The organism is Actinotalea sp. Marseille-Q4924, from assembly GCF_916618755.1.
Lineage (GTDB): Bacteria > Actinomycetota > Actinomycetes > Actinomycetales > Cellulomonadaceae > Actinotalea.
In genome coordinates this window covers 855,967-909,906 of record NZ_CAKAKB010000001.1, presented here as the reverse complement: position 1 = coordinate 909,906, position 53,940 = coordinate 855,967, and the positions used below count along the sequence as shown (strand labels likewise).

At 74.8% G+C, this 53,940-nt stretch carries 45 protein-coding genes (1 of these 45 only partly in view); 19 read left to right on the top strand and 26 right to left on the bottom strand.

The window, feature by feature from the left end:
- Positions 1 to 181: 181 nt before the first annotated feature.
- Entirely contained in the window at positions 182 to 712 is a 531-nt protein-coding gene (locus LG379_RS04300) for an AAA family ATPase (RefSeq protein WP_225753311.1), read from the bottom strand.
- Between the two features lie 153 nt (positions 713 to 865).
- Between LG379_RS04300 and LG379_RS04295 the strand changes: the two genes are divergently transcribed.
- From LG379_RS04295 to LG379_RS04285, 3 genes are all read left to right on the top strand, one after another.
- On the top strand, positions 866 to 1,231 hold the full coding sequence (locus LG379_RS04295; protein WP_225753310.1) for a hypothetical protein: 366 nt from the start codon (positions 866 to 868) through the stop codon (positions 1,229 to 1,231).
- A gap of 175 nt (positions 1,232 to 1,406) precedes the next feature.
- On the top strand, positions 1,407 to 1,976 hold the full coding sequence (locus LG379_RS04290; protein ID WP_225753309.1) for an RNA polymerase sigma factor: 570 nt from the start codon (positions 1,407 to 1,409) through the stop codon (positions 1,974 to 1,976).
- Positions 1,973 to 2,791: a hypothetical protein gene (locus LG379_RS04285; RefSeq protein WP_225753308.1), complete on the top strand. Its 819-nt coding sequence runs from the start codon at positions 1,973 to 1,975 to the stop codon at positions 2,789 to 2,791. The genes LG379_RS04290 and LG379_RS04285 overlap by 4 nt, the downstream gene beginning before the upstream one ends.
- 101 nt (positions 2,792 to 2,892) lie before the next feature.
- On the opposite strand, the gene larB is transcribed toward LG379_RS04285, so the two are convergent.
- The 6 genes from larB to LG379_RS04255 all read right to left on the bottom strand — a co-directional run bounded on the left by larB (position 2,893) and on the right by LG379_RS04255 (position 10,014).
- A complete protein-coding gene (larB, locus tag LG379_RS04280) occupies positions 2,893 to 3,582 on the bottom strand; it encodes a nickel pincer cofactor biosynthesis protein LarB (protein ID WP_225753307.1) in 690 nt (229 codons plus the stop codon).
- A 12-nt stretch (positions 3,583 to 3,594) separates the two neighbouring features.
- On the bottom strand, positions 3,595 to 4,464 hold the full coding sequence (gene larE / locus LG379_RS04275) for an ATP-dependent sacrificial sulfur transferase LarE (protein ID WP_225753306.1): 870 nt from the start codon (positions 4,462 to 4,464) through the stop codon (positions 3,595 to 3,597).
- Positions 4,461 to 5,897 (bottom strand): NADP-dependent phosphogluconate dehydrogenase, encoded by a 1,437-nt coding sequence (gndA, locus tag LG379_RS04270; RefSeq protein ID WP_225753305.1) that lies wholly within the window; start codon positions 5,895 to 5,897, stop codon positions 4,461 to 4,463. The genes larE and gndA overlap by 4 nt, the downstream gene beginning before the upstream one ends.
- Positions 5,898 to 6,000: 103 nt before the next feature.
- Complete coding sequence (locus tag LG379_RS04265) at positions 6,001 to 7,581, bottom strand: gluconokinase (protein WP_225753304.1); 1,581 nt, start codon at positions 7,579 to 7,581, stop codon at positions 6,001 to 6,003.
- Positions 7,574 to 8,848 carry an MFS transporter gene (locus tag LG379_RS04260; RefSeq protein ID WP_225753303.1) on the bottom strand — a complete coding sequence of 425 codons (1,275 nt, stop codon included), beginning with the start codon at positions 8,846 to 8,848 and terminating at the stop codon, positions 7,574 to 7,576. The genes LG379_RS04265 and LG379_RS04260 overlap by 8 nt, the downstream gene beginning before the upstream one ends.
- Positions 8,845 to 10,014 carry a Gfo/Idh/MocA family protein gene (locus LG379_RS04255; protein WP_225753302.1) on the bottom strand — a complete coding sequence of 390 codons (1,170 nt, stop codon included), beginning with the start codon at positions 10,012 to 10,014 and terminating at the stop codon, positions 8,845 to 8,847. The genes LG379_RS04260 and LG379_RS04255 overlap by 4 nt, the downstream gene beginning before the upstream one ends.
- A 242-nt stretch (positions 10,015 to 10,256) precedes the next feature.
- Between LG379_RS04255 and LG379_RS04250 the strand changes: the two genes are divergently transcribed.
- The 4 genes from LG379_RS04250 (at position 10,257) to LG379_RS04235 (ending at position 14,598) form a co-directional block, all read left to right on the top strand.
- Positions 10,257 to 11,084, top strand: coding sequence for a sugar phosphate isomerase/epimerase (locus LG379_RS04250; RefSeq protein WP_225753301.1), 828 nt, complete (start codon positions 10,257 to 10,259; stop codon positions 11,082 to 11,084).
- Positions 11,081 to 12,148, top strand: coding sequence for a Gfo/Idh/MocA family protein (locus tag LG379_RS04245; protein WP_225753300.1), 1,068 nt, complete (start codon positions 11,081 to 11,083; stop codon positions 12,146 to 12,148). The genes LG379_RS04250 and LG379_RS04245 overlap by 4 nt, the downstream gene beginning before the upstream one ends.
- Before the next feature lie 44 nt (positions 12,149 to 12,192).
- The gene (locus LG379_RS04240) at positions 12,193 to 13,053 is read left to right on the top strand and encodes a sugar phosphate isomerase/epimerase (RefSeq protein WP_225753299.1); all 861 of its coding nucleotides are present in this window, start codon (positions 12,193 to 12,195) and stop codon (positions 13,051 to 13,053) included.
- Positions 13,054 to 13,137: 84 nt separating this feature from the next.
- On the top strand, positions 13,138 to 14,598 hold the full coding sequence (locus tag LG379_RS04235; protein ID WP_225753298.1) for a PQQ-binding-like beta-propeller repeat protein: 1,461 nt from the start codon (positions 13,138 to 13,140) through the stop codon (positions 14,596 to 14,598).
- 74 nt (positions 14,599 to 14,672) lie between these two features.
- On the opposite strand, the gene LG379_RS04230 is transcribed toward LG379_RS04235, so the two are convergent.
- The 9 genes from LG379_RS04230 to LG379_RS04190 all read right to left on the bottom strand — a co-directional run bounded on the left by LG379_RS04230 (position 14,673) and on the right by LG379_RS04190 (position 26,847).
- On the bottom strand, positions 14,673 to 16,070 hold the full coding sequence (locus LG379_RS04230; RefSeq protein ID WP_225753297.1) for a mannitol dehydrogenase family protein: 1,398 nt from the start codon (positions 16,068 to 16,070) through the stop codon (positions 14,673 to 14,675).
- Positions 16,067 to 17,476: a glucuronate isomerase gene (gene uxaC / locus LG379_RS04225; RefSeq protein WP_225753296.1), complete on the bottom strand. Its 1,410-nt coding sequence runs from the start codon at positions 17,474 to 17,476 to the stop codon at positions 16,067 to 16,069. Before uxaC ends, LG379_RS04230 begins: the two co-directional genes overlap by 4 nt.
- A gap of 55 nt (positions 17,477 to 17,531) precedes the next feature.
- Positions 17,532 to 18,545 carry a LacI family DNA-binding transcriptional regulator gene (locus LG379_RS04220; RefSeq protein WP_225753295.1) on the bottom strand — a complete coding sequence of 338 codons (1,014 nt, stop codon included), beginning with the start codon at positions 18,543 to 18,545 and terminating at the stop codon, positions 17,532 to 17,534.
- A gap of 99 nt (positions 18,546 to 18,644) precedes the next feature.
- Positions 18,645 to 19,481 (bottom strand): ATP-binding cassette domain-containing protein, encoded by an 837-nt coding sequence (locus LG379_RS04215; protein WP_225753294.1) that lies wholly within the window; start codon positions 19,479 to 19,481, stop codon positions 18,645 to 18,647.
- The gene (locus LG379_RS04210) at positions 19,478 to 21,304 is read right to left on the bottom strand and encodes a dipeptide/oligopeptide/nickel ABC transporter permease/ATP-binding protein (protein WP_225753293.1); all 1,827 of its coding nucleotides are present in this window, start codon (positions 21,302 to 21,304) and stop codon (positions 19,478 to 19,480) included. Before LG379_RS04210 ends, LG379_RS04215 begins: the two co-directional genes overlap by 4 nt.
- Positions 21,301 to 22,242, bottom strand: coding sequence for an ABC transporter permease (locus tag LG379_RS04205; RefSeq protein WP_225753292.1), 942 nt, complete (start codon positions 22,240 to 22,242; stop codon positions 21,301 to 21,303). Before LG379_RS04205 ends, LG379_RS04210 begins: the two co-directional genes overlap by 4 nt.
- A 78-nt stretch (positions 22,243 to 22,320) precedes the next feature.
- Entirely contained in the window at positions 22,321 to 23,892 is a 1,572-nt protein-coding gene (locus tag LG379_RS04200) for an ABC transporter substrate-binding protein (RefSeq protein ID WP_225753291.1), read from the bottom strand.
- A 244-nt stretch (positions 23,893 to 24,136) separates the two neighbouring features.
- Positions 24,137 to 25,861 carry a glycoside hydrolase family 3 protein gene (locus LG379_RS04195; protein WP_225753290.1) on the bottom strand — a complete coding sequence of 575 codons (1,725 nt, stop codon included), beginning with the start codon at positions 25,859 to 25,861 and terminating at the stop codon, positions 24,137 to 24,139.
- Between the two features lie 80 nt (positions 25,862 to 25,941).
- Entirely contained in the window at positions 25,942 to 26,847 is a 906-nt protein-coding gene (locus LG379_RS04190) for an HAD family hydrolase (RefSeq protein WP_225753289.1), read from the bottom strand.
- A 139-nt stretch (positions 26,848 to 26,986) separates the two neighbouring features.
- On the opposite strand from LG379_RS04190, the gene LG379_RS04185 reads away from it, so the two are divergent.
- Positions 26,987 to 28,267, top strand: coding sequence for a lactate racemase domain-containing protein (locus tag LG379_RS04185; protein WP_225753288.1), 1,281 nt, complete (start codon positions 26,987 to 26,989; stop codon positions 28,265 to 28,267).
- Positions 28,264 to 29,094: a LarC family nickel insertion protein gene (locus LG379_RS04180; RefSeq protein ID WP_225753287.1), complete on the top strand. Its 831-nt coding sequence runs from the start codon at positions 28,264 to 28,266 to the stop codon at positions 29,092 to 29,094. The genes LG379_RS04185 and LG379_RS04180 overlap by 4 nt, the downstream gene beginning before the upstream one ends.
- A gap of 19 nt (positions 29,095 to 29,113) precedes the next feature.
- Here the strand turns inward: LG379_RS04180 and LG379_RS04175 are convergent, their stop codons facing one another.
- From LG379_RS04175 to LG379_RS04165, 3 genes are all read right to left on the bottom strand, one after another.
- On the bottom strand, positions 29,114 to 29,704 hold the full coding sequence (locus tag LG379_RS04175; protein ID WP_225753286.1) for a TetR/AcrR family transcriptional regulator: 591 nt from the start codon (positions 29,702 to 29,704) through the stop codon (positions 29,114 to 29,116).
- 52 nt (positions 29,705 to 29,756) lie between these two features.
- Positions 29,757 to 30,143: a spore germination protein GerW family protein gene (locus LG379_RS04170; protein ID WP_225753285.1), complete on the bottom strand. Its 387-nt coding sequence runs from the start codon at positions 30,141 to 30,143 to the stop codon at positions 29,757 to 29,759.
- Between the two features lie 143 nt (positions 30,144 to 30,286).
- Entirely contained in the window at positions 30,287 to 30,718 is a 432-nt protein-coding gene (locus LG379_RS04165) for a hypothetical protein (protein WP_225753284.1), read from the bottom strand.
- A 138-nt stretch (positions 30,719 to 30,856) separates the two neighbouring features.
- On the opposite strand from LG379_RS04165, the gene LG379_RS04160 reads away from it, so the two are divergent.
- Entirely contained in the window at positions 30,857 to 33,262 is a 2,406-nt protein-coding gene (locus LG379_RS04160) for a helix-turn-helix domain-containing protein (RefSeq protein ID WP_225753283.1), read from the top strand.
- Positions 33,263 to 33,407: 145 nt separating this feature from the next.
- Complete coding sequence (locus tag LG379_RS04155; RefSeq protein WP_225753282.1) at positions 33,408 to 34,094, top strand: hemerythrin domain-containing protein; 687 nt, start codon at positions 33,408 to 33,410, stop codon at positions 34,092 to 34,094.
- Positions 34,095 to 34,121: 27 nt separating this feature from the next.
- Here the strand turns inward: LG379_RS04155 and LG379_RS04150 are convergent, their stop codons facing one another.
- The 6 genes from LG379_RS04150 to LG379_RS04125 all read right to left on the bottom strand — a co-directional run bounded on the left by LG379_RS04150 (position 34,122) and on the right by LG379_RS04125 (position 43,033).
- Entirely contained in the window at positions 34,122 to 35,465 is a 1,344-nt protein-coding gene (locus tag LG379_RS04150; RefSeq protein ID WP_225753281.1) for an adenylate/guanylate cyclase domain-containing protein, read from the bottom strand.
- A 109-nt stretch (positions 35,466 to 35,574) separates the two neighbouring features.
- Complete coding sequence (locus LG379_RS04145; protein ID WP_225753280.1) at positions 35,575 to 37,569, bottom strand: sodium:proton antiporter; 1,995 nt, start codon at positions 37,567 to 37,569, stop codon at positions 35,575 to 35,577.
- 119 nt (positions 37,570 to 37,688) lie between these two features.
- Positions 37,689 to 38,477, bottom strand: a complete 789-nt coding sequence (locus tag LG379_RS04140; protein ID WP_225753279.1) for an ABC transporter ATP-binding protein — start codon at positions 38,475 to 38,477, stop codon at positions 37,689 to 37,691.
- Between the two features lie 10 nt (positions 38,478 to 38,487).
- Positions 38,488 to 40,860, bottom strand: coding sequence for an ABC transporter permease (locus tag LG379_RS04135; RefSeq protein ID WP_225753278.1), 2,373 nt, complete (start codon positions 40,858 to 40,860; stop codon positions 38,488 to 38,490).
- Positions 40,857 to 42,446: an alpha/beta fold hydrolase gene (locus LG379_RS04130; RefSeq protein ID WP_225753277.1), complete on the bottom strand. Its 1,590-nt coding sequence runs from the start codon at positions 42,444 to 42,446 to the stop codon at positions 40,857 to 40,859. The genes LG379_RS04135 and LG379_RS04130 overlap by 4 nt, the downstream gene beginning before the upstream one ends.
- The gene (locus LG379_RS04125) at positions 42,443 to 43,033 is read right to left on the bottom strand and encodes a hypothetical protein (RefSeq protein ID WP_225753276.1); all 591 of its coding nucleotides are present in this window, start codon (positions 43,031 to 43,033) and stop codon (positions 42,443 to 42,445) included. Before LG379_RS04125 ends, LG379_RS04130 begins: the two co-directional genes overlap by 4 nt.
- 188 nt (positions 43,034 to 43,221) lie before the next feature.
- On the opposite strand from LG379_RS04125, the gene LG379_RS04120 reads away from it, so the two are divergent.
- The 7 genes from LG379_RS04120 (at position 43,222) to LG379_RS04090 (ending at position 53,099) form a co-directional block, all read left to right on the top strand.
- A complete protein-coding gene (locus LG379_RS04120) occupies positions 43,222 to 44,394 on the top strand; it encodes a sensor histidine kinase (protein ID WP_225753275.1) in 1,173 nt (390 codons plus the stop codon).
- Complete coding sequence (locus tag LG379_RS04115; protein WP_225753274.1) at positions 44,391 to 45,059, top strand: response regulator transcription factor; 669 nt, start codon at positions 44,391 to 44,393, stop codon at positions 45,057 to 45,059. The genes LG379_RS04120 and LG379_RS04115 overlap by 4 nt, the downstream gene beginning before the upstream one ends.
- 27 nt (positions 45,060 to 45,086) lie before the next feature.
- Positions 45,087 to 45,689, top strand: a complete 603-nt coding sequence (locus tag LG379_RS04110) for a nitroreductase/quinone reductase family protein (RefSeq protein ID WP_225753273.1) — start codon at positions 45,087 to 45,089, stop codon at positions 45,687 to 45,689.
- A 159-nt stretch (positions 45,690 to 45,848) separates the two neighbouring features.
- Positions 45,849 to 48,878: an FtsX-like permease family protein gene (locus tag LG379_RS04105; protein ID WP_225753272.1), complete on the top strand. Its 3,030-nt coding sequence runs from the start codon at positions 45,849 to 45,851 to the stop codon at positions 48,876 to 48,878.
- Positions 48,875 to 51,499: a hypothetical protein gene (locus LG379_RS04100; protein ID WP_225753271.1), complete on the top strand. Its 2,625-nt coding sequence runs from the start codon at positions 48,875 to 48,877 to the stop codon at positions 51,497 to 51,499. The genes LG379_RS04105 and LG379_RS04100 overlap by 4 nt, the downstream gene beginning before the upstream one ends.
- Positions 51,496 to 52,410, top strand: a complete 915-nt coding sequence (locus LG379_RS04095; protein WP_225753270.1) for an ABC transporter ATP-binding protein — start codon at positions 51,496 to 51,498, stop codon at positions 52,408 to 52,410. The genes LG379_RS04100 and LG379_RS04095 overlap by 4 nt, the downstream gene beginning before the upstream one ends.
- Positions 52,407 to 53,099, top strand: coding sequence for an ABC transporter ATP-binding protein (locus tag LG379_RS04090; protein ID WP_225753269.1), 693 nt, complete (start codon positions 52,407 to 52,409; stop codon positions 53,097 to 53,099). Before LG379_RS04095 ends, LG379_RS04090 begins: the two co-directional genes overlap by 4 nt.
- A gap of 68 nt (positions 53,100 to 53,167) precedes the next feature.
- On the opposite strand, the gene LG379_RS04085 is transcribed toward LG379_RS04090, so the two are convergent.
- Positions 53,168 to 53,347: a hypothetical protein gene (locus LG379_RS04085; RefSeq protein WP_225753268.1), complete on the bottom strand. Its 180-nt coding sequence runs from the start codon at positions 53,345 to 53,347 to the stop codon at positions 53,168 to 53,170.
- A 203-nt stretch (positions 53,348 to 53,550) separates the two neighbouring features.
- Here LG379_RS04085 and LG379_RS04080 point away from each other — a divergent pair, with 203 nt between their 5' ends.
- Positions 53,551 to 53,940 carry the 5' portion of an AAA family ATPase gene (locus tag LG379_RS04080; protein ID WP_225753267.1) on the top strand. Its footprint extends 2,268 nt past the window's final position, so only the first 390 of its 2,658 coding nucleotides appear in the window; its start codon is at positions 53,551 to 53,553; the stop codon falls past the right edge of the window.

Sequence of the window (53,940 nt, the reverse complement as noted above, 5' to 3'; positions counted from 1 at the left end):
CCGGGCGAGCGTAGCCGCCCTCGGTCCGGCAGATCCGGGCGAGCGTAGCCGCCCTCGGTCCGGCAGATCCGGGCGAGCGTAGCCGCCCTCGGTCCGGCAGATCCGGGCGAGCGTAGCCGCCCTCGGTCCGGCAGATCCGGGCGAGCGTAGCCGCCCTCGGTCCGGCATGACCGCGCGGTTGTCAGAGTCCCTGGCGTCTGGAGTGGCGCAGCGGGCCGCTCAGCCAGGCGTCCGCCTCGTCGTGACTACGTAGCCGGACGACGATGAACGAGGGGTTCTGGTCGAGCAGATGCGCAACGCGTTCCGCGGTCTTGCGGTGGGTGCGCCACGCCCAGCGCACAATGTGTTCGGAGTCGGTGAAGAACGTCCGGAGGGGCGGCTCGATGTTGCCATTCCAAAGTGGCTCACGGCGCAGCCGACGGGTAAGGGTGCGGTTGGCCACCTGACGCATGACCAGATGCCTGGGTAGGTCGAGCCAGATCATCAGGTCAGCACGCTCAGCGAGGTGCGCCCGCACTGAGCTGTACTGCCACTCCGTGACCCATGCGGGCTCGTTGCTGAAACGGTGGACGTCTTGCTCGAAAGAGGGGCGCGGGCTCCAGGCTGGGCCGTGGAAGAGCGCGTCTATCTCCACGTGCGGCACCTCCAGCACGGTGGCGATTCGGGCCGCCAGCTGCGTCTTGCCTGATCCAGAGGTCCCGGTCACGAGCACGCGCTGAGGTCGATGCCCGAGAGCATCGGAGGGACCCCACAACGGCATACATCCAGCCTACGGTCGACCAGTTGAACACTGGTCTGCCGGCCATCGAGACGACGGATGACGCTTGTTCGCGGCATGAGCGAGGGTGTAAGCCATTATCGGCGCGTGAGCCACATCAGTGATCCGAAGGGTGACCGCGTGCTGGACGTGCCCCGCCCTCTCACGCCTCGAGAGCGCGACGTTCTCGACGCCCTCTTGCACGTCCATCTGCCCGGTGTCGAGCAGCTAAGGGACTCTGTCGAGAGCCTTCTGGTGCACGTCGAGTGGGACTGCTGTCCGAGCATCCAGTTCGTCAGGGCGTTCCGCGAGCACTGGCCGGTGGTCGACGCATCGACAGATGACTTCAGCCGGGACGTCATCCTGTTCGTCGACAGCGACGGTGCGCCGTACTGCCTGCAACTGGTCTTCGGTGAGGGCGATGCGGAGTTGCCGGCGGCGGCGTCGCTGACCGTGAACACCGTCGGTCCGTAAGGCGGCCGTCCCGACGGCGGCAGATCCGGGCGAGCGTAGCCGCCCTCGGTGCGGCAGATCCGGGCGAGCGCAGCCGCCCTCGGTGCGGCATGAGCGGATGGGGCCAGGGCGGACTGCTGCCCATCGTGCGGTCGAGTCGCGACACACTCGCGGGTGTGCCGGACATGGTGGGGGTATGACGCCGACTACGCCGAGCGAGGTAACCTTCAGGCAGGTCTACGCGGCGACCTACGACGACGTGCTGCGGTTCGTGCAGCGTCGTTGTGCTCCTTCGGGTGCGGAGGATGTGGCAGCCGAGGTGTTCCTCGTGGCGTGGCGCCGGGTCGGCGAGCTTCCAGCCAGTGGCGACGAGCAGCGCGCATGGCTGTTCGGCGTCGCCTACAAGGTGCTGGCCAACGGGCATCGCGGTGACCGGCGCCGTCAGGCGTTGGCTGTCCGGATCGCGAGTGCAGCAGTGGGCAGCGGCAACGAGCTTGCGGCCGACGACACGCCGGAACTGGTCGCAGCACGGGTGGACCTGACCCGGGCTTGGCAGCGCTTGAGCGCCGTGCATCAGGAGGCGCTCGCCCTCGCGGTCTGGGACGGACTGACATCGACGCAGGCCGCCGAGGTGCTCGGGATCAGCCCTACAGCGTTCCGTCTCAGGCTGTCCCGTGCCCGCCGCGTCCTGCGCGCGCACCTGTCCATCACGACCCGGTCTGCGCCACTGCGGGCGCTGCCCGGCTTGGAAGGAGTCCGACGATGAGCGCTCCGCACGAGCTCGACACTGTCCTGCGCACCCTGGACCCCGCGGGCCCAGCTCGCCCCGACCTGTCCGCCCGAGCACAGGCGGACCTGGAGCGCATCACCGACACCGGCGCCGCGGCCGTGAACGAACCGCCCACCGTTCGACGGCACGGTCCGCGGCACGCCGCACGGCTGCTGCCGATCGCTGCAGCCGCGGTCGGCGCTGCCGTGTTGTCTCTGTCGCTGCTCGAGTCGCCGCCGAGCGCCTACGCGTCCTGGACCGCGCTTCCCACCGGGGAACCACTCACGACGGACAGCCCCGGCGCCCGCACCTGCACCCAGTGGTGGAGCCAGGACGCCGCCACGGCGAACCTGGAACCAGTGCTTGCCGAGGAGCGCGGCGACTACACGCTGGTGGTCGGCGACGGACCTGGCGGCCTGGAGTCGGCATGCCTCGCCAGAAGTGATCTCACTGGCGCGGTCTCCACTGTGTTCGCCCGCGACGCGAGCGCCCCTGGCCCCGAATCGATCAGCGTCACGATGTACGACACCTCCTCCTACAGCGACCCGTCTTCCGGTCCTGACACCATCGAGGAAGCGCACTCCATCGTCACCGGACGCATCGGCGAGGATGTCATCGGCATCGTCGTCATCACCCCGCAGCAAGGTCCCGTCCAAGCGAGCATCGACCAGGGACGGTTCGCCGCATGGTGGCCTTGGGACAAGGCCGGGACAGCGTCCCCGTACCCCGAGATCTCCTTCGACCTCGAACTCGCCGACGGCACGCGAGTCGAGGGAGTCCCTCTCAACGAGGTCGACACCGTCGGGGGCTGACCTTGGACTGCTCACGGTCATCGGCATGACCGCGCGGTTCGCTGTCCGTCCGTTGGGCGTCGACCCGGGGACGGCGGGAGCCCGGGACAGGACACCGCCGCTCAGACCGGGGCGGCGATCTGCGCGGCGAGGTGGCCGGCGCCGTAGCCGTTGTCGATGTTGACGACCGCGACCCCCGGCGCGCACGCGTTGAGCATCGTGAGCAGGGGCGCGAGCCCACCGAACGCGGCGCCGTAGCCGACGGAGGTGGGCACCGCGATCACCGGCGCGGAGATGAGGCCGGCCACCACGCCCGGCAGGGCGCCGTCCATCCCCGCGGCGACGACGACGGCGCGCGCCTCGCGCAGCACCTCGAGCCGCCCGAGGATCCGGTGCAGCCCGGCGACGCCCACGTCGGTGACGGTCCGGCACTCCCGGCCCAGGTGGCGGGCCGTCAGAGCGGCCTCCCGCGCCACCGGCAGGTCGGACGTCCCGGCGGCGACGACGACGACGAGCCCGCCGGTCGGCTCCGGGGGCTCCCCGGGCCACGCGACGAGCCGGGCTAGCGGGTCGTACGTCGCCCCGGGGAGCTCCTTGAGGAGCACGTCGACCTGGTCCTCGCGGACCCGGGTGAAGAGGGTGCGGGACTCGCGCGCCACGAGCTCACCGGCGATGCCGTGGAGGTGCTCGACGGTCTTGCCGTCGCACAGCACCGCCTCGGCGAGCCCGCGGCGCGCGAGTCGATCGTGGTCGAGGGTCGCGTACTCGGCGAGCTCCTCGGGCGGCGCCCAGCCGCGATGGTCGGCCGTCATGCGGGCAGCCTGTCAGCCATGGCGAGCGCTGACCAAGGGCAGGGTGAAGGCCCCGGACTGGATGCCCGCGAGGTCCACCGCCACGAAGCGGAACCCCGCGGAGCGCACCGCCCGCAGGACCTCCTCGCGCAGGGCCGCGCCGGCGACGGCCGCGACGTCCTCCACCGGGACCTCGAGCCGGGCGACGTCGCCGTGGTGCCGCACCCGCACGTCGCCGAGCCCGAGCCGGCGCAGCGCGGACTCCGCGCGGTCGACCTGGGCCAGCTTCTCGGGGGTGACCTCCTCATGGTGCGGGATGCGCGACGCCAGGCACGGCGACGCCGGCTTGTCGGCGCTCGGCAGCGCGAAGGCACGCGCGAGGCGTCGCACCGCCGCCTTGTCGAGGCCTGCCTCGGCGAGCGGCCGCAGGACGGCGTGCTCCGACGCGGCCCGGCTGCCCGGACGGTCGGGGCGGCGGGCGTCGTCGGCGTTCTCCCCGTAGGCCACGGCGGTGAGGCCGTGCGCCTGCGCGAGCGCGCGGTCGATCGTGGCGAACAGCTCCCGCTTGCAGAAGTAGCAGCGGTCCGGGCCGTTGCGCCGGTAGTCCGGGTCGTCGCCCTCGGCGGTGCGGACCTCCACGACGGGGGCACCGATGACGCGCGCGACGTCGTGGGCCGCCCGCCGCTCGTCGTCGGCGAGGCTCGGGGACACCCCGAGGACGGCCACGACCCGCGCCGCCCCCAGGGCGTGCACCGCCAGCGCGAGCAGCACGGAGGAGTCGACGCCCCCGGAGAACGCCACGCCCAGGCGGCCGGCGCCGACGGCCGCGACGAGCCCCGCCGCGACCCGGTCGACGACGGCGGTGTCGGCCGGCGCGAGGTCGGCCACGTGACCGACGGTCACGCCGTGACCTCGGTCCGGTCGGTGGTCCACTGGGTGTGGAAGGTGCCGGGGCGGTCGGTGCGGCGGTAGGTGTGGGCGCCGAAGTAGTCCCGTTGGGCCTGGATGAGGTTCGCCGGCAGGCGCTGGGCGCGGACCGCGTCGTAGTAGGCCAGGGAGGAGGAGAACGCCGGGGTCGGGACCCCGTTCAACGCCGCGGACGCCACGACCGACCGCCACGCGGGGACCCCGTCGGCGACCGCGGCGGTGAAGTACGGGTCCGCCAGCAGCAACGGCAGGTCCGGGCGGCGCTCGTAGGCCTCGGTGATCCGGTCCAGGAACCTGGCCCGGATGATGCACCCACCCCGCCAGATCCGCGCCATCGCACCCCGGTCGATGTCCCACCCGTACTCCGCGGACGCGGCGGCGATCTGGTCGAACCCCTGGGAGTACGCCACCACCTTGGAGGCGTACAACGCCCGCCGCACGCTCTCCACGAACGCGTCCCGGTCCGGGACCTCCCACGTGCCCGCGTGAGCCGGCAGCACCCCCACCGCGGCCTCGCGCTGCGGGACCGACCCGGACAGGGCCCGGGCGAACGTGGCCTCGGCGATCCCGGTGATCGGGACGCCCAGGTCCAGACCGTTCTGCACCGTCCACCGCCCGGTGCCCTTCTGCTCGGCCTGGTCCAGGACCACGTCCACGAACGCCCCACCGGTCACCGGGTCCGTGTGACCCAGCACCTCCGCGGAGATCTCGATCAGGAACGACTCCAGGTCACCGGTGTTCCACGCCGCGAAGATCTCCCCGATCTCCCCCGCACTGGCCCCCAGGCCCTGGCGCAGCAGGTCGTACGCCTCCACGATCAGCTGCATGTCCGCGTACTCGATACCGTTGTGCACCATCTTCACGAAGTGCCCCGCACCATCCGGACCCACATACGTGCAGCACGGGACCCCGTCCACCTTCGCGGAGATCCGCTCCAGGATCGGCCCCAACGTCTCATAGGACTCCCGCGACCCCCCCGGCATGATCGACGGACCCAGCAGCGCACCCTCCTCACCACCGGACACCCCACTGCCGACGAAGTGCAGTCCGTGCTGCGCCAACGCCGCCTCCCGGCGGATGGTGTCCGGGAAGTGCGCGTTCCCCGCATCGATCACGATGTCCCCGGCCTCCAGCAACGGCACCAGCTCATCGATCACCGCATCCGTCGGCCCACCGGCCTTCACCATCACCACCACCTTGCGGGGGCGTTCCAACGCCGCCACGAACTCCTCCAACGACTCCGCACCCACGAAATCACCCTCAGCACCGTGATCCGCCACCAACGACCGCATCTTGTCCACCGAACGGTTGTGCACCGCCACCGTGAACCCGTTCCGGGCGAAGTTCCGAGCCAGATTCCGACCCATCACCGCCAACCCCGTGACACCGATCTGCGCGCGTGCGGACATGGGTCTGGACCTCCGTGTTCGTGAGCTGGTCCCGCCCAGTCCAGCCGTTCGCGGCGCTGGGGGCAAGCGGTTGCCACGCGTTGCCTCCTGAGGCTCACGGGGCTCACGGGGCGGGGAAGAGCCCCCGGGCCACGTCGAGGGCCGCCAGCAGCTCGCCGGTGCGCGACCGCGTCGCCACCGCCGCGGCGACGAGCTCCGGCTCCGGGTGGACGGGCTGCGACGACGCGAGCGGGTCACGCAGCAGGTCCAGGGCCTCGCCGAGGCCGGCGGCGAGCCCGAGACCGACGAGCCCCACCGCCGCCGCCCCGCGGGCGGTGCCCTCCGCGGCCCCGACGACCGCCATCGGCCTGCCGAGCGCCGCGGTGACGAGGTGCCGCCACAGCGGCGAGCGGAGGGTGCCACCGGTTGCCGTGACGTCCTGCACGGGGTGGACGGCGTCGACGCGGCTCGCGATGAGACCGAGCTGCATCGCCACGCCCTCCAGCGCGGCACGCGCCAGGTGCGCAGCGGTGTGGCGGCGGCGCAGCCCCAGGTAGGCGCCGGTGAGGTCGGCGTCCCACAGCGGCGACCGCTCCGGCAGGAGGTACGGGAGCATCACGAGCCCGTCGGACCCCGGGGGCGCCGTCGCGGCGAGGGCGAGGACGGCGGCGTCGCTGACGGTGGGGTCGCCCGTGCCGTCACCGGTGCCGCCGGGCGAGCCCTGCCCCATCAGGGTCCGCCCGACCCACCGCGCGACGATCCCGCCGTTGCTCACCGCGCCCCCGACGACCCACGACCCCTCGTCGAGCGCGTAGCAGAACAGGGCGGGGTCAAGGTCGCGGGGCGGCTCGGTCACGACCATGCGGACCGCGCCGGACGTGCCCAGCGAGAGGGCGAGCGAGCAGGGCGCGACCGCCCCGGTCCCGACGTTGCCCAAAGGGCCGTCCGCTGCGCCGAGCACCACGGGGGTGCCGGCCCGCAAGCCGGTCGACGACGCCGCGGCGGCGCTGAGGGGCAGCGCATGGGTGGGCGGCAGGACCGGGGGCAGCCGGTCGGACGACACCCCGGCGATCTGGAGGGCGAGGGGGCTCCAGCGCCCCGTGGCCATGTCGAGCATGCCGGAGCCGGACGCGGACGACAGGTCCGTCACGGCGACGCCGGTGAGCGCCGCGACGACGAGCGCCTTGAGGTCCAGCCACCGGGTCACGCGGCCCGTGCCGGCCGCCTCGTGCCGGCGCAGCCAGGCGAGCTTGACCAGCGGCGACATCGGGTGCACGGGCGTACCCGTCACCCTGTGCAGCTCCGCCGCGACACCGTCCGCGCGCAGCTCCGCCACGACGCCCGCGGCACGCCCGTCGGCCCATGTGAGCAGCGGCGTCACCCGGGCGCCGTCGGCCGCGACGCCCACGAGGCCGTGCATCGCGGTGCTGAGCGAGACGCCGACGACGGCGTCGCGGCCGACGACGGCGACGCAGCGCGCGACCGCGGAGAGCACGGCCGCGACGAGCACGGCCGGGTCCTGCACCTGGTGGCCGGGCGCGGGCTCGAGCAGCGGGTACTCGCACACCTCGACGTGCCGGGTCGGTCCGTCCAGGCCGAAGGCCGCGACCTTCACGCCGGTCGTCCCGACGTCCACGCCGAGGAGCACCCCCATGCCGGCGCGGGTCCCGGCGGCGCGGCCGGGCCCGGCAAGGAGGTCAGTCATGGCGCACCGCCAGCAGCGGCTCGCGCCCCGCCGTCGGAGCTGCCTCCGTCGTCACCGCGGAGCGCGTGAGCGTCACGGGCGGGCGCGCGAGGCGTCCGTGCAGCAGGTGGTACTGCAGGCCGGCGAGGAGCAGGAGGCCCGCGAGGCCCAGGTACATCGGCCCGTACCCCACGCCGGCGACGACGAGGCCGAGGACGAGTGGCGCCGCCCCCGTGCCGAGGTCGAGGAGGAGGAAGAAGGTCGACGTGGCGACGCCCACGCGGGCCGGCTCCACGAGGGAGACCGCGACGGCCTGGGCTGAGCTCTGCAGCGTGCCCATGCCGAGCCCGAAGCACGCGGCGGCGACGAGGAGCGCCGTCGGCGTGGTCGCCACGGCGAGCAGCACAGCCCCGGCCGCCATGGAGACGAACGCGGGGTAGAGCACGACGTTCTCGCCGCGCCGGTCGTGCAGCCGGCCGGCCAGGGGTCGGGAGACGACGGCCGCCGCCGCGTGCACGAGGAAGAACAGGGACGCGGCGGCGGTCAGGCCGCGCTCGTCCGCGTAGGGGCCCAGGTAGGTCAGGACGCCGGCGAAGGCCGCGCCGACGAGGAGCATCACCGAGGCGATCGGGACGACCCGCACCTCGACCAGCCGCCGGGGCGTCCACGCGCTGCCCGCGGCCGGCGGCATCCGTCCGGGACCGCGCACCGGCAGGGCCAGGAGGAGCGCCAGCGCGGACACCGCGGCCGCGAGCCAGAACACCGCCTCGTGGCCGGCGGTGCGACCCAGCGTCAGGGCGACGAGCGGACCCAGGGCCGCACCGACGTTGCTGCCCGCGGAGAAGTAGCCGGTGCCCTCCGCCCGCCGGGTGGCCGGGAGCGCCGTCATGACGGTGGTCGTCACGGCCGTGTGCGCGATCCCCATGCCCATGCCGTGGACGACGCGGACGAGGAGCAGCAGCTCGACCCGGTCGGCCGGCAGGTACGCCAGCCCCGCGAGGAGGTACAGCGCCAGGCCTCCGAGCAGGACCGGCCGCGTGCCGAGCCGGGCGACGAGCGGACCGGCGACCGGTCGCGCCAGCAGCGCCCCGAGGACGAACAGCCCGACCGCGGCTCCGGCCACGCCGTCCGACGCGCCGAGGCGCTCCCCGGCGTACCCGGCCATGACGACGGTGAGCAGGAAGAACACGAACGCCACGCACATGCTGACAGCGGTCGCGAGCACGACGTCGCGGGTCCAGATCCGCTCGCCGCGCCCGTCGTGCGGACCGGGGCGACGGCGGTTCACGGGGTGCGCTCGGGGAACCGGCCCTCGTCGCGGATGCGCTCGTTGAGGAGCCGCAGGTACTCGGCGTCGTCGAACGCGAGCGGGACACGCTCCCCGGTCCAGGCGGACAGGTGGATCGCGTTCGCGAGGCGCACGCCGTGGATGCCGTCGGCGCCGGGGGCCACGAGGGGGACGCCGTGCAGGACGCTCTGCGCGAAGTTCTCCAGGACGTCGGCGTGCTGCCGGCCGAACGGCGACTCGAACTCCAGCACCTCCTGGGTGTACAGGGTCGAGAGGTCGACCTCGCCCTTGAAGAGGCGGACGACGTCGTCCATGCCCATCGTGGCGCTGAGCTCGGCCTCGGGCCGGCGCAGGCGGGTGACCGTCGCGCGGCGGCTGTCCTCCACCACGATCTTGCCCTGGTCCCCGAGGATCTCGAGGCGGTCGGTGCCGGAGATGTCGTACGTGCAGGTCACGAAGACCCCGGTCCCGCCGTCGGGGAAGTCGACGAGGGCGGTGACCTCGTTCTCGACGGCGATGTCCCGGTTGACGCCGTAGGACAGGCGGGCGTCGACCGCCGTCGGCACGCCGCAGATCCACTGCCACAGGTCGAGCTGGTGGGGGGCCTGGTTGACCAGCACGCCGCCGCCTTCGCCACCCCAGGTGGCGCGCCAGTCGCTGGAGTCGTAGTAGCCCTGGGGCCGCCACCAGGTCGTGATGGTCCACGTGCTGCGCAGCACCCGGCCGATCTCACCGCGCGCGACGATGTCGTGCAGCTCGCGGAACAGCGGGTTCATGCGCTGGTTGAACATGATCGCGAAGGTCGTGTCGGGGTGCTGCTGCGCCACGTCGAGCAGCTCCTGCACCTGGGCGGTGTAGACGCCGGCGGGCTTCTCGACGAGGGCGTGGACGCCGCGGCGCAGCGCCGTGATGCCCATCTCCGGGTGCAGGTAGTGCGGGACCGTGGTGACGACCGCGTCGACGTCGCCGCTGTCGAGCAGCGACTCGTAGTCCTCGTGCACCGGGACGCCCGGGTGCGCCGCGGCGGCGGCCGCGCGCCGCTCGGGGTCGATGTCGCAGATCGCGCCGAGCTCCACGTGCGGGGTCATCCCCTGGGCGATGAGCGAGGCGTAGAACCCGCCCTGCTGCCCGAACCCGACGATCCCCAGCCGCACCGTTCCCGACATCACTGATCCTCTCGCGACGCTCCCGGGCCGGATGGTGCCGGCCCGCCGACGCCGAGCGCCGACAGTCGTCACGGTCACACGACCGGGCCCACGGGCGGCAGCGGTTGCCCCCAGTTGCCACGGACCCGGCCACCGCGCTGCAACAGACGGCAACCGGTGGCCTCGTCGTCCTGGCGCTGCCTAGCGTCGGAGCGCCCGCGGTGAGTCGCACCGCACGGCTGCGACGGAGGTGCAGGACGCTCATGTGGACCCTCTCGGGCTTCGCCGACGAGATCGACGCCGACCTGGCCACGCAGTGCGCCGTGCTGACCGAGCTGGGGCTGACGCACCTGGAGCTGCGGTCGGCGTGGGGCGTGAACGTGCTCGACCTCGACGACGCCCAGGTCGACCGCGCCGCCGCCGTGCTGCAGGACCACGGCCTGGCGGTCTCCTCGATCGGCTCCCCCATCGGCAAGATCCAGGTCGACGACCCCTTCGACCCGCACCTGGTGCGGATGGACCGGGCCCTGGACGTCGCCGAGCGCCTCGGAGCGCCGTACATCCGCATCTTCTCGTTCTTCCTCCGGCCCGAGCACAGCCCCGACGCGGTGCGTGACGAGGTCGTCCGCCGCATGGCGGCCCTGGCCGACCGGGCCCGCGAGCGCGACGTCGTGCTCCTGCACGAGAACGAGAAGGCGATCTTCGGGGACGTCCCCGAGCGCGTCCTCGACCTCGTGACGGCGGTCGACTCCCCCGCCCTGCGGCTCGCGTGGGACCCGGCGAACTTCGTGCAGGTGGGCGTCGACCCGTTCCCCGAGGCGTACGCGATGCTGCGCCCCTACGTGGACTACATCCAGATCAAGGACGCCCTGCACGGTTCAGGCAAGGTCGTCGTCGCCGGCGAGGGCGACGGCCGCATCCCCGCCACGGTCCGCGCGCTGCGCGAGGACGGGTACGACGGGTTCTTCTCGATGGAGCCGCACCTCGCCGAGGCGCACCACCTGGGCGGCTTCTCCGGACCCGACGGCTTCCGGCGCGCGACCCGCGCCTTCATGGCGATCCTGGACGCCGAAGGGGTGACGTACCGGTGACGTCGCGGCGGCTGCGCGCGGCGATCGTGGGCTGCGGCACCATCGCGCCGACCCACGCGCGTGCCCTCCTCGCCCTGGCGGACGACGTCGAGCTCGTCGCCTGCTCCGACGTCGTGCCGGAGCGGGCCGCTGCTCTGGCGGACGCCTTCGGGATCGAGGCCCGCCCGTACGCCGACGTGCTCGCGGACCCCACGATCGACCTCGTGAGCGTGTGCACCCCGAGCGGTCTGCACGCCGAGGTCGGCGTGCCGGCGCTGCTGGCGGGCAAGCACGTCGTCGTCGAGAAGCCCATGGAGGTCACCGAGGAGGCCTGCGACCGGCTGCTCGCCGCGCAGCGCACCTCGGGCACGCACCTCGCGGTCATCTCCCAGCACCGGTTCGACGACGGCACCCGCCGGCTGCGCGAGGTGCTCGCCTCGGGCGCCCTCGGTCGGGTCGTCGCGGCGGACTGCCGCGTGCCGTGGCACCGCACCCAGGAGTACTACGACGCCGAGGCCTGGCGCGGCACGTGGGCCCTGGACGGCGGCGGCGCACTCATCAACCAGGGCATCCACACCGTCGACCTGCTGCTGTGGGCCTGCGGACCGGCGGTGTCGGTCGACGGCGCCATCGCGACCGTCGCGCACGAGGTCGAGGTCGAGGACGTCGCCTCCGCCGCCATCACCTTCGCGGGCGGCACGCTGGCCACGCTCATGGCGTCCACGGCGACCGCCCCGGGGCTGCCGGCGCGCCTGGCGCTCCACGGCACCGACGGCGCCGTCGTCCTCGAGGGCGACTGCGTCACCCTGCTCGCCGTCCGTGGGCAGGACGTCCAGCAGGGGCAGCCGACGACGGACGCGCTGCAGGTCGCCACCGGCGGCACCCGCTCCGCGGAGCGCGGGGTGACGGACGGCTCCGAGGCGACCGCATGGGGTGAGGCCCACCGCCGGCAGCTGCTCGACCTCGTCCACGCGGTCCGCGAGGACCGGCCGCCGCTCGTCGACGGCGAGGCGGGCCGCGCCGCCGTCGGCCTCGTGCGGGCCGTGTACCGCTCCGCCCGCGAGGGCACCCGCATCACGCTCTGACCCGACCGCCGGACCCGGCGTCGACCGACCCAGGAGGAGAACCCGTGGCACGCATCGGCGTCCAGACCAGCACCGTCAAGGGCGCGTTCGCCCAGCTCGGACCGTACGAGGCCCTGCGCCGCATCGCCGGCCTCGGCTACCGGTCGGTCGAGCTCTCGCAGGTCCCGATGACGACGGAGAGCGTGGCCGAGATCCGCCGCGGTCTGGACGACCACGGCGTGGAGGTGGCAGCGCTGTCCGCCATGCTCACGGCACCCAAGGGGCTGGCCGTCGACACCCTGGCCGAGGACCTCGACAAGATCGTCGAGGACTGCCGCACGCTCGGCACCACGATGGTCCGCATCGGGATGCTGCCCCTGGATGCCCTGGTCACCCCCGGCGGGGTCGCGGGCTTCGCCGCGAGCGCCACCACCTACGCCGAGCGCCTCGCCCAGGAAGGCATCGACCTCTACTACCACAACCACCACGTGGAGTTCGCCCGCGTGGACGGCCGCTCGATCCTCGACGTCATCGCGGAGCAGGCGCCCTCGCTCGGTCTGGAGCTGGACGTCCACTGGGTCCACCGCGGCGGCCACGACCCCGTCGGCGTGCTGCGCCGGTACGCCGGGCGCGCCCGGCTGGTGCACCTCAAGGACTACCGCATCGGGCCGCTGGACCCGTCCGCGCTCGACCTGCTCGCCGCGGGCGACGGTGCCGGGTTCCAGTCCGCGTTCTACGGCGTCGTGCAGTTCGCCGAGGTGGGCGAGGGCACCCTGCCGTGGCGGGAGATCGTGGACACCGCGCTCGCCGGTGGGGCGGAGCACCTGCTCGTCGAGCAGGACGACACCTACGGGCGCGACCCGTTCGACTCCCTCGCGATGTCCCGCGACCACCTGCAGGAGCTCGGGTACGGCCACCTGTTCTGACCGGACGGGGGCGCTGCACCGCGACCCCGACGGGACGGGCGGCGGGCGGATCCTTCCGGCCGGGACCGGAGTACCGTGGCAGAGGTGTCGCGCGACGACCGCATGCGTGATGTCGAGCTCGTGGACGGTGACGTCCCGACCTACCACGGGGCGACGAGGCTGCACGGGAACGGTCGCCCGGGCGGTGGGCCCGGAACGACGTCACAGGCGCGCCGTCGGTGGCTGACCGCCGCGGGGCTCGGCCTGCTGCTGGCCGTGGCGGTGCTGGCCGACGGCATCCAGGACCGCGGTCGGGCGGCCCGCCTCGCGTCCCTGGAGGGCGTGCTCGAGCCGCTGGACGGGTCGTTGCGCGAGGTGTGGACGCAGCCGGGAGGCTGGCAGCATCCGGCGGTGCACGGACCCGACCTCATGGTCAGCCTCTTCCCCCGCGGGGACGCCTTCCGGCTCGTCGCGAACGACCTCGTGACCGGGCAGCAGCGCTGGGACGTCGCGCTGCCGGACGTCCACACCTTCGGGGCCGTGAGCTGCCTGGCCCTGGGACCAGAGGTGGCCGCGCCGACCGGGCCGAGCACGCACGTCGCCTGCCGCCTGGCCGCCACCGCGTCGTCCGCCACGCGCCTGCTCGTGCTCGACGCGCACACCGGGGAGACGGTCGGCGAGCGCGACCTCGACGACCCGTTCGGCACCGTGACGGCGCTCGGCGCCGACGTCGCGCTGGCGACGGTCGCCGACGACCGGCGCATGGAGGTCAGGCGCGAGGACGCGCTGACCGGCCGTGTCCGGTGGACGACCGTGAGCGAGCACCCCCTGCCGGGCAGCGTGTCCAGACGGCTGCTGCACCCGCCGGCGCTCAAGGTCGAGCACGGCGTCGTCGTGGTCACCGGCCCGACGGCGATCGCCCTGTCCCCGACCGGAGAGCTCCTCGGGGAGTGGCCCGCGGAGGAGCTCGAGAGCGCCGCCGGACCGGTCGAGGTCACCGTCCTCGCGGACGGCAGGTTCGTCGCGGGCAGCACGAGGGCCGACCCCGACGTCCCGTACGGCAGCGTGTCGGGCTCCGATCGCCGGGACGGCTTCGCGGTCGACGGTCCGCCGCTCTACCTGGCCGTCGACGACGGCTCGGCCCCGGGCACGCTGCTCACCGCCCCGGGCACCGGCGAGATCGTCGCGCTGGACGCCCGGACCGGCGAGACCCGGTGGACCGCGGCGGCGACGCCGCTGAGCGGAGCGGTGCTGCTGGACCACCGACTGATCACCACCGACGGGAGCGACCTCATCGCCCTCGACGTCAGCACCGGCGAGCGGCTGTGGACGGCTGCGGGTGGCGTCCGGGCCGACCACGACCTGACCGTCGACGGTCTGCTCACCGATGGTGACGTCGTCATCGTCCCGACCGCGGACATCCGGGGCCCGATGCTCACGGCGGTCGACGTGGTCGACGGAGAGCTCCGCTGGACGGCTGCCGGGCCACGCGACGTCGTGGCGTACTTCGAGATCGGCCGCAGGCTCATCGCCCTCCAGCCTGAGCTCATGACCCGGCTCGGATGATCGGCAGGGCCGGGTCTCCCGCGGGATGACCCGGCCCTCACCGAGGCAGCCGGTCGCGGCGTGCCGACCTGCGCTCAGCCGGCCTCGGTCGCCCGCACCAGCTCGGTGACCGCCTCGACGACCGGACGGTCGTCGGCGACGTCCTGGCCGAGCACCGTGAGCACGCGGAGAACAGCCTCCTCGGCCGGGCCCGCCGCGAGCGCGACCAGCTCCTCGCGGCGCACGTCGGTCACCGGGACGCCCGCACCACGCAGGTGCGCGATCCACGCGGCGAGCACCCGCAGCGCTCCGCCGGGCAGTCGCCCCGCCGCCCGCTCGGCGCGCAGGACCGGCAGGATCCGCACGGGCAGCTTCTGCGAGCCGTCCCCGGCGATCTGCGCGAGCACGTGCCGGATCTCCGCGTTGCCGAAGCGCGCCAGCAGGGCCTCGCGGTAGTCCGCCAGCTCGCCGGGTGGGAGGGGCAGGTGCCACGCCGCCTCGTCCCACCACTCCTCGACCCAGCCGCGCACGACGGGGTCGGCGACCGCCTCGGCCACGGTGCGGTGCCCGACGACGCCCCCGGCGTAGGCCAGGAGCGAGTGGGCTCCGTTGAGCAGCCACAGCTTGCGCTGCTCGAAGGGCGCGACGTCGTCGACGAACCGCGCACCGGCGTCCTCCCAGCGCGGCCGTCCGCGCGGGAAGTGGCCCTGGACGACCCACTCGGAGAACGGCTCGGTCGGGACGGGGGCCTCGTCCAGGACGCCCGTGAGCGCCCGGACGGTCGCCCGGTCCTCGTCCGTCGTCGCCGGCGTGATCCGGTCCACCATCGTGCTGGCGACGACGACGTTCTCCGCGACCCAGTCCGCCAGGCCCGGGTCCACGAGCGCGACGAGGTCCTCCAGGACAGCCTGCAGCGCGGGGCCGTTGTGCGGGAGGTTGTCGCAGGGCAGGAGCGTCACCGCGCCCGCGTCCGCCGCCCGCCGCGCCAGGAAGCCCGCGACGAGGCGCGCCGGGCCCGTCGTCACCGGTGCGGCGGGGTCCGCGCGCAGCGCGGCGACGTCGGCGACCACGTCCGCCCGCCCCGCGTCGAGTCGACCGTCGGGGCCGCGCAGGTAGCCGGCCTCGGTGATCGTCAGGCTGACCACCGCGAGGCGGGGGTCCCGCCAGTAGCCCAGCCAGGCGTCGTGGTCGGACGAGGCGTGCACCGCGGACAGGCTGGACACCACCGCGGCCTGCGGCCCGTCGGGCGTGCGGGTCACGAGGGTGTAGAGCCCGTCCTGGGCGCCGAGCACCTCGGCCATCCGCGGCGACCGGCCCGTGAAGGCGGCGATGCCCCAGTGGTCGCGGTCAGGAGCCGCCTCCGTGTACCAGGCCTGGTGGGCACGGAAGAAGTTGCCCAGGCCGAGGTGCACGATGCGGACCGGCGCGGTGGGCCGGCCGAGGCCCGCGGCACGGGACAGGCGCACGGCGGGGCGGGTGTCGGAGGTGGTCACAGTCGGAACGCTCGCTTCGGGTTCGTGAGGACGAGGTCGTGGGCGGTCTCGACGGCCTCGTCCGCCGTGAGGCGGTGCTCGGCCACGAGACGGGCGAGGAACCCGGCGTCGACGCGACGGCTGACGTCGTGCCGTGCCGGGATGGACAGGAAGGCGCGGGTGTCGTCGATGAAGCCCGAGGTCCGGGTGAACCCGGCGGTCTCGGTCACGGCGGCCCGGTAGCGCTGCATGGCGTCGGGGGCGTCGATGAACCACCACGGCGCACCGACGTAGACGGACGGGTAGAAGCCCGCCAGCGGCGCGAGCTCCCGCGAGTAGACGGTCTCGTCCAGGGTGAACAGCACGAGCTGGAAGCCGGGGTGGGTGCCGAAGGCCTCGAGCATCGGGCGCAGCGCCTGCGTGAACTCGACCTGGAGCGGGATGTCCGCGCCGACGTCGGCCCCGTACGAGCGGTGGGTCGGGCCGTGGTGGTTGCGCAGCACGGCCGGGTGGAGCGTCATGACCAGGCCGTCGTCGGCGGCCATGCGTGCCATCTGGAAGAGCAGGTCGCGCCGCAGGACGTCGCCCTCCTCCGCGGAGATGTCGCCCTTGCGGGCACGGAGGTAGAGCTCCTCGGCGACCGAGCGCTCCAGGGGCTCGGCCCGCACGTCGCGGTGCGAGTGGTCCGTCGACGTCGCGCCGTGGGCCCGGAAGTGCGCGCGGCGCAGCTCCATCGCCTCGACCCAGCCGCCGTAGGTGTCGACGTCGGTGCCGGCCGTGCGGCCGAGGGTGTCGACGGCGGCGTTCCAGCCCTCAGCCGCGGGCTCGAGGTACCGGTCGGGGCGGAACGTGGGGATGACGCGGCCGGTCCAGGCCGGGTCCTCCGCGAGGCGGCGGTGGTCGGCGAGGTCGTCGCACGGGTCGTCGGTCGTCGCGAGCACCTCGATGTCGAAGCGCTCGTAGAGCGCACGGGCGCGGAAGGCCGGCTCCGCGAGCTGGGCCGCGATGCGGTCGTAGATCGCGTCCGCGGTGTGCGCGGAGGGGACGACGTCGACGCCGAAGACCTCGACCAGCTCGGCCTCGAGCCAGGTGCGGACCACCGTGCCGCGGTAGACGTCCCAGTGCGCGCAGAGCGCGCGGAAGGCGGCGCGGCTCGCGTCGGCGTCCATGTCGTCGCGGCCCACGCCGAGGTCGTCCAGGCGGACCCCCTGTGCGTGCAGCAGCCGGGTCACGTAGTGGTCCGGCGTGATGAGCAGGGACGTCGGGTCCTCGAACGCCACGTCGTCGGCGAGCCAGCGCGCCGGCACGTGCCCGTGCGGGGACACGATCGGCAGGTCCTTCACCGCCGTGTAGATCTCGCGTGCGACGTCCCGGACGCCGGGCTCGGTCGGCAGGAGGCGGTCGGGGTGGAGGCGGAGCTGAACCATGTCGCCATCGTCCGCGCGGCGGTCGACGGACGGCAATCGGTTGCCAGTAGTTGCCTCACCGGCGAGGGCAGCGCCCGGTGGACTCGCGGACGACGAGGCGCGTCGGCAGGACGAACGGCTTGTCCGTGGTCTGCAGGGCCCCCCGGACGATCGCCAGGAGGTTGCCCACGGCGGTCGAGCCGAGCGTGCGCAGGGGCGACGCGACGGTCGTCAGACCGGGTGACACGAGCTCGGCCGGAAGGATGTTGTCGAAGCCGACGACGCTGACGTCCTCCGGGACCCGGATGCCCTCCGCGGCCAGCGTCCGCATGAGGCCGATGGCCACGAGGTCGTTGTAGCAGATCACGGCCGTGGGGAGGTGGGCACGCAGGAGGGCCGCCGCGTCCCGTCCGCCCTGGAGCGTCGGCGCCACGGGGCCGACGCGACGGGTGTGCAGGTGCAGCTCGTGGCCGGCCTCCCGCAGCGCCCGCCAGCGCATCCCGTCGGCCCAGGACGCCTCCGGCCCGGCGACGTAGGTGATGTGCTCGTGCCCGAGCTCGCCGAGGTGCTCAGTCGCCCGCCGCACCCCCCTGGGGTTGTCCGTGACGACGCTGGGGATGCCCGCGAGGTGGCGGTTGAGCACGATCATCGGGGTCTGCTTGGCGATGACGCGCAGCGTGGAGTCGGACATCCGGGAGCTCCCGATGACGATGCCCTCGACCACGGGCAGGACCCGCTCCAGCGACTCGCGCTCGACGACGTCGGACTCGCGGGCGTCGGTGAGCAGGACCGTGTACTCCTCCTGCGAGGCCGCGAGCTGGGCGCCCCGGATGAGCTCCGAGTAGAAGGGGTTGGTGACGTCCGAGATCATCAGCGCGATCATGCGCGTGCGGGACGTGGACAGGGCGCGCGCCACCGGGTTGGCGCGGTACCCGAGCTGGGCGGCCGCCTCGCGGATGCGCTGCGCGGTGTCTGCGTTCACGCGCCCGGGCCGCGCGAAGGCCCGGGAGACCGTGGACGGCGCCACGCCGGCGAGCCGGGCGACGTCGTAGATCGTCGGCTGCGAGCGCCGGGGCGTCTCACCGCTCATGGGCTCAACCTAGGGACGGCGCGACCGCGACGGCAACCGGTTGCCCCGGTCGGGGGACCCGACCGGGGCAACCGGCACGCACCGCGCGGAGGGGCGCCGTCAGACGCCCGCACCGACCTCGGCGAGCCGGGCGGCGCGACGCACGGCCTGCCGGTCCGGGTCGGGGACCGGCGAGGCCAGCAGGAGCCGGCGCGTGTACGGGTGGTCCGGGTCCTGCGTGACCTTCTGCGCCGGTCCCTGCTCCACGAGCTCGCCCTTGTAGAGGACCGCGACACGGTGGCTCACGTGCCGCACGACGTCCAGGTCGTGCGAGACGAACAGGTAGGAGACACCCGTCGCCTGCTGGATCTCCAGCAGCAGGTCCAGCACGCGGGCCTGCGTCGACAGGTCGAGGGCGCTGACCGGCTCGTCGCAGACGATGAGCCTGGGCCGCAGCGCCAGCGCCCGCGCGATGGCGATCCGCTGCCGCTGACCGCCGGAGAACTCCCGGGGCAGCCGGCCCATCGCGTCCTGCGGCATGTGCACCCGGTCGAGGAGCTCCTTGACGCGGGCCCGCGCCTGCGGGCCGGTGACGCCCTGGATCCCCAGTGGCTCGGAGAGGATGTCGCCGACGGTCAGGGACGGGTTGAGGGACGTGTAGGGGTCCTGGAAGACCACCTGCAGGTCCTGGCTCAGTGCCCTGCGGTCCCGGCGGGACGCGTGGCTGATGTCCTTGCCGTCGAAGGTGATGCGGCCCGCCGTCACCGGCGCGAGCCCCAGCACGGCACGGCCCAGGGTCGTCTTGCCGGAGCCCGACTCCCCCACGAGACCGAGGGTCTCGCCGGGACCGATGCGGGCGGAGACGCCGTGGAGCACGCGGAACGGCTTGGCGAACAGGCCCTTGCCCGGGTACTCGACGACGAGGTCGTCGACCGTCAGCAGGTCCGGAGCGGTCATCGTGCCACCTCCAGGGCAGCCGGGACCTCGCCCAGCAGCCGGGTCATGGGCTCCTTGCCCTCGAGCATCGAGGACAGGAGCATCTGCGTGTACGGGTGGCTCGGGGACCGCAGGATCGTGCGGACGTCGCCCTGCTCGACGAGCCGGCCGTTCTGCATGACCACGACGCGGTCGCAGAGGTCGGCGACGACCCCGAAGTTGTGGGTGACGAGGAGGATCCCCATCCCCCGTGAGGCCTGCAGCCCGCGGAGCACGTCCAGGACCTCCGCCTGGACCGTGACGTCCAGGGCCGTGGTCGGCTCGTCGGCGATGACCAGATCGGGGTCGCAGGAGATGGCACCGGCGATGAGCACGCGCTGCGCCATGCCGCCGGAGATCTCGTGCGGGTAGGCCTCCATCGTGCGGGCCGGGTCGGGGATGCCGACGCTGGCCAGCAGCTCCTGCGCACGGGCGCGCGCCGCCTCCTTGGACAGCCCCAGCACCTTCTGCATCGGCCGGGCGAGCTGGGACCCGATGGTGAACGCCGGGTCCAGGTTGCTCATCGGCTCCTGCGGGATGTACGCCAGGCGCTTGCCGCGCAGCGGGGCGAGCCGGTTCTGGCTGACCCCGTCCTCGCCGGGGGCGACGAGGTAGGACCCGTCGAACTGGATCGCACCACCGGCGATGATCGCGTTGTCCGGGAGCAGCCCGAGGATCGAGAACGCCGTCTGGGACTTGCCCGAGCCGGACTCCCCGACGATCCCGACGACCTCGTTGCGGTCCACGTGGAAGGAGACGCCGTCGACGACGGTCTTGCGACCACCGCCCGGCTGCGGGTAGGCGACGGCGAGGCCGCTCACCTTGAGGAGGTGGTGCTCGGTGCCGACCTCGACGGCGGCGACCTTGGCCCCGCGAGCCGGCTTGGCGCGCTTCTCCTTGGTCTTCTCGAGGTCCTCCAGGGAGTCGCGCAGCGCGTTGCCGAGCAGGACGAACGCGCCGATGACGACCGAGATGGCGATCGTGGGCCACAGCAGGTTGAGCGGCTCGCGGTAGATGTTGCGGAAGCCGTCGCTGACCATGACGCCCCACGTGGGGACCGTCGGGTCGCCCAGCCCGAGGAACTCGAGCGCGGACTGGATCGAGATCGCGATGCCGCACACCATCGCGGTCTGGATGATGATCGGCGCCCGCACCACGGTGAAGATGTGCCGGCCGATGATCCGCAGGTCCGACAGGCCCGAGACGCGCGCGGCGTCGACGTAGAGCTCGTCGCGGACGGACTGCACGGCGGTGCGGGTGAGGCGGAAGTAGCCCGGGCTGAGCAGCACGCCGAACACGATCATCGAGACCCACGTCGACGGGCCGATGGCCGCGCGCACCGCCAGCAGGACGATCATGGAGGGCAGCGCCATGAGGATGTTGGTGGACCAGTTGGACAGGCCGTCGAACCAGGCGCCGTAGTAGCCGGCGACGAGGCCGGACGGCAGGCCGATGGCGATCGCGACGCCGGCGGCCAGGGCCGCCGAGAGCAGCGTGACGCGTGCGCCGAAGAGGAGCCTCGAGGCGATGTCGCGGCCCGCGGAGTCCGTGCTCAGCAGGTGCTCGCCGCCCGGCGGGAGCAGGACCGCCGTGAGGTCCGCGAAGTTGGGGTCGAACGGGGCCAGGACGTCGGCGAGGACCGCCGCCAGGCCCGCGAGCGCCAGGAGGACGATCGCGGCGACGCCCATGGGGTTCTTCAGCAGCCGGCGCCAGGCCGACGACCGCGCGACGGTGCCGGTCTGGCCGACCGGGGCCGCCGCGCCCCCGACGGGGTCGGGGGTGGTGAGGGTCTGCGCCTCGCTCATGACACACGCACCTTCGGGTTGAGCCAGCCGTTGGCGATGTCCACGGCCAGGTTGACCACGATGACGATGAGCACCGTGTAGATGACCACGCCCATGACGAGCGGCAGGTCGCTCTGGGTCGTGGCGGTGACGGCCAGCCGGCCGAGGCCGGGGATGGCGAAGATCGACTCGATGATGACCACACCACCGAGGAGGCCGATGAACTGGAGGCTGAGCACGGTGAGACCGGCCGGGGCCGCGGACCGCAGGACGTGCTTGACGAGGATCTCGCTCTCGCCGATCCCCCGGCTGCGCAGCGTGCGCACGTAGTCCATCTCGAGCTGCCGGATGTACGCGCTGCGGATCTGCTGGGCCGCGCTCGCGACGCCGTTGATCACCAGGGCGATGATCGGCAGCGTCAGGGACATCACCCACGCCGAGGCACCGGCGCCCGGTGCGATGGTCGAGATCGCCGGGAACCAGCCGAGCTGGATGGCGAACGCCCACGCGAGCAGCACGCCGATGATGAACCCGGGGACGGAGTTGCCGGTCACGGCGAGCACCTGCACGAACCTGTCGACCCAGCCGCGACGCACCGCGGCGGTGACACCGAGCCAGGTGGCGACGACGGCGATGAGCACGATGGCGATGCCCACCATGGCGAGCGTGACGGGGAGCTTGGAGGCGATCGCGTCGATGACGGCCTCGTTGGTGAACCAGGACTTGCCCAGCTCGCCGCGGGCCGCGCCGGCGAACCAGTCGCCGAGGCGGGACAGCAGCGGCTGGTCCAGCCCGAGCTGGGCCTGCTTCAGCGCGACTGCCTCGTCGGTGGCCTGGTCGCCCAGGATGTTGCGGGCGACGTTGCCCGAGTTCATGTAGAGCATGGTGAAGGCGAGGACGGCGACGGTGGCGAGGACGACGACACCCGAGGCCAGACGCCTGGCGATCATGACGAGCATGCGGGGCTCCGTGACGGTGGGCTGGAGTGGGTGGGGGGGGTGGGGCGAGGTCGGTCGACCTCGCCCCACCCGTGCGGCTCAGGAGGCCGGCGCGTAGTTGTAGATGGCCGGCACGGCCATCTGGATCTGCGGCTCCACGACGACCTTGGCCGCGTCGTGGAAGTAGAGCTGGCTGGGCCGGAACCACGGCGCGAACCAGGCCTCCTCCGTGATGATCCGGTTGATCTCGGCGGCCGCCTCCGCGGAGTCGTCGCCGCCGGCCCGCAGCACCTCGATCGCCGCCTCGATCTCGGGCGTGGCCGAGTCGAAGGGGTTGTACAGCGCGTCGGTGGAGATGATCTGCTGCACGGCGACCCAGTCCGGACCCTGGAAGAGGCTGAACCAGGCGGCGCCCCACGTGCCCTGGCCGAGGTTGGCGACGTAGTCGGCGGCCGGGGCGGACGTCTGCTCGACCGTGATGCCGACGTCGGCGAGCTGCTGGGTGACGAAGGTCATGATCGTCTCGCCGCCGGGGGTGATGACCGGCATCTCGATGGTCAGGCCGTCGGCGTAGCCGGCCTCGGCCAGGAGCTCCTTGGCCTTCTCCGGGTCGTAGGCGTAGTAGTCGTCGAGCTCGGCGTCGTAGCCCTCGGTCGCCGTGCCGAAGACCTGGCTCGTCACCTCACCCTTGCCGCCGCCGATCTGGGCCAGCATCGCCTCGCGGTCGAACGCGTGGTTGATCGCCTGGCGCACCCGGACGTCGGCCAGCGCCTCGTCGGAGGCGCCGTCGCGGTCCATGAGGAGCAGCCCCTGCCAGTCGGTGCCGTACTCGACGAGCGCCTTGCCGGCTGCCTCCGCCTGCTGGTACGTGGTGGCGTCGAGCAGCGCCGCGTCGACCTCGCCCGAGACGAGGGCGTTGACCCGCGACGTCACGTCGGCGAGGAACTTCATGGTGATCTGGTCCCAGCGCTGCAGCTCGGGGTTCCAGTAGTCCTCCCGCGCGGTGAACACGTACTGCGAGCCGACGACCGACTGGTCGGCGACCATGACGTACGGACCGGTGCCGACGGGGAGCCGGTCCATCCCGTCGCTGCCGAGCGCGGCGGGGGAACCCATGAGGCCGAGGGCCTGGCTGAGGTAGTACTCCATCGCGGGGTCCGGGGAGGACAGGGCGATCTCGACCGTGTCGGCGTCGACCGCGGTCACCGTGGAGATGGCGGCGGCCTGCGCCGCCTGGCGCCCGTTGTCGGCCTTGAAGTGCTCGATGTTGGCGACCACGGCCGCGGCGTCGAACGGCGCGCCGTCGGAGAAGGTCACGTCGGTGCGCAGGTCCAGCGACAGCACGGTGTTCGCGTCGTCGGTGTAGCCCCACTCGGTCGCGAGCATCGGCGCGAGGGTGCCGTCCGGCTCGCGGAGCAGCAGCGTGTCGTACGCGGCCTGGAACGGCTGCAGCATGTGCCCGACGTGGGCCTGAGCCGGGTCCCAGGACGCCGGCTCCTGCAGGATGCCGAGGGTGAGGGTGCCGCCGCGGGCGGCGCCACCGGTCGCCTGGGCCTCCTGGCCGTCCTGGGTGTCGGTGGAGGGGGCGGCCGAGCCGCCACCGCACGCGCTCAGGGCGAGCGCGGCGACGGCGGCGATGGCCGCGGGCGCAAAGGTCCTGATGGACGTCATCGTCGTGTCCTTCTGTCGGGCCCGCCGTGCTGTGACGGGGGGAGTTCTGCCAGTGCCCGGGGGGAGGGCTCCGGGGGCCGTGCCCGCCGGTGGGTGTGACTAAGGTCGCGTCCGTCGTCAGCGGGGAGCAACCGGTTGCCAAGAGTTGCCCTCAGACCCCTTGACATCGCACCCAGGTGCATGAAAGAGGGGCACGGCCGTCGTGGCCGTGCCCCTTCTCGCACCCCTGCTGGAGCGCCCCTTCCTACAGGCGCGCCTGCCACTTCTCAGTCCACACGAGGTCGTCGTACGAGCCCCGGAACGGCGACTCCCCCATGAGCTTGTCGACGACCTGCCGGATCGCCTCCGGGTTGTCGTGGTACGCGTTGATGTAGGCCTTGACCATGGTCGCGTCGTGCAGGTGCGTCGTGTAGTTGAGCGACACCATGACCGTCGGCACCTCGTGGACGTACCAGGGCACGTCGGTGCTCATGGCGACCTTCCAGCGGATCCGGTAGTTGTTCTCGCCGGCGTAGCCCACGACGTTCGCGACCACCAGCGCGGCGTCGACCTCGTCGCGGTACGCGAGCGTCGGCCCCTTGACGCGCGAGGCGCCGTCGTTGACGGTCACCTCGAAGCCGCGGCTCTCCAGCTCGCTCACGAGCGTGCCCAGGGTGCCCTCGCCGGCCGCGTAGATGCCGTCGCTCTCCTGCGACAGGTAGTACAGCCGCAGCCGCCGATGGGTCTCGGGGCGGATGGGGAGCTGGTCCAGGGTGTTCTTGACGAGCGTGATGGACGCGTCGGCCGCCTCGGCACGCCACCGGAGGTGCTCCTCGCAGCCGATCACCTCGAGGTCCGCGGCACCCTTGGCCAGCTCGCCCCGCTCCTTCTTGCCGGCGAGGTCGAGCTTGGCCTTGAGGCCCAGGACCCGCCGGACCGCGTCGTCGAGGCGTTCCGGGGTGATGACGCCGTCCCGGACGCCGTCGAGCATGAACCCGAAGTCCTCGGCGATGTCGTTGAAGAACAGGAACATGTCGCAGCCGGCCGCGATGGCCCGGGGCACGTAGTCCTGGCGTCGCATCGCCGCCGTCATGCCGAGCATGTGGCTCGCGTCGGTGACGACCAGCCCGTTGTACCCGAGGCGCGTCTTGAGCAGGTCCTGGAGCAGCTCCGGCGCGAGGGTCGCCGGCAGGATGTCGGCGTCCTCGAGGCCGGGGTCGAGCAGCTTCTGGTAGTGCGGCAGGGCGATGTGCCCAGCCATGATCATCTCTACGCCCTCGTCGATGTGGTGCTGGTACACCCGTCCGAACGACTCGTCCCACTCCTGCGGCTGGAGCTCGTTGACGCCGAGCACGAGGTGCTGGTCCCGCTCCTCGGTGCCGTCACCGGGGAAGTGCTTGATGCAGACGATCATGTCCGACTCGGAGCGGATCCCGCGCGCCTTGGCGCCGGTCGACCGGATGACGTCGTCTGCGGTCGTGCCGTGGGCGCGCGTGTTGACGATGGTGTTGCGCCAGTTGGTGAGGATGTCGACGATCGGCGCGAAGTTGACGTTCACCCCGAGGGCGCCGGCCTCCCGCGCGGACACGACGCCTGTGCGGAACGGGACCTCCTCGCCGCCGCTCGCCGCGGACTGGGCGCCGGTCGCGATGTACGTGCCCTCGGCGCACGCGCCGTTGCCGCCCGACTCGCAGTTCGCGGCCACGAGCAGTGGGATGCGGCTCGCGCGCTGGAGGTCGTTGATGAGGCCCTGCACCTGCTCGGCGCTGCCGCCGTGGTAGCGCGCACCCCCGATGTGGTAGCGGGCGAGGATCTCCTCGTTCGTCAGCGTGTTCCCGCCGAAGGCGTCGCCGCCGAAGTGGAAGAGGTTGAAGAACAGCTGTCCGACCTTCTCCTCGACGCTCATCGAGGCGAGGGTCTCCTCGACCCACGCGACACCCTCGTCGGGCAGTCGGTAGGGCAGGGCCCTCAGGTCGACGGTGGTACCCACGCGTGAACTCCTTCGGTTGATGCTCGTGGTCGGGGGGTGGTCGGTGCTGGTCGGTGCTGGTCGGTGCTGCTCGGTCCTGGTCAGGGCTGCTCGTGCCACGGGGGCACCGAGGGCAGGACGGCGGCGAACTCGGCGGCCAGCGCGTCGGCGTACGCGCCGGCGTACGTCCCGGCGAAGAAGCGGTCCAGCGCCTCGTCGTGCAGGCGGCGCCAGGACTCGTCCTCCCGCCCGGGCAGGATCGGGTAGAAGAGGACCCCGGCCGTCTCCGCGGCCGCCCGGTCCCCCGGTGCGTCCCCGACGAGGAGCACCCGGTCCGCGTCGTAGCGGCCGACGGCGGCGTGGCGGAGGTGGTCCTCCTTGGTGCCCATCTCCTGCCCGGCGATGAGGTCGACGAGCTCCGCGAGGCCGTGCTCGCCCCACTCGCGCTCGAGCGCCTCGACGGGTGTCGCGGACACGACCATGACGTCGGCCTGCTCACCGGCGCGGGCGAGGGTCTCCCGGACGCCCGTGAACGGCGGCACGCCCGTCACCATGTCGGCGATGGCCGCGTCCACGCCGTCGGTCCAGCGCAGCGCCTGGTCCAGCTCGGGGTCGGGGTGCTCGGCCGCGTACGCCCGCAGGCCCGCGGTGCTCAGCGGCCTCCCGGAGGTGATGAACTCCCGCAGCCGGTCGCCCGCGGGCACGGCGACGTGGCGCCGCGCCGGCTCGGGCCGCTCACGCAGCAGGTCGAACACCTCCACCAGGGCGCGCCAGCGGTTGAGCCCGCGGTGCGTGGAGTAGAGGTTGACGAACTCCGCGGTCTCGCGGGCGGCGGACGAGACCGCCTGCAGCCGCCAGTGCTTGATGGTGTTGGGGGTGAAGCACTCCTTGTGCTTGATCTCCATCGCGTCGAAGGCGCAGCCGTCGGAGTCCACGCCCACGAAGAAGTCGTGCCGCGGCCGGAAGGCGTCCAGCGCGTCGGCCGGTGCTGGGGCTGCCTGGGCCACGTCGTCTCCTGGGTCTGGGGGCGGCCGTCGTGCCGCGCTCGATCTGCAGTCAAGCTCCGGCCCGATCCGGACGACAACCGGTTGCCACGTGTTGCCGCAGGCCCTTGCACCGCGCCCGGGGGCCGCCCAGAGTGAGCGCATGAGCACTCCCCCGCCCGCTGCCCTGGTCGGCGGTCCCACCGCCGTGCTCGACGAGGCCACCGTCCGCTCCTTCGTCACCGAGCAGCTGGCCCAGGTGCCGCTGGACGGCCGGAGCCTGTGCGTCGTCGTGCCGGACGGGACGCGCAGCTGCCCCCTTCCGCTCCTGCTCGGCGCCCTCCACGCGGCCGTCTCCGGCCGCGTGACGCAGCTGACCGCGCTCGTGGCGCTCGGCACGCACCAGCCGATGAGCGAGTCCGACCTCGCCCGCCACCTCGGCTACACCGAGGGCGCGCTGGAGGAGACCTACCCGGGCATGCGGGTCCTCAACCACGAGTGGTGGCAGGAGGAGACGTTCGTGTCCGTCGGCACGATCGGGGCGGAGCGACTCGGCGAGCTGTCCGAGGGCCGGCTGGTCCGACCCGTCGACGTGCGGATCAACCGTGCGGTCGTCGAGCACGACGTCACGCTCGTCCTCGGGCCGGTCTTCCCGCACGAGGTCGTCGGGTTCTCCGGCGGCAACAAGTACCTCTTCCCCGGCATCTCCGCCAAGGACGTCATCAACGTCTCGCACTGGCTCGGCGCGCTCATCTCGAGCGTGGAGATCATCGGGACGCGCGGCATCACGCCGGTCCGCGCGCTCATCGACGAGGCCGCCTCGCTGGTCCCCGGGGACCGGTACGCGCTGTGCCTCGTCGTCCGGTCCGGGAGCGGCGAGCTGCACGCCGCCGCCTTCGGCCGGCCCGAGCAGGCCTGGGCCGCGGCCGCCGACGTCTCCGCCGAGACGCACGTGCGCTACCTCGATGCACCCGTCCGGCGGGTCCTGTCCCTCGTGCCGGAGAAGTACGAGGACATGTGGACCGGCGCGAAGGGCTTCTACAAGGTCGAGCCCGTCGTCGCCGACGGCGGGCAGGTCGTCCTCTACGCGCCGCACATCACCGAGATCTCGGTGATGCACCCCGAGATCGCGCGGATCGGCTACCACTGCCGCGACTACTTCGTGAAGCAGTGGGACCGCTTCAAGGACACCCCGTGGGGGGACCTGGCCCACTCCACGCACCTGCGCGGCGCCGGGACGTACGACCACGAGCACGGCGAGCAGTGCCGCGTCACCGTGACCCTCGCGACGGGCATCCCCGAGGACGTGGTCCGCTCCGTGAACCTCGACTACCTCGACCCTGCCGCGGTCGACCCCGAGGCCTGGGCGCTGGACCCGGACACGCTCGTCGTGCCGCAGGCCGGCGAGGTCCTGCACCGGCTGCGCGCGCTGCCCTCGACGTGACGGGGCGGACGCTCTGGATCGACGCGTCCGCGGGCGTCGCCGGTGACATGCTCCTCGGCGCCCTCGTGGACGCCGGTGTGCCCCTGTCCCGGCTGCAGGACGCGGTCGACGCCGTGCTGCCGGGCTCCGTCCGGCTCGTCCGGGCCGACGTCGTCCGGGCCGGCCTGCGGGCGGCGAAGGTGGACGTCGAGGTGCTCGTGGCGGACCCGCCGCACCGGACGTGGACGGTCGTCCGCGAGATGCTCGCCGCCGCAGCGCTGCCGGACGACGTCCGCGACCTCGCCCAGCGCACGTTCGCCCGGCTCGCCGGGGCGGAGGGGCGGGTCCACGGCGTGCCCCCGGAGGACGTCCACTTCCACGAGGTCGGGGCGCTGGACGCCATCGCCGACGTCGTGGGGTGCTGCGCGGGCGTGGCGGCGCTCGAGGTGGACGACGTCGTCGTCTCCCCCGTCGCGCTCGGCTCGGGCACCGTGCGCGCGCACCACGGGACGCTGCCGGTCCCGCCGCCGGCGGTGCTCGCGCTCACGCCGGGCTGGGACGTGCTGGCGGGTGGCGACGGGGAGCTCGCCACGCCGACGGGCGTCGCCCTCGTCACCTCGCTCGCGGTCCGCGGCGGTCCCCTGCCCCGGATGCGGGTGGAGACGTTCGGGATCGGGGCCGGCACGAAGGACACCCCCGGACGCGCCAACGTCGTCCGGGTGGTCGTCGGGACGGCGCCGGACGGCGCAGCGCCGCTCCGTGCGCACCAGCACGACGACGCCCCGGCACGCGAGGACGGTCACCGCCACGGGCACCCGCACGAGCACGGCCACCCGGGCGGCTCCTGACGACCTCGCCGCGTCGGGGTCAGGACGGTGAGGACCGCAGCTCCGCCGGCGGCACGGGCGCCGCGAGACGACCCTCGGACCGCAGTCCCCGGAAGGCGAGCTGGAGCGCGCGGCCCACGCCGCCCCCGGGCGCGGAGGCGGCGCTCGCCACCCCGCCGACCATGGCGGTCGCGAGCAGCACGTCGTCGAGCGTGACGTCCTCGCGCAGACCCCCGGCAGCGCGGGCGTCGTCGTACGCGCGACGCAGCATCGCCACCGTGCGTGCCGAGACCGCCGCGAGGCGCTCGGCGTCGACGGCGGAGGCGTTGAGTGCGGCCACCAGGCCGGGCATGTCGGCCTGGTACCAGGAGATCTCCACGACGAGGCGCTCGAGGAGGTCCTCGCCCTCGTGCTCCGCCGCGAAGCTCTCGAGCAGCTCGACGCGCTCCTCGAGCACCGCCGCGAGCAGGCTCGCGCGGTCGGGGAAGTGCCGGTAGAGGGTCCCGCGGCCGACGCCGGCACGCCGCGCCACGACGTCCAGCGCGGCGCCGACGCCCTCCTCGCGGAACACCTCCGAGGCGGCCACCACGATGCGCCGGCGGTTCCTGCGGGCGTCGATCCGCTCGCTCATGGCGGGAGCGTAGCCGCCCGGGCCACGCCCGCCGCGCCCCCCGGGACGACCGTCAGCGCCGCAGGATCCCGACGAGCACCGTGAGGATCGCCAGGGCGCCGAGCGCCATGCCGCCGCTGACGACCCGCTGCAGGTCCAGCGCGGGCTGCCAGGTCACCTGCGACCCGTCCAGGACGTAGACCCCGACCGGCGTGACACGCATCCCGACGCCGCCGCCGGAGCCGGACGACTCGACGTCGGCGGTCCCGCCGTCGGTCCCGGCGTCGGTCACGTCCTCGGGCCGACGCGCGGCGGGCGCGCTGCCGGAGCCCCCTCCGCTGCCGCCCATCACCCGCGCGACGGGGATCACGGTGACGCCGTCCCGGCTCACGGGCTCGCCGAACACGCGGCGGACGGTCAGGAGGTCGGCGACGGCACGACCAGGCTCGAAGGTCTCCATCCGGACATGCTCTGCCCGGTGCCCCTGTGCTGGAAGGACCGAAGGACCCGGGTGGTGACCGGTGACCCTCGGCCCGGGGCACGAGCCGGCGGGACGACGACGGCGCCCGCCCGGGTGACCGGGCGGGCGCCGACGAGGACCGCTCAGGCGGGGGCGTCCTCCGCCAGGACCTCGAAGACGATGCCGATGATGGCGTCGCCGTAGGCGGCGAAGAAGTGGTCGACGCCCTTGCCGTCGGACGACTTGGCCGACATGCGCTCCAATTCGGCGGCCGAGCGCGGGATCGTGAACCGCTCGAACAGCGTGACGCTCGTCGGGATGCCCCGCGCCTCGGTGAGCACGAGGGCCTCCGCGACCTGGGCGTCGGTGAGCGGTGCGGTGCCGAGGAAGAGGTGCGCGGTCCGGTACAGCTCCTCCAGGTGCAGGGTGGACCAGTTCGCGGAGCGGTCGGCCCCCGCGTCGCCCTTGTCCGACCTGGGGGCGATGTAGCACTCGTGGGCCGTGGCGGCACCGGCGCCGGTGACCACCAGGCCGGCCGTCAGGGCGATCGTCGGGAGGATCTTCGGGCGAAGCATGTGGCGCTCCTTGTCTCGAGGCGGGCCGGGTTGCCGCGCCGTCGTCATCGGACCTTGGTCCCTGGCGGGACGGACCACCACGAACACCACCCGTACGGTTGCTTCCGTGCAGGTGGTGTCCGGGCGATACTCGGCGACGTGCACGTGCAGGGTGGCCACGCTGCGACGACGGCTCAGGAGCCGTTCGGCGCGCTGCTGCGCCGCCTGCGCGAGTCGGCCGGCCTGACCCAGGAGGAGCTCGCCGAGCGCGCCGGGCTGACCGCCCACGGCGTCAGCGCCCTGGAGCGCGGGACCCGGACGCGGCCCTACCCCCACACCGTCCGCTCCCTCGCGGCGGCCCTCGCCCTCGACGACGCCGCGACGCGCTCGCTCACCGCGGCCGTCCCGCGCCGCGGTGGTGGCACACGGGGCGCTCGCCCCGACGGGGACGACGCCGCGAGCCCGCCTGCCCCGTCCGCCGCGGGCGCAGGGCCCGGTCCCGCCTCACGCCGCGGGATACCCGCGCTGGTCACACCGCTGGTCGGTCGGGACCACGACGTCGTCGCCGTCACGTCGCTGCTGCGGCGGACGACCTCGCGGCTCGTCACCCTCACCGGGACCGGGGGCGTCGGCAAGACGAGCCTCGCCCTGGCCGTTGCCGGGGCGGTCGCGGCGGAGCACCGGGACGGCGTCGCCTTCGTCCCGCTGGCGACGGTCGACGACCCGGCTCTCGTGGTGCCGACCATCGGCCGGTCGGTGGGCGTCACGGTCGTGGAGGCCGCCGACGCCGACGACCGCGTCCTGGCGGACCTCGCGACGTCCGAGATCCTCCTCGTCCTGGACAACCTCGAGCACCTGCGCGACGTCCCCGCAACGGTGGCGCGCATCCTCCGGTCCTGCCCGGGCGTCGTCGTCCTCGCCACGAGCCGCGCGGCGCTGCGGCTGCGCGGGGAGTCCGAGTACGCCGTGCAGCCGCTCGCCGTGCCGGACGGGCGGGCCGCGGACGCCGAGCTCCTCGCGTCCTCGCCCGCTGCGACGCTCCTGCTCGAGCGCGCCCGGGCGGTGTCGCCGTCGTTCGGGACCCGCGACGCGGACGCGGCGGCGGTCGCCGCCATCTGCCGGCGCCTCGCCGGGATCCCGCTCGCGCTGGAGCTCGCGGCGGCCCGGGCGCGGGTGCTCGACGCCCCCTCCCTGCTCGACCGGCTCGACGACGCCATGACGCGCGACGGGGCCAGCGACCTGCCCGCTCGCCAGCGCACCATGCGCGCGACCCTCGACTGGGGCTACCGGCTGCTCGGGGCGCAGGAGCAGACGCTCCTGCGGCGGCTGTCGGTGTTCTCCGGCGGGTGCGGCCTGGACGCCGTCGAGGCCGTGGGCGCGGACCTCGACGACGCCGTCGGCTCGCTCGAGCGACTGGTCGAGCACTCGCTGGTCACGGTGCGCAACGGCGACCACCGCGGCACGCGCTACGGGATGCTCGAGCCCGTCCTGCAGCACGCGCGCACCATGCTCGGGCCCGAGGAGGAGCTCGCCGCGCGCCGCGCCCACGCGCTGCACTACCTCGCGTTCGCCGTGGAGGCCGCTCCCCACTACGAGGGCGAGGAGCAGGTCCGGTGGCTCGAGCGGGCCGCGCTGGACGACGCCAACCTCGCCGCCGCGGCCGAGTGGTGGGTCACGACCGGCGACGGCGCCCGGGCGGCGTCGATGGTGTGGGCGCTGTGGACGTACTGGTGGATGCGCGGCCGGCTGCTGCGCGGGCGTCGGCTGGCCGAGGCGGCGCTCCTGCTGCCCATGCCGGACCTGGACCGCGTGCACGCCACGCTCACGGTGGCGGCCCTGTCCTTCGCGCAGGGCGACCTCGGGACGGCCGGCACCGCCTGGCCGGCCGCGTGGGACCTGTCCGCCTCCGTCGAGGACGTCGCCGCTCGGGCCGGCGCCGCCGCCGGCGTCGGACTCGTGGCGCTCGCGCGCGGCGACCTGCCCCTCGCCGAGCACTGGTTCCGCACGACCATCGACCTCGGCGCCGGGTCGGAGGGCAGCACCTGGGTCGTGGCCCTCTGCCACGTGTGGCTCGGCACGGTGCGCCTGCTCCGGGGCGACCCCTCGGGCGCCGTCGAGGAGATCCGGCCCGGCCTGGAGTCCGCGCGACAGCGCGGGGACCGGCTCAGCACGTACATCGCGCTCTACGGGATGGTCCAGGCGGCCCTGGCCGAGGGCCGCCACGGCGACGCGCGCTGCCACCTGCTGGACGGCATCGCGCTCTCGGAGGAGACCCGCGACCTGGCCAACCTGGCCTACTTCCTCGAGAGCCTCGCGGTGGTCGAGGGCGCAGCCGGTGACCACGGACGGGCGGCGACGCTGCTCGGTGCGTCCGTGGGGCTGCGGGACCGGGTCGGTTCCTCGGTCTACGGCTACTACCTGCCCGACCCCGCGCTGCGGGAGCGGACCGAGACGGCGGCACGGTCCGCGCTCGGCGAGGCGGCGATGACGTCGGCCGCGGCGGCCGGGCGCGTCCTGGAGCCCGACGACGCCGTGGCCTACGCGCTGGCCGGCGCACGCTCCTGAGACGGGCGCCGCCCTGACGCGGTCGCGTCGGCGAGCGTGAGGTGTGCGGCCGGTGAGCGGCCGCTGTGCCTGTCGGACGAACGGTGCCGCGCCCGACAGTGGTCCCGGGACCGCGACCGGTCCCCGCAGACCACGAGAGGCCGCCATGACCACCACGTCCCAGACCGACCGCCCGGGGTGCGACACCTCGGACATGATCCACATCCACCAGGTCTTCCGCCGCGCGTTCGTCGACGCACCCGTCCTCGTGCGCGGCGTGGCCGCCGGTGACCGTGCCCGTGCCGCCGTCGTCGGCGCGCACGTGCGCGAGATGGCCGATGTGCTGCACGGGCACCACCGCGGCGAGGACCTCATCCTGTGGGACAAGCTGGAGGAGCGCTCCCCGGCGTGCGCCCTGCACGTCGGCCTCATGCGATCGCAGCACGCGACGGTGGGGACGCTCCTCGAGCGGCTGCACACGGTGCTGCCCGGGTGGGAGGGGTCCGCCTCGGCGGAGGACCGGGAGGCCGTGGCGGAGGTCCTCGACGAGATCCGGGCGGCGCTGCTGACCCACCTGGGGATGGAGGAGGACCGCATCCTCCCGGCGGCGTCCAGCGTGCTCAGCCAGCGCGAGTGGGACCAGCTGGGAGAGCACGGGCGGGCCGCGGTGCCCCGCGACCGGCTGATCGTCCTCCTGGGGTGGATCGTCGAGACCATCCCGCCGGCGCAGCGTGCGGAGTGGCTGCGGTCCAACCTGCCCCTGCCGCTGCGCGCGATGTGGCTCGCCGTGGGACGCCGGAAGTTCGCCGCGCACCGCGCCCGCGTGTACGGCACCGCGCTCGCCGCAGGCTGAGGCGGGTGCCACGACGCCGCCCGCCCGTCACGGGGCGGGCGCGTCGGCCGCGTAGAGGCCCCAGCGGCCGGGCACGCCCTTGAGCTCAGCCGTCCCGCGCGCCGTGAACCGCAGGTCGGTCCCGAGCAGCAGGTCGCGCACCGTGGCGGTCGCGCGGACCTCGCCGGGTTCCGCCGAGGAGGCGACCCGTGCCGCGACATGGACGGCCAGACCGCGGACCTCGGCCGGTCCCCGCACCACCTCGCCCGCATGGACGCCGGCCCGGATCGTGACGTCGCCGGCGGCGAGGTCGTCACGGATCGCCAGCGCGCACGTCACGGCGCGGCTCGGGAGGTTGAACACGGCGAGGAACCCGTCGCCCGCCGTGTCGACCTCCTGCCCGCCGTGGCGCGCGAGCAGCGCACGGACCCTGCGGTGGTGCCACGCGAGCAGCTCGTCCCACCGCCGGTCGCCCAGCCGAGCGGCCTGCTCGGTGGACCCGACGACGTCCGTGACCAGCATCGTCAGCACGCGGCGGTCGGCGTCCGAGCCGGTGCGGGTACCGCCGAGGAACTCCTCGACCTCGTCCATGAGCGTGTCGGTGTCGCCGAAGAACGCCGGCAGGTCCGCCCCGTCCAGCTCCACGACGCGCGCGTCCGGCAGCGCGTCGGCGAGCCAGCGGACCGACGCCGCGGGGACGAGGCCCGTCCCTGACCGATGCACGAGCAGCGCCGGCGCGCGGACGGCCGGGAGCAGATGGCGCAGGTCCACGTCGACGAGGGTCCGCAGCAGGCCCGCGGCCGTGTTGGGCGTCGCCGACATGCGCTCCCAGCGGCGCCACCACGCGGTGACCCGAGGGTCGCCGGCCACCCCGGGGGCGATCCAGGGCAGGAGCGTGCCGGTGCCCCAGGCGCCCGACTCCACGGCCGCGGCGAGGCGCTCGCCGTCGGCCGGGTCCATCCCCCACGGGTGCCCGGGCCGGGCCAGCATGCTCGCGCTCGCCTCGCCGAGCACGAGCGCCTCGACGCGCTCCGGGTGGTGCGCGGCCAGCGCCATCGCGAGGGCCGCCTTGTCCAGCCAGCCGACGACGACGGCCCGCTCGCTCCCCGCGGCGTCGAGCACCGCCAGGGCGTCGGGCACGAGCTTCTCGACGGCGGGCGACCCCGGTGGACGGTCGCTGAGGCCCGTGCCGCGTGCGTCGAAGAGGATGAGCCGGCCGAGGCGGCCGAGGCGCTCGAGGAACCGCACGGTCTCGGGCAGCTCCCAGAGGAGCTCCAGGTGCGAGACCCAGCCGATCCCGACGAGGAGGTCGCGCTCACCCTCCCCGACGACCTGGTAGGCGATGTCGACCTGGCCCGAGCGCGCGAACCGCGTCTCGCCGGGCGTCAGCACGGCGGGACCGGGTTCGGGACGGTCGGCGTGGCCACGGGCCCAGGGTGCCACGGCGCGGGCCCCCGGCGGGCCGCGTCCCGGCGAGCGCACCGAGGTCTCCGGGACGTCGTCAGTCGCTCGGCCCGCGGGACGGTGGTGCCATCGGCGTCTGCTCCGGCTCCGGCCCCGACGCCGTCTCCCGCGCCTCCGCCGGCAGGAGGCCGCTGTCGACCAGCTCCTCCATCTCCCGGTGGGCGGCCGCCTGAGCGAGGGTCCGCACCTGCGCGCGGTGCAGGGCACGGGCGTCCGCACCGGAGCGTGCGTCCAGCTCGTCGAGGCGCGCGATCGCCTCCTCCTCCCAGCCGGTGACCGTCCGGCGGGCCTCCTCCACCGTGGCGTGGTCGACCCCCGGGAGGTGGTCGAAGACCTCCAGCGCCTGGACGGTGCGGCGGGCGGCGAGACGGCGGGCGGTCGCCTCGGCGTAGGCCAGGTCGACGGGGTCCTCGCCCGCCGGCTCGGGCAGCGCGCTCACCAGCCTGCGGCTGAGCCGTTCCAGCCGCCCGGACGGCGCCTGCCGGGTCGCCCCGAGCTCGTGGCCGCTGCCGCGCAGGGCGAGGTCGTCGATCTCGTCGTCGACCTCGCGCAGCAGCGTCCGGGTCACCGCCGGCGGGAGGAGGCCCTGGTCGCTCAGCGCCTGGTAGGTGCGCCGCTCGACGTGGAGCCCGCGGCCGACGATCACCCGGTACGCCTGGTCCTCGGCGATGTCGAGGGCGGCGAGCCGGGCCTTGGCGCCCCGCTCGCGGGCGGCCAGCTCCTCCGTCATCGCCGGGTCGAGGCCCAGGCCGAGCTCGTCGGCCTGACGCCGCGCGGCCGCCACGGCGGACACCTGCGCGACCGCCAGGAGGTAGCGGTCCGCGTCGCTCGGCCGGTCCAGGCCCAGCCGGGACACGAGCGGCCGGATCGTCGTGGCGTTGATGAGGAGGGTCGCGAGGACGACCCCGCCGGTCAGTGCCACGAGCAGCTCTCGCTCCGCCAGCTCCTCCGGCAGTGCGAGGGCGAGAGCCAGGGCGACGCCGCCGCGCAGACCTCCCCAGATGAGCACGGCCTCGTTGCGCCCCCCGAGCCGCGGGATGTGCGCGACCCGTTCCAGCGCCCAGACGACCGGCACGACGGCCAGTGCGCGCGTCACCACCACGACCGCGACCGCCAGCAGGATGGGCGCGAGGTACTCCCCCAGCAGGCGCGGGCCGATCACCAGCCCGATGAGCAGGAAGAGCAACGCGTTCGCGACGTGGTCGAGCGCCTCCCAGAGCTCCTCCCACATCATCCGGACCTCCGCCGACGCGCGGCTCGGGGCCAGGCCAGACAGCACCATGCCCGCCGCCGCGGTCGCCATGACCCCGGAGAGGCCGAGCACGTGGTCGGCGAGCACGAACCCGCCGTACGCGACGGCGAGCGACAGCGCGGCGGCGGAGAGCCGGTCAAGCCACGGCAGCACCAGGGCAGCCACGAGACCCAGAACGAGGCCGATGGCCGCGCCGCCGAGGAAGACGACGGCGAAGTCCGTCACTCCCCCGGCCACGCTGACGGGTGCGCCGAGGGCCGCGTCGACGAGGATCGCGAAGAGCACGATGGCGACGCCGTCGTTGAGGAGGCTCTCGCCCTCGACGAGCGCCAGCAGGCGCCGCGGCACGCCGACCTCCCGGAACACGGCCACGACGGCGACCGGGTCCGTCGCCGAGATCAGCGCACCGAAGAGCAGGGCGGCGACGAGCGCCGTCCCGAGCGCCTGGTGGAGCACCAGGCCGACGACGCCCGCGGAGAGGAGGAACGCGGGGACGGCGAGGGCGAGGATCGCGCCGAGGTTGCGCACGAAGGCCCGCAGGTCGATGCCCAGCGCAGCGGCGAAGACGAGCACGGGCAGGAAGAGGAAGAGGACCACCTGCTCGAAGGCCTCGCCCTCCAGGCGACCGACCCCCGGGCTCATCCCGACAGCCGCCGCGACGATCCCGACGACGACGAGGACCACGCTGAGCGGCAGGCGCACCCGGCGCGCCACGACACCGACGAGCACGGCGACCGCGAGCAGGCCGGAGGCCTCCAGCACCATCCGAGGCAGTTCCACGGCGGCTCCAGCGGGCGGGCGGGTGTCCACTCCGTGCTCATCGTCACGTCGCGACGGTCGCCCTGCCAGCGGAGGGGCGGGCGCACCCCGGTCGGTCGGGCGTCGGCGCCGCGGCGGAGTCAGACGACGGAGCCGAGCGGTGCCTCCGTGCGCCGGCGGTCCTGCTCGGTCAGCCACGCGGTGACGTCCGCGTGCCGCCCCTCCCGGTCGGCGCCCGTGTACCGGCCCTGCTGCCGGTCGGCGACGATCCGGCCGTCGACCATGTACAGGACGCGGTCGGCGCGCGCGGCCACCGTGGGGTCGTGGGTCACGAGCACGACCGTCGTCCCCTCGGCGTTGAGCTCGCCCAGGATGTCGAGCACCTCGCCGGCCGCTGCCGAGTCGAGCGCTCCGGTCGGCTCGTCCCCCAGGACGATGCTCGGCTCGTTCATGAGGGCCCGGCAGATCCCGATCCGCTGGAGCTGGCCACCCGACGCCTCCGAGACGTCCCGGGTCGCCAGGTCCGCGACGCCCATGCGCTCCATGAGGCCGGCCGCCCGCCGGTTCAGCTCCTCGCGCGGCGCGAGGCCGGCGAGGTAGGCCGGCAGCACGACGTTGTCCAGCAGGCACAGGTTCTTCAGCAGGTGCACGTGCTGGAAGACGAAGCCCATGGTCGTCAGCCTCAGCCGCGCGAGCTGCTTCTGGCTCAGCGAGCCGAGGTCCTGCCCGGCGAACGAGACCGTCCCCGAGGTCAGCGTGTCCATCCCGCTGACCGTGTAGAGGAGGGTCGACTTCCCCGAGCCGGACGGACCCATCACGGCGACGAGCTCGCCGTCGCGGACCTGGAGGTCCACCTCGTGCAGGACGGTGCGACCGTCGAAGGTCTTGGTGAGCCCCCGGGCGTCGAGGACAGTGGTCGAGGTGGTCATGGGAGCCGTCCTACTCGGTGGTGAGGGTGGAGATGCGGACGTCGGAGAGGGAGCGGGCGCTCGCCACCGTGACGACGGTGACCGCGGCCAGGAGGGCTGCCGGCAACAGCACGGAGGTGAGCAGCGGGTCGACGACGAGGTCGATGCGGCTGGTGCCCCGGCCCAGCGCCTCCATCCCGCCGTACATGCCTCCGAACATGAGGTTGAACATCGCCTCGCCGAGGGTGACCGCGGCGATCGTGCCGACGACGACGCCCAGGACGAGCACCAGCACCATCCGGGTGACGTACTGGGCCCGCAGGCCCGCGTCGTCGGCACCGAGCGCGCGCTGGACGGCGATCTGGCCGGCGTCCCGGGCGAGGAGCATCCGGGTGAAGAGCGCCGTCATGAGCCCCACGAGGACGACGGCGACCACGGCCGACACCCCTGCGGCGACCGACATCCGCTGCGCGATGGGGCCCAGCGTCTGCGCGCGCCACTGCTCGATGTCGTGGACCACGGCGGGAGCCAGCTCCTCGCCGAACGCCGCCGCCGTGGCCGGGACGTCGACGCCGGGGTTCAGCCTGATGCCGACCCCGAACCACATGACGTCGTTCCGGTCGGTGGGCAGCACGGACTTGGCGGTCTTGCCGCCGTTGGTGATGTCCTGGTAGCTACCGACGATCGTGAGGTCGCGCAGCTCCCCGCCGACCTCGACGGGCAGGGTCTCGCCGACCTCCCGGCCGGCCTGGTTGAGCGCGAGCAGGGACAGCGCGATCTCGGACGCGTCCGACGCGGCCCGCCCCTCGGCGTACGTCAGGGGCAGGAGGGTGTGGTCACCGTTCTCGACGTAGAGGCTCACGGGGACGCCGTCGGCGTCGACCGACGCGTTGCGGGTGGTGACCATCGCCGTGGACGTCGCCACGTCCGGGTCGGCGGCGACCCGATCCACGATCCGCTCGAAGTGCGCCGCGGAGTCGCCGTCGGTGGACCGGAGCTCGATGCGCAGGTCCACGGTGCCCGTCCCCATGTAGTGGATGAACCCGGGCGCGCCCGCGGTGGTCGCCGAGCTGATCGGCACGATCGTGATGAACGTGCTGACGGCGAAGACGACGAGGAGCAGGAGGTACGTCGGCCAGCGGCCGACGACGTCCATGGCCCCGAGCCGCAGCGGCACCGGCAGGCGTGACCGGTGCAGGCGCAGCCGACCGGCCTTCGACTGCGGGCCGGTCGCGCCGGCACGGAGCGCGGTCACGGCGCTGACCGTGGCGAAGCGCCGCAGCAGCACCATGAGGAAGAGCACGAGCGCGAGCAGCACGAGCCCGGCGGCCAGCACGGGGACCAGCCAGGTCCACACGGACGGCACGGATCCCATGTACCGGGTGATGTCACGGGCGAGCACCGGCGTGAGGGCCAGACCCCCGACCAGCCCGAGGACGGCCGACACGGCCGCCAGCGCCGTGTACTTCGTGAGGTAGAGGCGCCGGACACCGCGGCGCGGGACGCCGATCGCCTTGAGCACACCGATCTCGCGGTAGTCCTGCTCGGCGGCCGTGAGGAACGAGAACCGCAGGCACAGGAGCGCGACGACGAGCAGCAGGACCGCGACGAGGACGACCACGGCGGCGACCATGCCGTCGCCGACCATCATGAACATCTGGAAGGTCGCGGAGTCGACCATCTGCCCGGCCTGGGGCATGTCCGACTCCAGGTAGGCCTTCGAGAACCCGGCGATCTGGGTACCGGGGTCGTGGAGCCAGAACTCGACGAGGTGCTCCTCCTCGCCGGTGTGCGCGCGGATCTCCTCGAGGTCCGACGCGGCCACCGCGAGCCGCTTGGAGCTCGTGATCGCGGGGTTCATGATCGAGTCCCGGGCGAACCCGGCGATCGCCAGCTCGGCGCGGAACCCGTCCGGCGCGGTGATGACGACCGGGGCACCCACCTCGAGACCCTGCTCGACCTCGTAGATGACCGGGAGCACGACCGTGCCGCGCTCGACCTCCGTGATCGGCTGGTCGTCGAGGTCCAGGAGCAGGTCCCGCTCCTGGTTCGGGACGACGAGGGAGTTCTGCTGGATGCTCGTCGTCTGCGGCTCGCCGTCGAAGAAGAGGCTCGCTCCGTCGATCCCCAGCAGCAGCATGGCCTGGTGGTGCTCCACCTCGGGCCGCGTCGCGGTCCAGGCGTCCACCTGCGCCGGGTCGTACGGCCCGGCCTGGAGCTGCGCGACGTGCGGCGCCCGGGCCTGGGCCAGGAGGCTCGTGGAGGCGCCGACGAGCCGGGCCAGGGTGCCGGCGCTGGCGGCCGCGAGGAGCACCGAGAGCCCCATGAGGACGACGAGCACGACGGTGACGGCCCGGTTGCGGCGGACGTCACGGACGATCATGCGGGTGTACACGGTGCTCACCGATCCGCGGCGACCGGGGAGGCCCCGGCGCTCCGGTCGTGCACGTCCGCCATGAAGGCGGCGAAGCGGGCGGGCTCGTCGAGGTGCGGCGTGTGACCGGACCGGTCCCACGTCTCGACGTGGACCGCCGGGGCGTCCAGGTCCGCGAGCCACTCGCGGGCGAGGTCGGCGCGTCCGGGCGCCTCGTAGGCGCCCAGGACGACGTGCACCGGGACGTCGAGCCGCGGCACCTGCTCGCGGAAGTCGATGCCCTGCAGCTGCGGGTAGAGCAGCGCGAAGGTGTCCGCGAGGCCCGCGGCGGAGCGGAGCTGCTCGGTCAACGAGTACTCGGCGACGAAGAGGTTCTGCGGGTAGCCGGCCCGCCCGTCGTGGTCGTCGCCGGTGGGGTACTGCTGCCACCGCGGGTCACCGGTCAGCATGACCGGGTAGGTGAGCGCGTCCTCGTAGGGCGGGGGTCCCACCTCCTCGAGCCGCGCCGCCATGGCGGCGTCGCCGGCTTCCCTGGCCCACGCGAGGGTGTCCGCGTACATGATCTCGTCCGTGCGCGCCTGGCTGACCATCTGGCCGACGCCCACGTAGGCCCGCACGAGGTCGGGGCGTTCCTGCGCGACCAGGACGCCGAGGGTGCTGCCCCAGCTGCTGCCGACGACGTACACGCCGTCCTCGTCGAACCGGTCGCACAGGTGCTCGGCGACCTCGATCGCGTCGTCGACGAGCCGGTCGACGGTGAGGGTCGACTGGGGCGCCCGCTGGTCCGCGGACCGGCCGGTGCCCCGCTGGTCCCACGTGGCCACGACGAAGGACTGCTCGAGCCCCTGGCCGGCGTACCGCATGGAGCCCAGCGCCGTGCCGCCCGGTCCGCCCTCGAGGAAGAGCAGGACGGGGGCGTCGGTGTCGGCGCCGCGGATCATCACGCCCTGGTCGTGACCGCCGATCGGCAGCGTGACGAGCTCGGCGATGCTCCCGGCGATCGGTTCGCCGTCGGGCCCGACGACCGGCTCGGTGCTCGCGGGACGCGCGAGCCCGGCGACCAGGAGGGCGACGACCGCGGTGCCCGACGCGAGCCCCGCGCGGGGCAGCACCCGGGCGGTGCGACGCCTGCCGCTCGGCCGGACGGCCGGGTCTGCGTCCGGCGGGCCGACCGGCGGCGTCCGGGCCGCGCGTCGGGCCAGCGCGGCGCCCCAGAGGGCGGCGACGGCCATCGGGAGCAGGATGACGAGACCGTCGAACCCGCGGCCCGCGATCATCACCATGAGCGCGTAGAGGCTGTCGAACCGCAGGGCGTCCACGGTCGGCCCCTCCTCGCCGAGGCGGACCAGCTCGAGGACGCCGGCGAGCAGCACCGGACCCCCGAGCGCCGCCCAGCGGCTGCGCACCAGCACGCCGGCGACGAGCCCGACGACGACCGCCACGGTCACCGCGGCGAGGGACTGGCCGGTGGTCATCGGTCCGCGCGGCATGACGAGGCCGAGGCCGAGGCCCGCCGCGACGACGACGGCGGCGGCAGCCACGACCGTCACCCGGCGGGGCACGACCGCCGTGCGCGACGTCGTCCCGGCGAGAGGTGCTCTCCAGGTGCTGCTCATCGTCCGGCCTCCGGCCTGCTGGTGGTGGTGCTGGGGTCTGCGGTGCGGCTCGCCGTGCGCGCCGCCAGGGCGATCGCACCCACCACCGTCACGACGGCGAGGGCGCCAGGGGGCACGACGGCCCGCAGGGCCGCGCGTGCGACGTCCTCCCCGACCGCGAGGCGCACGCCGTCGGGCACCGACCCGTCCGTGTCGAGGGTGTAGGGGCCCGGCTCGGTCGCACGGAGCTCCCCGACCGCCGTCCCGACGACGTCGTCGCGGCCCTCGGCCACGCCGGCGGGGACGTCGTAGCGCACGTCGCCGACAGGTCGGAGGTCCAGGACGACCCCGTCGGGACCCGTCACGCGGACGCCGCCGAGCGCCGCGGGAGCGGTGCCCTCGACGTAGAGGACGTGGCGACCGGCGGAGAGCTCCACCGCGTCGCCGGGCACGGCCCGGGAGAAGCCGGTCGGGGCGTCGAGCCGGTCGAGCAGGGCCGCGCCGGCCCAGGTGCCGGCGCCGAGCACGCCGACGACGGCGAGGACGGCGGCGGCCACGTACCCGCGCCGCGCCGTCCGGTTCAGGGGACGTCGCCCGGTGATCGTCATGGTGGGCTCCTTCGTGGGTGGGAACACCACCAGCCTCGCGATCGCCGGGGCCGCCGTCGTCGGCCGGGGGGCCAGACCTCGGCGAGCAGCGGAGCCGGGTCGGCGCGCGCGCGTCGGCCGCCAGGCAGAGCCCGCCCTGGGTCCTGCGACCGATGCCTGGGCGCCCCCCGGCTGGCTACCGTCGAGGCGTGGAGACGTGGGAGCGGCTGCGCCGGCTCGACACCGAGCGCCCCTGGCTGCTCGACGCCGTGCTCGCCGCGCTGCTGTTCACCGGCGCGGCCGTCTCCGCCGCCGTCGGCGACCCGACGCGTCCGCCGGACCGGACGTACCTGCTGCTCGTCGCGGCCGGCGCCGCCCCGTACGCGCTGCGGCGCCTGGCCCCCCTGCCGGTGCTCGTGGTCGCCTCGGCCGCCGTGCTCGCCGTCCTCGCGCAGGGCTACACCTCGGCGGTCATCGGCTCGGGACTCTTCCTGGCGGCGTACACCGTCGCGGCGTGGCGCAGCGTGCGCCAGACGGTCCTCGCGGCCGTGTACGTCGTCGGGCTGCTGGCCCTCCTCGTGGTCGTGGCCCCCGAGAAGGCCGAGTTCGGCGAGATGGCGACCAACGCCGCCCTCTTCGCGGGTGCCATCGCGCTCGGCCGCAGCATGCAGGACCGCCGTCGCACCACGGCGCTCCTCGCGGACCGGGCCGAGCTCGCCGAGCGCGCCCGCGCCGAGGAGGCGCGCCGGGCCATCAGCGACGAGCGGCTGCGCATCGCCCAGGAGCTCCACGACGTCGTCGGGCACTCGCTCGGCGTCATCGCGCTCCAGGCGCAGGTGGGCGCGCACGTCATCGACGACGACCCGGCCGAGGCGCGCGCCTCCCTCGTCGCCGTCTCGCAGACCAGCCGGACGGCGCTCGGCGAGGTCCGGCGCATCCTCGGCGCCCTGCGCACGGACAGCGAGGGCTACCGGCCGCAGCCGGGGCTGGACGACGTCGACGACCTCGTCGAGGAGCTGCGTGCGGCCGGGGTGCCCGTGGAGCTGCGGGTGGTGGGCTCGCCGGGCCCGGTCCCGGGGGCGCTCGGCCTGACCGCCTACCGCCTGGTGCAGGAGTCGCTGACGAACGTGGTGCGCCACGCCGGCGGCGCCGCCACCACCGTCACGATCACCCACGGCCCGGACTCCCTCGACGTCGAGGTGACCGACGACGGTCCGCCCGTGGCGCGGCCGGCCGAGGACGGCGACGGCAGGGGCCACGGCCAGCTGGGGATGCGGGAACGGGTCGCGATCTGGGGCGGCACGCTCGAGGCGGGGCCTCGGGACGGTGGCGGCTACCGCGTGCACGCCACCCTGCCGCGCGAGGAAGGGCGGGGCCGATGATCCGGGTGGCCGTGGTCGACGACGAGGCGCTCGTCCGCCGCGGCCTGTCCGTGCTGCTGCGCAGCGAGCCCGACATCGACGTGGTCGGCGAGGCAGCCGACGGCACCGCGGCGGTCGCCCTGGCCCGGCGCGAGCACCCCGACGTCATGCTCATGGACATCCGGATGCCGCGCACCGACGGCCTGACCGCCACGCGGCAGCTCGCGGTCGACCCGGAGACGGCGGGCACCCGCGTCCTCGTGCTCACGACGTTCGACCTCGACGAGCACGTCTTCGCCGCGATGCGCGCCGGTGCGAGCGGCTTCCTGCCCAAGGACACGGCACCGGAGGACCTGCTGCACGCCATCCGCGTCGTCGCCGCCGGCGACGCGCTGCTCTCGCCGGGAGCGACGCGGCGCCTCGTCGAGGAGTTCGTCCGCCGCGCCCCGGCGCCACCGGCCGGCCGGCCCGCGGGGTTCGACCAGCTCACCGAGCGGGAGGTGGAGGTGCTGCGGCTCGTCGCGGCCGGCCTCTCCAACGCCGAGCTCGCGGAGCGCCTCGTGGTCAGCTACGGGACCGTGAAGACGCACGTCAGCAACCTGCTCATGAAGCTCGACGCCCGGGACCGCGCCCAGCTGGTGATGCTGGCGTACGAGGCAGGCCTCGTCGTCCCGGGAAGCCACTGACCGCACCGCCCCCTCCAGGAGGAAGCCATGACCCCTCGGCTCCGCACAGCAGCTCTCGTCGTCGGCACCGGGGTGGCGCTCGCCGCCGTCGTGCGACGGCTGCGCGCACGGCCGCAGCACGGCCCCGGCACCCGACCGGCGGTCGAGGTGGCGCACCCCCCGCGCGCGATGATCCGGATGAGCAACCCGGTCGTCCGCTGGATGCTCGCGTCCCCCCGGCGGATGGGCGGGGCCGGCGACGCGCTGCTGGTGCTGCACGTGACCGGCCGCCGGACCGGAGCGGTCTACGACGTCCCGGTGGGGTACCACCCGGTCGGCGACGGGCGCCTCGCGGTCGTCACCGACTCGCCCTGGCGCCTCAACCTCCGCGGTCGGCCCGAGGTCGAGGTCACCCTCAAGGGCGTGCGACGAGCCGCACGGGCGGAGCTCGTCGAGGACCCGGACACCGTCGCCGAGGTGTACGAGGCACTCCTCGACGAGGAGGCCCCGCGGGCGTCCGCGCGACGGCTCGGGCTGCGGCTCGCGGAGGAGCGGGTGCCCGGCCACGAGGAGCTGGCAGGGCTGGCCCGGCGGGAGCACCTCAGCGTCGTCTACCTGGACGTGGACGAGGCCTACCCGCTGAGCGCCTGACGTCCCGCAGTCCGCGGCCTCCCGGCCGTCGACCGGGCACGACGGCCGGGCCTCGGGAGCCGGTGCTCCCCACCCGGCCGCGGGGGCACTACGGTCGCCGGAGCGGTCACCACGGATCCCGCGGTGGCCCCGCCATCCCGCCGGACCGAGGACGCTCCCGTGACGTTCGCCCGCCTGCTGCGCCGTCGTGCGCGCGACCAGAGCGGACTGCTGGCCCTCGTGGGCCTGCTGGCCGCGCTGGTCAGCGCGACCCTCGTCGCCGTGCTCGGCTTCGTCGCCCTGTCCGCGCAGGCGGGGCTCGCCGCGGCGCTGCGCGACGCGGGCCCGACGGGCGCGGCCGTGCAGCTCGCGACGCCGCGGTCCGGGCAGGACCCCGCCGCGCAGGTCGCTGCAGCGGAGCAGGTGCTGGACCGCACGCTGTCCGACGTCCCCGTCGTCGTCCAGCGCAGCGCGCGGTCCACCCCGGTGACCGTCGCCGACGGCACGGAGGTGGTGGTCGCTGCCCAGCCGGACCTCGCCGCGCAGGTGGAGACGGTGGCCGGCGCGCTGCCCGACACGGCCGACACGGCCGACACGGACGGCGCTGACGGCGCTGACGGCGCTGACGGCGCCGTACCTGGCACCGTGTCCGGGGCCACGGCCGCCGCGCTGGGGGTCGACCCCGGGGACCGGCTGCTCCTCACCGGGGAGAACCCCCGCGCCACGCCCCTCGAGGTCGTGGTCGCCGCGGTGTGGCGACCCGTCGACGCGGAGGACCCGCGCTGGTTCGGGGAGGCGGACGGGGCCGTGTGGGTCGACGAGGCGGTGCTGGACCGCGTGCCCGCGACGGTCCGCGTCCACTGGACCGTCGTGCCGGACCCCGAGGCGCTCGCCCCCGACCGGGTGCCGGAGCTGCGGACCGCGCTGGACGCCTCGCTCGCCGGGCTCAAGGCCGACGACGCGGTCGACGAGCTCGGGGTCCTGGCCACGGACGGGCTCGACGCCACGCTCGCCGGGGTGGACCGGACGCTGAGCACGGTGCGGGCGCTCTCGCTGCCCGCCACGATGCTCGCGGTGCTCGTGGGCCTCGTCGTGCTGGGACAGCTGGCCGGTCTGCTCACCGGGGTCAGGCGGGGCGAGCTCGTGCTGCTGCGCTCGCGCGGGGCGTCCCGTGCCCGCGCGGTCGGCGCGGCGGCGAGCGAGGGCGCCGTCGTCGGCGTGGTGGGTGCGGCGCTCGGCGCCGGTGTCGCGGCGGTCGCGCTCCGCGGCACCGGCCGCGTCCCCGTCGACCTGGGCCTCGGTGCCCTCGCGGGGGTGGCCGCCGCCGTCACCGTCGCGCTCGCCCTCGCCACGTGGCTGGTCGTGCGCTCGCCCCGGACCACCCGGGCGGACCGGCCGCTGCGGGGCTCGGCGCTGGCCGCGGCGACCACCCTGGCGTTCGCCGCGGCAGGCCTCGCCCTGTGGCGGCTGCTGTCGCTCGGCTCCCCGGTGCGCACCGTCGGCGGCCGGGCCGCGCCCGAACCGCTCGCCGGAGCAGCGGTCCCCCTGGCCCTGCTGGCCGTCGCGCTCCTGGCGGCGTGCCTGGTGCCCCTCGTGGCACGGACGAGCGGACGCTGGGCCGCCGGGCGCACCGGACTCGGCGTGCTCGCCGCCCAGCAGGTCGGGCGGCGACCGGCCGCGCACGCCGCGACCGCGTCGTCGGCGGCCCTGGCGGTCGCCGCGGCCGTCGTGGTGTCCGGGGTCCTCGGCACCTGGGCGAGCCTGCAGGACCTGAGGTCGCGCGTCGAGACGGGCGCCGACGTGCGCGTCGTCCTCGAGGACCCCGACGCGCTCACGTCCGCCCTGGCCACCGCCTCCACCGCCGACCCCGGCGCCACCGTCGTGCCTGCGCACTCCCGCGCGGTCACGCTGGGCACCGTGGGCGCCACGCTGGTCTCGCTCCCGCAGGACGCCTGGCCGCTGCTGCCCGGCACCGCCGGTCCGGCGTCCGGGGCGCCACCCGCCGCCCCGGCCGTCGACGCGATGCTGCCGGTGCCGCCGGACGCCGCGGACGTCCGGGCGACGGTGACGGTCACCGGCGGCACGGGCACCGACACCGGCGCGGACGCCGTCGCGGCGTGGGTCCGGACGGCCCCCGGAGGCCTCGTCCGCGTCGAGCTCGTCCCGCAGACCGCCGCGGGGACCTGGGTGGGGCCGCTGCCCGACGGCGCCTCCGCCGTCGCCGCCGTGGACGTGGTCGTCACAGAGCCGGGCGGCCACCGCGTGGCCGTCACGGGGCTCGCGACCGACGACGGCCCGGCGGTGCCCGACGGCTGGCAGGGCGTGCTCGTCGGCCGCACCTCCGTGCCGCTCGCCGCGACCGCCGACGCGGACGGCGTGGCCGTCGACGTCCCCGCCGACGCCGCGGGCACCGTCGTGCGGGTGGGCGCCGTCCGGCCGGAGGCGCTGCCGGTCGTGGCGAGCCGCGCCCTGGCGAGGGCGCTGTCCCTGGCGCCAGGGGACACGACGACCCTCGCCGTTCCGGGCCATCGCATCGACGTCACGGTCGCCGACGTCGTGGCGGTCGTGCCCGGCTCCACGGACCCCGTGGCGCTGCTGGCCGACGCCGACGCCTGGTCGGCCGCGCAGCTGCGGACCGGCGCGACGGTCGCTTCGCCGGACGAGGTCTGGGCGTGGCCCACGGCCGGGCCGACGGACGCCGGCATCCCGGCAGCCCTGGACTCGGCGGGCACGGCAGCGCGGGTGGAGCGGGGCGCGCCCCGGCCGACGCCCCTCCTCGAGCCGGCGCTGGCCGCGTTCCGGCTGGCGACCTGGGCCACGGTGGTCCTCGCCGCGGCAGGGGTGCTCGCCGCGGCGCGCGCGGCCGCCCGCGAGCGCCGCGCGGAGGTCGGGGCGCTGCGCGGGCTGGGCCTGCCCGGCCGCGGCCAGGCGGCGCTGCGCGTGTCCGAGCAGGTGCGGGTGCTCGTGCCCGCCGCGGTCGTCGGAGCGGGCGGCGGGTGGGCCCTCACGGCGCTGGTGGCGGGGCCCCTCGTCGACGCGCTCGACACGGGTGCCCTGCCCCTGGCGGTGGAGCCGAGCCTGGACCACGGTGCCCTCGTCGTGTGGCTGGGCACGACGGCGGTCGCGCTCGCGGTCGTCGTCGCGCTGGGCGCCCGCGACACGGCGCGGCGGGCGCGGACGGCCTCGCCGCTCGCCGAGGGGCCCGCATGATCCGCGTGCTCCGCCGGCAGCTCTCCGGCGACGCGTGGTCCCTGGTGCTCCTCGCGCTCGTGGTCGCGGGCCTCGTCGCGCTGACCGTCGGCTGGCCGCGCGCCCTCGACCGGCTCCTGCGGGAGGATCTCGTCAGCCGCGCGGAGGCGCTGCCCACGACGCAGCGGGACCTCACGCTCACGGTGCCGCAGCGGCTCACCCACGTGGCGGCGCTCGACGACCCGCTCGCCGAGATGGAGGCCGCCGACCGCTGGGTCACCGCGCAGGTGGCCCCCGCCGGTCCAGCGCTCGCCGCCGTCCTGCGCGAGCCCCAGCACCAGATCACCCGGGCGCCGTTCTTCGTGGACCTCGGCCCGCGCTCCACCGGGGTCTCGTTCATGACCGTCGCGCTGTCCGTGGGACCGCGCGGGGACGACCTGCGCCTGGTCGAGGGCGAGCCGCCGCGTTCGCCGGACGTCCGCGGGTGGCTCGACGCCGGCGGGGGGTCGGGCGCGGGCGGTGGCGGGGGACCCCTGCTCCGCGTCGACGTCGTGCTCACCGGGGAGACGGCCCGCTGGATGGGCTGGGAGGTGGGCGAGACCCGCACGTCGCGCGACCCGGTGAACGCGCCGTTCGAGCTCCACCTGTCCGGGCTGGTGGAGGCCGCGGATGCGGCGTCGCCCGTGTGGGAGCACCTGCCCGGCGTGCTCGAGCCCGCCGTCGACCGGGACGACAGCGCCGGGTGGACCGTGCACGCCGTCGGCCACGTCGACCCGGCGGCCCTGGGCGCCCTCATGGTGCCGCGCGGCGTCCAGCTCGACGCCTGGTACCCGGTGGACCCGAGGGCGGTCGGCGAGATCGAGCCCCGGACCCTCGCAGCGCAGATGGACGGCATCCGCGCCGCCTCGGGCCTCCGCTCCGACCTGCTGCCGGTGCTCGACGCCGCAGCAGGCCGCGAGCGCACCGTGACGACCCTCCTCGGCACGCTGGTGGCAGGTCTCATCGGCGTGGCCGCCGGAGTGCTCTGGCTCGTCGCCGACCTCGCCGTGGACCGCCGCCGCGCGGCCCTGCTGCTGCTGCGCGCGCGAGGGGCGTCGTCGTCGCGGCTCGCCGCCCTCGTCGGCGTCCAGGCGCTCGTCGCGGTGGCGCCGGGAGCCGCCGTCGGTCTCGGGCTCGCGCTGGCCGTCCCGGGGCGCACGGAGCCGGCCGACCTGGTGCTGCCGGGGGCCCTGGTGCCGGCCGCCGTCGTCCTCATGGTGGCCGTCGCGGCACGCGTGCACGCCGGGCGCCGCCGTCGGCCGCTCCGTCGCGCGTGGCTCGCCGAGCTTTTGGTGCCCGCCGCGACGGTCGTCGCGCTCACCGCCACGTCCGGGACCGACCCGCTGGTGACCGTCCTGCCCATCGCCGTCGGGATGTCCGCGGCGCTGGTCGCGCGCCGCGCCTACCGGTGGCTCGCGGGACTGGCCCTGCGCGAGGCGGGGCGGCGGGACCTCGGGACGTTCCTCGGCGTCGCCCGAGCGGCGCGCGCACCCGCCGCGGGGCTCGTCCCGGTCCTCGCGCTGACGCTCGGCGTGTCCACGGCCGGCCTGGCCGTCACCGCCGTGGCCACGATGACGCGGGCCACCGAGCGCAGCGCCGTGCAGCTCGTCGGCGCGGACCTGCGCCTGGACCTCGCCTTCTCGGCCGGCGGCCGGGGGCTGGACGAGGAGCAGGTGGCGGCGGCAGCGGCCGTGCCCGGCGTGGCCGCCGTCGCGACCGTCGCCGACGCGAGGACGGTCACGCTCCACCGCGACCGCACCCGCACCACCGTGGACGTGCGGGTCGTGGACGGGGACGCGCTGGCGGCCGTGCAGCGGGACCTGCCCGGCGGGGCCCCGGCCGGGCCGGGGACGGGCTCGGACGTCGCGCTGGTCGCCCCGGGCGTGCCCACCGGAGGCGTGACCGTCGACGCGCCCGCCGGTCCGCTGCCCGTGGACGCGCGCCTCGCCGACGGCGTGCCGGGCGTGAGCTCCGGGACGCGGTGGGTCGTGGTGGACGCCGCCACGTGGGCCGACGCCGGGGGGCGGCCGCCCGTCGACCGCCTGCTGGTGCGGCTGGACCGCGACGCCGACCCGGACGGGGTCGCCGGGGCGATCGTCGCGGCGACGGGCGCCCGGCTCACGGCGACCACGCTGGAGCAGGCGTCGGCGAGCATCACCGACAGCGGGCTGGTCAGCGGCGTCCGCACCGCGATGCTGCTCGTCGCCGGCGGCAGCCTCGCGCTGGTCGCCGCCGTCCTCGCCCTGCTCCTCGTGGCCGACGCCCCCGCGCGTGGCCGGACCGCCGCGATGCTCGCGACGCTCGGCGCACCGACGCCCGTGCACCGGCGCCTCGTCCTCGCGGAGGTCCTCGGGCCCGTCGTCGTCGCCGGACTGGCGGGCGCTGCCGCGGGGGCTGTGCTGCCGTCGGCCGTCCTGCGTGTCGCCGACCTGCGCCCGTTCACCGGCGCCGCGCAGCACCCGCCCGTCGTCGCGGACCCCGGCCTGCTCCTGGCGGCGGGCGCCGGGCTCGCCGTCGTCGTCGCCGTCGGGGCCCTCCTCGCAGTGGCCGGCGCACAGCGCGTGTCCCCGGTCCGGGTGCTGCGGGAGGGAGCGGGAGGATGAGCACCATGACGCCGCCCGAGATCGTGTGCGAGGACCTCGTGCGGATCTTCACGGCCGAGGGCGTGGAGGTCCAGGCGCTGCAGGGCCTCAACCTCACCGTCGAGGCCGGGGACCTCGTCGCCCTGGTCGGCGCCTCGGGCTCGGGCAAGTCCACCCTGCTCACCATCCTCTCGGGCCTGGACCGGCCGACGGCCGGCAGCGCACGGGTCGCCGGGCACGACCTCGTGGCCCTGTCCGCCCGGGAGCGCCAGGTCTACCGCCGCGACACGGTCGGCTTCGTGTGGCAGCAGACGACCCGGAACCTGCTGCCCTACCTCACCGCGGCGGAGAACGTCGCCCTGCCGATGACGCTCACCCCGCGACGGCGCCCGGCCGCCGAGCGCCGCTCGAGGGTTGCCGAGCTGCTCGAGCTGCTCGGGGTCGACCACGTGGCCGACCGCCGGCCCGCCGAGCTGTCGGGCGGCGAGCAGCAGCGCGTGGCCATCGCGACCGCCGTCGTCAACGGCCCGCGGGTCCTGCTGGCCGACGAGCCGACCGGCGAGCTGGACGAGGCCACGAGCGACGAGGTGCTGGAGGCGATCCGCCACATGACCACCGAGCTGGGCATGACCACGCTCATCGTCACGCACGACCCGACGGTGGCCGCGCACGTGCGTCGGACCGTGCGCATCCGGGACGGGCGCACCGCCACCGAGACCCTGCGGCGGACGGCCGTCGACGAGCACGGGCGCGAACGCCACCTGCACGAGGAGTTCGCGGTGATCGACAAGGTCGGCCGCCTGCAGCTGCCGCGGGAGTTCGTCGAGGCGCTGGACCTACGTGAGCGGGTGCGCCTCGGGCTGGCGGCGGACCACGTCCGCGTCTCGCCGCACGACCTCCCCGGGGACGACGGCGACGAGGAGGACCGATGACGGACGCACCTCCCGTCACCGCCCAGCAGCTGCACGCCACCGGGCTGGTCCGGACCTACGGCACGGGCCCGCGCGCCGTCCACGCGCTGCGCGGCGTCGACCTGGTGGCGCGGCCGGGCGAGCTCGTCGTCGTGCGGGGCCGGTCGGGCTCGGGCAAGACGACGCTGCTGCACGCCCTCGGCGGTCTCGAACCGCTCGACGCCGGGACCGTCCGGCTCGGGGACACCGAGGTGAGCGCCCTGCCCGAGCGCGAGCTCCTGCGGCTGCGGCGCGAGCGGGTCGCGTACGTCTTCCAGTCGTTCGGCCTGCTGCCGGTGCTCTCCGCGGCCGAGAACGTCGAGGTGCCGCTGCGGCTGCGGGGTGTGGGTGCTGCGGAGCGCTCGGGGCGGGTCGCCGCGGCGCTGGACGCCGTCGGCCTCACGCCCCACGCGCGCCAGCGCCCGGGCGAGCTGTCGGGCGGGCAGCAGCAGCGCGTCGCGGTGGCCCGGGCCCTCGTGACGCGGCCCACCCTGCTGCTGGCGGACGAGCCGACGGCGCAGCTGGACTCCGAGACCGCCGTCGCCGTCATGGAGGTGCTCGTCGCGCTGGTGCGCACCGGGAGCACCGCCGCGGTCGTCACCACGCACGACCCGCTCATCGCGGAGCGCGCCGACCGGGTGCTGGAGCTGCACTCCGGTCGCCTGACCTGACCGGCGCGTCGCGGCGGGTCCGGCACGCGCAGGTGGCGCGCCGGTCGTGCGCCGGTCGTGCGGGGCGGTCAGCCGTGCCGCGGCTTCGACGCGCCCTGGCCACCCTCGTCGGGCAGGTGCGTCTGGTCCTGGGCCGGCGCGGGAGCGCCGCCACCGCCCTCGACCTGCTCGAGCCGCACGCCGTAGAGCGCCTCCACGACGGCGATGACGCGGTCGAGCTTGTCGTCGGAGCTGATCGTGACCTTCATGACGGCGCCTCTCTGCGCACGGGACGGCGGGTGCTGCCCCCGCCGGTCCGCCGGTGGGAGCCGCACGGCCAGGCTAGGGGCGTCGCGACGCGTTGACCAGGGTGGACGTCCGGCGGTCGACCGCCGGGACCCTTCCCGCTGCCGCCGACCGTCGTGTTGAATGACGGGGACCTGTCGTCCCTGCTGCGAACGGGGCACCCGCGATGAGGACGTCGCCCACGGGTACGGACCTGCCCACGGGGACCGTCACGCTCCTCTTCACGGACGTCGAGAGCTCGACCCGTCTGCTCGCCCGCCTCGGCGCGCGGTACGCCGACGTGGTGTCCACGCAACGCCGGCTGGTGCGGTCGGCGGTCTCCCGCTGGGGCGGTCACGAGCTCGGCACGGAGGGTGACAGCTTCTTCGTCGTCTTCCCCTCCGCGCGGGACGCCGTCTGCGCGGTGCGGGACGCCCAGCTCGAGCTGGCGGGCGCCGACTGGCCCGACGGCGAGACGGTGCGGGTCCGCATGGGTCTGCACACCGGCGAGCCGAGCCGGCACGAGGACGGGTACGTCGGCATGGACGTCCACCGCGCCGCGCGCGTGGCGGCGAGC

Excerpts from the sequence above, each read along its gene's own strand:
- LG379_RS04290 (WP_225753309.1), top strand. The coding sequence starts at position 1,407 with ATGACGCCGACTACGCCGAGCGAGGTAACCTTCAGGCAGGTCTACGCG.
- LG379_RS04285 (WP_225753308.1), top strand. The coding sequence starts at position 1,973 with ATGAGCGCTCCGCACGAGCTCGACACTGTCCTGCGCACCCTGGACCCC.
- larB (WP_225753307.1), bottom strand. The coding sequence starts at position 3,582 with ATGACGGCCGACCATCGCGGCTGGGCGCCGCCCGAGGAGCTCGCCGAG.
- gndA (WP_225753305.1), bottom strand. The coding sequence starts at position 5,897 with ATGTCCGCACGCGCGCAGATCGGTGTCACGGGGTTGGCGGTGATGGGT.
- LG379_RS04265 (WP_225753304.1), bottom strand. The coding sequence starts at position 7,581 with ATGACTGACCTCCTTGCCGGGCCCGGCCGCGCCGCCGGGACCCGCGCC.
- LG379_RS04255 (WP_225753302.1), bottom strand. The coding sequence starts at position 10,014 with ATGTCGGGAACGGTGCGGCTGGGGATCGTCGGGTTCGGGCAGCAGGGC.
- LG379_RS04250 (WP_225753301.1), top strand. The coding sequence starts at position 10,257 with ATGTGGACCCTCTCGGGCTTCGCCGACGAGATCGACGCCGACCTGGCC.
- uxaC (WP_225753296.1), bottom strand. The coding sequence starts at position 17,476 with ATGGTTCAGCTCCGCCTCCACCCCGACCGCCTCCTGCCGACCGAGCCC.
- LG379_RS04220 (WP_225753295.1), bottom strand. The coding sequence starts at position 18,545 with ATGAGCGGTGAGACGCCCCGGCGCTCGCAGCCGACGATCTACGACGTC.
- LG379_RS04215 (WP_225753294.1), bottom strand. The coding sequence starts at position 19,481 with ATGACCGCTCCGGACCTGCTGACGGTCGACGACCTCGTCGTCGAGTAC.
- LG379_RS04210 (WP_225753293.1), bottom strand. The coding sequence starts at position 21,304 with ATGAGCGAGGCGCAGACCCTCACCACCCCCGACCCCGTCGGGGGCGCG.
- LG379_RS04205 (WP_225753292.1), bottom strand. The coding sequence starts at position 22,242 with ATGCTCGTCATGATCGCCAGGCGTCTGGCCTCGGGTGTCGTCGTCCTC.
- LG379_RS04200 (WP_225753291.1), bottom strand. The coding sequence starts at position 23,892 with ATGACGTCCATCAGGACCTTTGCGCCCGCGGCCATCGCCGCCGTCGCC.
- LG379_RS04185 (WP_225753288.1), top strand. The coding sequence starts at position 26,987 with ATGAGCACTCCCCCGCCCGCTGCCCTGGTCGGCGGTCCCACCGCCGTG.
- LG379_RS04175 (WP_225753286.1), bottom strand. The coding sequence starts at position 29,704 with ATGAGCGAGCGGATCGACGCCCGCAGGAACCGCCGGCGCATCGTGGTG.
- LG379_RS04170 (WP_225753285.1), bottom strand. The coding sequence starts at position 30,143 with ATGGAGACCTTCGAGCCTGGTCGTGCCGTCGCCGACCTCCTGACCGTC.
- LG379_RS04165 (WP_225753284.1), bottom strand. The coding sequence starts at position 30,718 with ATGCTTCGCCCGAAGATCCTCCCGACGATCGCCCTGACGGCCGGCCTG.
- LG379_RS04155 (WP_225753282.1), top strand. The coding sequence starts at position 33,408 with ATGACCACCACGTCCCAGACCGACCGCCCGGGGTGCGACACCTCGGAC.
- LG379_RS04140 (WP_225753279.1), bottom strand. The coding sequence starts at position 38,477 with ATGACCACCTCGACCACTGTCCTCGACGCCCGGGGGCTCACCAAGACC.
- LG379_RS04130 (WP_225753277.1), bottom strand. The coding sequence starts at position 42,446 with ATGAGCAGCACCTGGAGAGCACCTCTCGCCGGGACGACGTCGCGCACG.
- LG379_RS04125 (WP_225753276.1), bottom strand. The coding sequence starts at position 43,033 with ATGACGATCACCGGGCGACGTCCCCTGAACCGGACGGCGCGGCGCGGG.
- LG379_RS04115 (WP_225753274.1), top strand. The coding sequence starts at position 44,391 with ATGATCCGGGTGGCCGTGGTCGACGACGAGGCGCTCGTCCGCCGCGGC.
- LG379_RS04110 (WP_225753273.1), top strand. The coding sequence starts at position 45,087 with ATGACCCCTCGGCTCCGCACAGCAGCTCTCGTCGTCGGCACCGGGGTG.
- LG379_RS04100 (WP_225753271.1), top strand. The coding sequence starts at position 48,875 with ATGATCCGCGTGCTCCGCCGGCAGCTCTCCGGCGACGCGTGGTCCCTG.
- LG379_RS04095 (WP_225753270.1), top strand. The coding sequence starts at position 51,496 with ATGAGCACCATGACGCCGCCCGAGATCGTGTGCGAGGACCTCGTGCGG.
- LG379_RS04090 (WP_225753269.1), top strand. The coding sequence starts at position 52,407 with ATGACGGACGCACCTCCCGTCACCGCCCAGCAGCTGCACGCCACCGGG.
- LG379_RS04085 (WP_225753268.1), bottom strand. The coding sequence starts at position 53,347 with ATGAAGGTCACGATCAGCTCCGACGACAAGCTCGACCGCGTCATCGCC.